The sequence below is a fragment of the Asanoa iriomotensis genome, from assembly GCF_016862515.1.
GTDB classification, from domain to species: domain Bacteria; phylum Actinomycetota; class Actinomycetes; order Mycobacteriales; family Micromonosporaceae; genus Asanoa; species Asanoa iriomotensis.
Window position 1 is genome coordinate 284898 of the sequence record NZ_BONC01000001.1, and the last position, 55448, is coordinate 340345.

Annotated in this window: 56 protein-coding genes and 1 pseudogene (2 of these 57 cut by a window edge); 28 read left to right on the top strand and 29 right to left on the bottom strand. The window is 72.4% G+C overall.

Annotated elements, in window-relative coordinates; all coding sequences use genetic code 11:
- Nucleotides 1–549 (bottom strand): annotated as a pseudogene (locus tag Air01nite_RS01290) (MMPL family transporter); it reaches 1628 nt to the left of the window's first position.
- Nucleotides 550–721: 172 nt separating this feature from the next.
- On the opposite strand from Air01nite_RS01290, the gene Air01nite_RS01295 reads away from it, so the two are divergent.
- A complete protein-coding gene (locus Air01nite_RS01295; RefSeq protein WP_203699877.1) occupies nucleotides 722–1339 on the top strand; it encodes a DUF998 domain-containing protein in 618 nt (205 codons plus the stop codon).
- 219 nt (nucleotides 1340–1558) lie between these two features.
- Nucleotides 1559–2326, top strand: a complete 768-nt coding sequence (locus Air01nite_RS01300; protein WP_203699878.1) for an isocitrate lyase/PEP mutase family protein — start codon at nucleotides 1559–1561, stop codon at nucleotides 2324–2326.
- On the opposite strand, the gene Air01nite_RS01305 is transcribed toward Air01nite_RS01300, so the two are convergent.
- On the bottom strand, nucleotides 2323–2892 hold the full coding sequence (locus tag Air01nite_RS01305; protein ID WP_239090414.1) for a GNAT family N-acetyltransferase: 570 nt from the start codon (nucleotides 2890–2892) through the stop codon (nucleotides 2323–2325). The genes Air01nite_RS01300 and Air01nite_RS01305 overlap by 4 nt on opposite strands.
- 50 nt (nucleotides 2893–2942) lie before the next feature.
- Here Air01nite_RS01305 and Air01nite_RS01310 point away from each other — a divergent pair, with 50 nt between their 5' ends.
- The 3 genes from Air01nite_RS01310 (at nucleotide 2943) to Air01nite_RS01320 (ending at nucleotide 5745) form a co-directional block, all read left to right on the top strand.
- Nucleotides 2943–3269, top strand: a complete 327-nt coding sequence (locus tag Air01nite_RS01310; RefSeq protein ID WP_203699879.1) for a DUF3040 domain-containing protein — start codon at nucleotides 2943–2945, stop codon at nucleotides 3267–3269.
- Between the two features lie 2 nt (nucleotides 3270–3271).
- Nucleotides 3272–4855, top strand: a complete 1584-nt coding sequence (locus Air01nite_RS01315; RefSeq protein ID WP_203699880.1) for a non-homologous end-joining DNA ligase LigD — start codon at nucleotides 3272–3274, stop codon at nucleotides 4853–4855.
- Between the two features lie 125 nt (nucleotides 4856–4980).
- Nucleotides 4981–5745, top strand: a complete 765-nt coding sequence (locus Air01nite_RS01320) for a D-Ala-D-Ala carboxypeptidase family metallohydrolase (protein WP_203699881.1) — start codon at nucleotides 4981–4983, stop codon at nucleotides 5743–5745.
- Nucleotides 5746–5751: 6 nt separating this feature from the next.
- Here the strand turns inward: Air01nite_RS01320 and Air01nite_RS01325 are convergent, their stop codons facing one another.
- Nucleotides 5752–6636, bottom strand: a complete 885-nt coding sequence (locus tag Air01nite_RS01325; protein ID WP_203699882.1) for an alpha/beta fold hydrolase — start codon at nucleotides 6634–6636, stop codon at nucleotides 5752–5754.
- Nucleotides 6637–6713: 77 nt separating this feature from the next.
- Here Air01nite_RS01325 and Air01nite_RS01330 point away from each other — a divergent pair, with 77 nt between their 5' ends.
- From Air01nite_RS01330 to Air01nite_RS01340, 3 genes are all read left to right on the top strand, one after another.
- Complete coding sequence (locus Air01nite_RS01330) at nucleotides 6714–7313, top strand: PadR family transcriptional regulator (protein WP_203699883.1); 600 nt, start codon at nucleotides 6714–6716, stop codon at nucleotides 7311–7313.
- 130 nt (nucleotides 7314–7443) lie between these two features.
- Complete coding sequence (locus Air01nite_RS01335) at nucleotides 7444–8256, top strand: trypsin-like serine protease (protein WP_203699884.1); 813 nt, start codon at nucleotides 7444–7446, stop codon at nucleotides 8254–8256.
- Nucleotides 8257–8393: 137 nt separating this feature from the next.
- Nucleotides 8394–8834: an iron chaperone gene (locus tag Air01nite_RS01340; protein WP_203699885.1), complete on the top strand. Its 441-nt coding sequence runs from the start codon at nucleotides 8394–8396 to the stop codon at nucleotides 8832–8834.
- A gap of 5 nt (nucleotides 8835–8839) precedes the next feature.
- Here the strand turns inward: Air01nite_RS01340 and Air01nite_RS01345 are convergent, their stop codons facing one another.
- The 4 genes from Air01nite_RS01345 to Air01nite_RS01360 form a co-directional block, all read right to left on the bottom strand.
- Nucleotides 8840–9283, bottom strand: a complete 444-nt coding sequence (locus Air01nite_RS01345; protein ID WP_203699886.1) for an SRPBCC family protein — start codon at nucleotides 9281–9283, stop codon at nucleotides 8840–8842.
- A 12-nt stretch (nucleotides 9284–9295) separates the two neighbouring features.
- Nucleotides 9296–9625: an ArsR/SmtB family transcription factor gene (locus Air01nite_RS01350; protein ID WP_203699887.1), complete on the bottom strand. Its 330-nt coding sequence runs from the start codon at nucleotides 9623–9625 to the stop codon at nucleotides 9296–9298.
- The gene (locus tag Air01nite_RS01355; protein WP_203699888.1) at nucleotides 9612–10049 is read right to left on the bottom strand and encodes an SRPBCC domain-containing protein; all 438 of its coding nucleotides are present in this window, start codon (nucleotides 10047–10049) and stop codon (nucleotides 9612–9614) included. The genes Air01nite_RS01350 and Air01nite_RS01355 overlap by 14 nt, the downstream gene beginning before the upstream one ends.
- A 75-nt stretch (nucleotides 10050–10124) precedes the next feature.
- A complete protein-coding gene (locus Air01nite_RS01360) occupies nucleotides 10125–11327 on the bottom strand; it encodes a cytochrome P450 (protein WP_203699889.1) in 1203 nt (400 codons plus the stop codon).
- A gap of 90 nt (nucleotides 11328–11417) precedes the next feature.
- Between Air01nite_RS01360 and Air01nite_RS01365 the strand changes: the two genes are divergently transcribed.
- On the top strand, nucleotides 11418–12920 hold the full coding sequence (locus Air01nite_RS01365) for an MFS transporter (protein WP_203699890.1): 1503 nt from the start codon (nucleotides 11418–11420) through the stop codon (nucleotides 12918–12920).
- Nucleotides 12921–12927: 7 nt separating this feature from the next.
- Here the strand turns inward: Air01nite_RS01365 and Air01nite_RS01370 are convergent, their stop codons facing one another.
- The 7 genes from Air01nite_RS01370 to Air01nite_RS01400 all read right to left on the bottom strand — a co-directional run bounded on the left by Air01nite_RS01370 (nucleotide 12928) and on the right by Air01nite_RS01400 (nucleotide 18727).
- Nucleotides 12928–13533 (bottom strand): GNAT family N-acetyltransferase, encoded by a 606-nt coding sequence (locus Air01nite_RS01370; RefSeq protein ID WP_239090415.1) that lies wholly within the window; start codon nucleotides 13531–13533, stop codon nucleotides 12928–12930.
- Nucleotides 13534–13626: 93 nt separating this feature from the next.
- The gene (locus Air01nite_RS01375) at nucleotides 13627–14760 is read right to left on the bottom strand and encodes a MalY/PatB family protein (RefSeq protein WP_203699891.1); all 1134 of its coding nucleotides are present in this window, start codon (nucleotides 14758–14760) and stop codon (nucleotides 13627–13629) included.
- 27 nt (nucleotides 14761–14787) lie between these two features.
- Nucleotides 14788–15336, bottom strand: coding sequence for a hypothetical protein (locus Air01nite_RS01380; protein WP_203699892.1), 549 nt, complete (start codon nucleotides 15334–15336; stop codon nucleotides 14788–14790).
- Between the two features lie 157 nt (nucleotides 15337–15493).
- Complete coding sequence (locus Air01nite_RS01385) at nucleotides 15494–16297, bottom strand: SDR family NAD(P)-dependent oxidoreductase (RefSeq protein ID WP_203699893.1); 804 nt, start codon at nucleotides 16295–16297, stop codon at nucleotides 15494–15496.
- Entirely contained in the window at nucleotides 16294–16812 is a 519-nt protein-coding gene (locus Air01nite_RS01390) for an EXPERA domain-containing protein (protein ID WP_203699894.1), read from the bottom strand. The genes Air01nite_RS01385 and Air01nite_RS01390 overlap by 4 nt, the downstream gene beginning before the upstream one ends.
- A gap of 639 nt (nucleotides 16813–17451) precedes the next feature.
- On the bottom strand, nucleotides 17452–17826 hold the full coding sequence (locus tag Air01nite_RS01395) for an MmcQ/YjbR family DNA-binding protein (RefSeq protein ID WP_203699895.1): 375 nt from the start codon (nucleotides 17824–17826) through the stop codon (nucleotides 17452–17454).
- 40 nt (nucleotides 17827–17866) lie between these two features.
- Nucleotides 17867–18727: an arylamine N-acetyltransferase family protein gene (locus Air01nite_RS01400; protein WP_203699896.1), complete on the bottom strand. Its 861-nt coding sequence runs from the start codon at nucleotides 18725–18727 to the stop codon at nucleotides 17867–17869.
- Nucleotides 18728–18788: 61 nt separating this feature from the next.
- Between Air01nite_RS01400 and Air01nite_RS01405 the strand changes: the two genes are divergently transcribed.
- From Air01nite_RS01405 to Air01nite_RS01425, 5 genes are all read left to right on the top strand, one after another.
- Complete coding sequence (locus Air01nite_RS01405) at nucleotides 18789–20204, top strand: MFS transporter (protein WP_203699897.1); 1416 nt, start codon at nucleotides 18789–18791, stop codon at nucleotides 20202–20204.
- A 78-nt stretch (nucleotides 20205–20282) separates the two neighbouring features.
- On the top strand, nucleotides 20283–23042 hold the full coding sequence (locus Air01nite_RS01410; RefSeq protein WP_203699898.1) for an AAA family ATPase: 2760 nt from the start codon (nucleotides 20283–20285) through the stop codon (nucleotides 23040–23042).
- Nucleotides 23043–23107: 65 nt separating this feature from the next.
- A complete protein-coding gene (locus tag Air01nite_RS01415) occupies nucleotides 23108–23563 on the top strand; it encodes a nuclear transport factor 2 family protein (protein ID WP_203699899.1) in 456 nt (151 codons plus the stop codon).
- Nucleotides 23564–23582: 19 nt separating this feature from the next.
- Entirely contained in the window at nucleotides 23583–24428 is an 846-nt protein-coding gene (locus Air01nite_RS01420; RefSeq protein WP_203699900.1) for an alpha/beta fold hydrolase, read from the top strand.
- A gap of 1 nt (nucleotide 24429) precedes the next feature.
- The gene (locus tag Air01nite_RS01425) at nucleotides 24430–25320 is read left to right on the top strand and encodes a DUF2515 family protein (RefSeq protein ID WP_203699901.1); all 891 of its coding nucleotides are present in this window, start codon (nucleotides 24430–24432) and stop codon (nucleotides 25318–25320) included.
- A 45-nt stretch (nucleotides 25321–25365) separates the two neighbouring features.
- On the opposite strand, the gene Air01nite_RS01430 is transcribed toward Air01nite_RS01425, so the two are convergent.
- The 4 genes from Air01nite_RS01430 to Air01nite_RS01445 all read right to left on the bottom strand — a co-directional run bounded on the left by Air01nite_RS01430 (nucleotide 25366) and on the right by Air01nite_RS01445 (nucleotide 28896).
- The gene (locus Air01nite_RS01430) at nucleotides 25366–25908 is read right to left on the bottom strand and encodes a phospholipase (RefSeq protein ID WP_203699902.1); all 543 of its coding nucleotides are present in this window, start codon (nucleotides 25906–25908) and stop codon (nucleotides 25366–25368) included.
- Between the two features lie 152 nt (nucleotides 25909–26060).
- Nucleotides 26061–27179, bottom strand: a complete 1119-nt coding sequence (locus Air01nite_RS01435) for a pyridoxal phosphate-dependent aminotransferase (RefSeq protein ID WP_203699903.1) — start codon at nucleotides 27177–27179, stop codon at nucleotides 26061–26063.
- A gap of 73 nt (nucleotides 27180–27252) precedes the next feature.
- On the bottom strand, nucleotides 27253–28218 hold the full coding sequence (locus Air01nite_RS01440; protein WP_308439944.1) for an SLAC1 family transporter: 966 nt from the start codon (nucleotides 28216–28218) through the stop codon (nucleotides 27253–27255).
- Nucleotides 28219–28245: 27 nt separating this feature from the next.
- Entirely contained in the window at nucleotides 28246–28896 is a 651-nt protein-coding gene (locus Air01nite_RS01445; protein WP_203699905.1) for an O-methyltransferase, read from the bottom strand.
- Nucleotides 28897–28955: 59 nt separating this feature from the next.
- Here Air01nite_RS01445 and Air01nite_RS01450 point away from each other — a divergent pair, with 59 nt between their 5' ends.
- The 4 genes from Air01nite_RS01450 to Air01nite_RS01465 are packed head-to-tail and all read left to right on the top strand — an operon-like array spanning nucleotide 28956 to nucleotide 33286.
- On the top strand, nucleotides 28956–29810 hold the full coding sequence (locus Air01nite_RS01450) for an SMP-30/gluconolactonase/LRE family protein (RefSeq protein WP_203699906.1): 855 nt from the start codon (nucleotides 28956–28958) through the stop codon (nucleotides 29808–29810).
- A complete protein-coding gene (locus Air01nite_RS01455; RefSeq protein WP_203699907.1) occupies nucleotides 29807–32557 on the top strand; it encodes a glycoside hydrolase family 2 TIM barrel-domain containing protein in 2751 nt (916 codons plus the stop codon). Before Air01nite_RS01450 ends, Air01nite_RS01455 begins: the two co-directional genes overlap by 4 nt.
- Nucleotides 32558–32614: 57 nt before the next feature.
- A complete protein-coding gene (locus Air01nite_RS01460) occupies nucleotides 32615–33076 on the top strand; it encodes a hypothetical protein (protein WP_203699908.1) in 462 nt (153 codons plus the stop codon).
- A gap of 27 nt (nucleotides 33077–33103) precedes the next feature.
- Nucleotides 33104–33286, top strand: coding sequence for a hypothetical protein (locus Air01nite_RS01465; protein ID WP_203699909.1), 183 nt, complete (start codon nucleotides 33104–33106; stop codon nucleotides 33284–33286).
- On the opposite strand, the gene Air01nite_RS01470 is transcribed toward Air01nite_RS01465, so the two are convergent.
- Nucleotides 33283–34404: an alpha/beta hydrolase gene (locus tag Air01nite_RS01470; RefSeq protein WP_203699910.1), complete on the bottom strand. Its 1122-nt coding sequence runs from the start codon at nucleotides 34402–34404 to the stop codon at nucleotides 33283–33285. The two genes, Air01nite_RS01465 and Air01nite_RS01470, sit on opposite strands and share 4 nt — an antisense overlap.
- 70 nt (nucleotides 34405–34474) lie before the next feature.
- Nucleotides 34475–34711, bottom strand: coding sequence for a hypothetical protein (locus Air01nite_RS01475; RefSeq protein ID WP_203699911.1), 237 nt, complete (start codon nucleotides 34709–34711; stop codon nucleotides 34475–34477).
- 200 nt (nucleotides 34712–34911) lie between these two features.
- On the opposite strand from Air01nite_RS01475, the gene Air01nite_RS01480 reads away from it, so the two are divergent.
- Both Air01nite_RS01480 and Air01nite_RS01485 read left to right on the top strand, forming a co-directional pair.
- Nucleotides 34912–36441 (top strand): alkaline phosphatase D family protein, encoded by a 1530-nt coding sequence (locus Air01nite_RS01480; RefSeq protein WP_203699912.1) that lies wholly within the window; start codon nucleotides 34912–34914, stop codon nucleotides 36439–36441.
- Between the two features lie 95 nt (nucleotides 36442–36536).
- Complete coding sequence (locus Air01nite_RS01485) at nucleotides 36537–37376, top strand: alpha/beta hydrolase (RefSeq protein ID WP_203699913.1); 840 nt, start codon at nucleotides 36537–36539, stop codon at nucleotides 37374–37376.
- Here the strand turns inward: Air01nite_RS01485 and Air01nite_RS01490 are convergent.
- Both Air01nite_RS01490 and Air01nite_RS01495 read right to left on the bottom strand, forming a co-directional pair.
- Entirely contained in the window at nucleotides 37373–38212 is an 840-nt protein-coding gene (locus tag Air01nite_RS01490) for an aldo/keto reductase (RefSeq protein ID WP_203699914.1), read from the bottom strand. The two genes, Air01nite_RS01485 and Air01nite_RS01490, sit on opposite strands and share 4 nt — an antisense overlap.
- Nucleotides 38213–38221: 9 nt before the next feature.
- Complete coding sequence (locus tag Air01nite_RS01495; RefSeq protein WP_203699915.1) at nucleotides 38222–39127, bottom strand: AraC family transcriptional regulator; 906 nt, start codon at nucleotides 39125–39127, stop codon at nucleotides 38222–38224.
- 88 nt (nucleotides 39128–39215) lie between these two features.
- Here Air01nite_RS01495 and Air01nite_RS01500 point away from each other — a divergent pair, with 88 nt between their 5' ends.
- Nucleotides 39216–40094 (top strand): NADP-dependent oxidoreductase, encoded by an 879-nt coding sequence (locus Air01nite_RS01500; protein WP_239090416.1) that lies wholly within the window; start codon nucleotides 39216–39218, stop codon nucleotides 40092–40094.
- Here Air01nite_RS01500 and Air01nite_RS01505 read toward each other — a convergent pair whose 3' ends face one another.
- Nucleotides 40095–40775 (bottom strand): TetR/AcrR family transcriptional regulator, encoded by a 681-nt coding sequence (locus tag Air01nite_RS01505; protein ID WP_203699917.1) that lies wholly within the window; start codon nucleotides 40773–40775, stop codon nucleotides 40095–40097. It abuts the gene before it with no gap.
- 55 nt (nucleotides 40776–40830) lie between these two features.
- Between Air01nite_RS01505 and Air01nite_RS01510 the strand changes: the two genes are divergently transcribed.
- Together Air01nite_RS01510 and Air01nite_RS01515 are read left to right on the top strand one after the other, a co-directional pair.
- Entirely contained in the window at nucleotides 40831–41847 is a 1017-nt protein-coding gene (locus Air01nite_RS01510; RefSeq protein ID WP_203699918.1) for an aldo/keto reductase, read from the top strand.
- Between the two features lie 16 nt (nucleotides 41848–41863).
- A complete protein-coding gene (locus Air01nite_RS01515) occupies nucleotides 41864–42337 on the top strand; it encodes a PPOX class F420-dependent oxidoreductase (protein ID WP_203699919.1) in 474 nt (157 codons plus the stop codon).
- Here Air01nite_RS01515 and Air01nite_RS01520 read toward each other — a convergent pair.
- A complete protein-coding gene (locus tag Air01nite_RS01520; protein ID WP_203699920.1) occupies nucleotides 42330–43160 on the bottom strand; it encodes a LysR family transcriptional regulator in 831 nt (276 codons plus the stop codon). The genes Air01nite_RS01515 and Air01nite_RS01520 overlap by 8 nt on opposite strands.
- 168 nt (nucleotides 43161–43328) lie before the next feature.
- Here Air01nite_RS01520 and Air01nite_RS01525 point away from each other — a divergent pair, with 168 nt between their 5' ends.
- Both Air01nite_RS01525 and Air01nite_RS01530 read left to right on the top strand, forming a co-directional pair.
- On the top strand, nucleotides 43329–44579 hold the full coding sequence (locus Air01nite_RS01525; protein ID WP_203699921.1) for an SGNH/GDSL hydrolase family protein: 1251 nt from the start codon (nucleotides 43329–43331) through the stop codon (nucleotides 44577–44579).
- A 133-nt stretch (nucleotides 44580–44712) separates the two neighbouring features.
- Entirely contained in the window at nucleotides 44713–45801 is a 1089-nt protein-coding gene (locus tag Air01nite_RS01530) for a glycoside hydrolase family 18 protein (RefSeq protein ID WP_203699922.1), read from the top strand.
- A 16-nt stretch (nucleotides 45802–45817) separates the two neighbouring features.
- Here the strand turns inward: Air01nite_RS01530 and Air01nite_RS01535 are convergent, their stop codons facing one another.
- Nucleotides 45818–46702 carry a LysR family transcriptional regulator gene (locus Air01nite_RS01535; RefSeq protein ID WP_203699923.1) on the bottom strand — a complete coding sequence of 295 codons (885 nt, stop codon included), beginning with the start codon at nucleotides 46700–46702 and terminating at the stop codon, nucleotides 45818–45820.
- A gap of 71 nt (nucleotides 46703–46773) precedes the next feature.
- On the opposite strand from Air01nite_RS01535, the gene Air01nite_RS01540 reads away from it, so the two are divergent.
- Entirely contained in the window at nucleotides 46774–47718 is a 945-nt protein-coding gene (locus Air01nite_RS01540) for a DMT family transporter (protein ID WP_203699924.1), read from the top strand.
- A 35-nt stretch (nucleotides 47719–47753) separates the two neighbouring features.
- Nucleotides 47754–49688 carry a glycoside hydrolase gene (locus Air01nite_RS01545; protein ID WP_203699925.1) on the top strand — a complete coding sequence of 645 codons (1935 nt, stop codon included), beginning with the start codon at nucleotides 47754–47756 and terminating at the stop codon, nucleotides 49686–49688.
- Nucleotides 49689–49690: 2 nt separating this feature from the next.
- Here the strand turns inward: Air01nite_RS01545 and Air01nite_RS01550 are convergent, their stop codons facing one another.
- From Air01nite_RS01550 to Air01nite_RS01560, 3 genes are all read right to left on the bottom strand, one after another.
- Nucleotides 49691–49855, bottom strand: a complete 165-nt coding sequence (locus Air01nite_RS01550; protein ID WP_203699926.1) for a hypothetical protein — start codon at nucleotides 49853–49855, stop codon at nucleotides 49691–49693.
- A gap of 68 nt (nucleotides 49856–49923) precedes the next feature.
- Nucleotides 49924–51504, bottom strand: coding sequence for an amidase (locus Air01nite_RS01555; protein ID WP_203699927.1), 1581 nt, complete (start codon nucleotides 51502–51504; stop codon nucleotides 49924–49926).
- Nucleotides 51501–51803, bottom strand: a complete 303-nt coding sequence (locus Air01nite_RS01560) for a hypothetical protein (RefSeq protein WP_203699928.1) — start codon at nucleotides 51801–51803, stop codon at nucleotides 51501–51503. Before Air01nite_RS01560 ends, Air01nite_RS01555 begins: the two co-directional genes overlap by 4 nt.
- 170 nt (nucleotides 51804–51973) lie before the next feature.
- On the opposite strand from Air01nite_RS01560, the gene Air01nite_RS01565 reads away from it, so the two are divergent.
- On the top strand, nucleotides 51974–54733 hold the full coding sequence (locus Air01nite_RS01565; protein ID WP_203699929.1) for a penicillin acylase family protein: 2760 nt from the start codon (nucleotides 51974–51976) through the stop codon (nucleotides 54731–54733).
- On the opposite strand, the gene Air01nite_RS01570 is transcribed toward Air01nite_RS01565, so the two are convergent.
- Nucleotides 54727–55448, bottom strand: partial view of an MMPL family transporter gene (locus Air01nite_RS01570; protein WP_203699930.1) — the final stretch only. It continues 1450 nt past the right edge of the window; the window shows 722 of its 2172 coding nt (coding positions 1451–2172); its start codon lies beyond the right edge, outside the window; the stop codon is at nucleotides 54727–54729. The genes Air01nite_RS01565 and Air01nite_RS01570 overlap by 7 nt on opposite strands.

The following is a 55448-nucleotide window of genomic DNA, read 5'->3' on the forward strand; positions in this document are numbered from 1 at the left end:
GCGCGACCAGCACCCCGATCCCCTCGGTGCCGCCGATCTCCGGCTGGTTGTGCATGACCTCGCCGCCGTGCTCGACCCGCAGCCCGGCGCGTTCGGCCGCGGCTCCGGTGTGCGCGTACGCGTCGCGCTGCGCGTCGGTGATCGCGTCGTCCCGCTCCCGGAACTGCACCTGGACGAGCACGTGCCGGTTGTCCGGGGAGATGGCCCCACTCGGTAGGGGTCGACGGCGGCGACGGCGCCGGGCAGCGCGCCTGCCTCCTTGACGACGTCGGCGACGGCGGCCTGTGCGTCCGCGTCCCGCAGGGTCCGGCCGGGCGGCGCCGCGATCACGATGGTGCCGGTGGTCCCGCTCGCCTCGGGGAACTCACGGCTCAGCGCGTCGATGGCCCGCTGCGACTCGGTCCCCGGCATCGTGAAGTCACTGGAGCTCGGCTTCATGAAGGCGGCGGCCGCGGCGCCGAGCGCCACGAGCACGACGAGCCAGAGCGCGACGACGATCCGGCGCCGGCGAAACGAGCCGCGGCCGAGGCGATAGAGGACGGTGGCCATGTCTCCCTCTGGACAAATGGGGGCGAGCTGCCACGGACCTTTCCCGACGAACCTGATTATCGGCTCCCAGCTTGCGGCAGATGTGAGGAACGTCCTAATCGGAGACCGGGAGTGATCACCTGACTACCGAAATCTCCCCTTAGAAATCGAAAAATCATGCCAAACTGGCGCGGTGCGACCGGTGCCGTGGTGGGCCGTGATCTCGGCGATCCTGGCCACGATCTTCCTGCTTGGTGGGCTCGTGCTGGCCACCGCACGCCAGAGCGCCAGCTACAACTCGGTCCGCGACACGATCAGCTACCTCGGCGGAGTCGGCGCCACCGACCGCTGGATCATGGTGATCGGCCTGATCGGCATGGGCTCCTGCTACATCCTGGTCGGCATCGGCCTGCGCCCGGCGTTCATCATGGGCCGCGTCGCACTGGTCATCGGCGGCACCCTCTCCCTGGCCTCGGCCTTCTTCCCCCAACCAGCGGTCGGCAACTCAGCGATCCACGGCGTGCTCGCCGGCGCGGGCTTCGTGGCCCTGGCCGTCTGGCCGGCGTTCGCGTTCCGCATGGAGCCCGAGGCCCCGTGGTCGCTCCGCCCGACCGCGTCCTTGGCAGCCACGGGCGTGATGATCGCGCTCCTGTTCTGGTTCGCCACGGAACTCTTCAACCGCGGCGACCAGATAGGCCTGACGGAACGCTTCCTCGCCGCCGCGGAGTCCCTCTGGCCGGTCATCGTGGTGATCAACGCCCGCCAGATCAAACCGGCCTTCGCCGAGGTCGTACCCGACAAGCCCGGCTAACACCGACCGCACCACCCAGAAATCCCCCAAACCCGCCGAAGGCACCCCTCCCCGAAGTAGGCGCTCTCGACGCTTTGCTCTGCTCACACATACGCACCACCCCCGCTGAGCTGTGGTGCGTATGTGTAAGCAGAGCAAAGCCTGCGGCGCTGGGTTCGGAGGGTGGGTCGCGGTCAATGCGGCCGCGCTGGTCGGGCCGGAGCGGTAGCGTCAGGCGGCATGACGTTCCGTGAGCTGCATGACGGCGCGCTTCCACTGCTCCTGCCCAACGCTTGGGACGTGTCCTCGGCCATCGCGTTCTTCGAGGCCGGGTTTCCCGCCGTCGGCACCACCAGCTTCGGTGTGGCGGCTGCCGGCGGCGTGCCGGACGGTCGCGGTAGCACCCGGGAGTCGACCCGTGCGCTCGCCCATGCGCTCGCGCGGCTGCCCGTGTACCTCTCCGTCGACGTCGAGGACGGGTACTCCGACGATCCCGACGAGGTCGCCGAATACGTCGCGAGCCTCGGCGTCGCCGGCGTCAACATCGAGGACAGCACTCAGGGGCGGCTCGTCGAGCCGGCCGCGCACGCCGCGAAGGTGGCCGCGGTCAAAGCGCGCAATCCCGACGTGTACGTCAACGCCCGCGCCGACACCTACTGGCTCCGTCAGGACGCCACGCTCTCCGCGACCCTCGAGCGCGCCGCGGCCTACGTCGAGGCCGGCGCCGACGGTGTCTTCGTGCCCGGCGTGACCAAGCCCGACGAGTTGCGCGAGCTGGCGGTCAACGTCCCGGTGCCCGTCAACGTGCTGGTGATCCCCGAGCTGACCCTGCCGCACCTGGCCGACCTCGGGATCCGGCGGGTCAGCACCGGGTCACTGCCCTACCGCGCCGCGCTCGACACCGCCGTCGCCGTGGCGACCGCCGTCCGCGACGGGCAGGTGCCGCCCACCGCGACGCCGTACCCGGTGCATCAGGAACGGCTTCTGAAATACACCCGCGGCGACTAGTCCGTGGCCAGGCGGGCATGCAGGTGCATGTCGTGCCAGCCGTCGGTGTGTCTGGCCTCCGCGCGCTTCGTGCCCTCCAGGGCGAAGCCCGACCGCGTGGCCACCGCGCACGAGGCCGGGTTCGCCGTCGAGTGGCACACCTCGATCCGGTGCAGGCCCAGCGAACCGAACGACCAGTCCGTCAGCGCCCCCAGCGCCCGGCCCGCGATGCCGGCGCCGCAGGCGGTCGGGAGCACCCAGTACGACACCTCGGCCAGCCCGCCGGCCAGGTCGATCCGGCGCAGGCTGATCTGGCCGACCACCGCACCCGCCGACTCGACCGCGAAGCCGGCGCCGCTCTCCCCGCTCCACCGGCCCGGCCACGACTGGATCCAGGCGTCCGCCTCCAGGGCGGTCATCGAACGGCAGTGCCAGTGCTGGATGTCCGGGTCGGCGTACGCGCTGAGCACCGTCGCGCGGTCATCCGGACGCCAGGGGCGTAACCGGACACCGTTCGCGTCGATCGAGGGCTGAGCTGCCGCGGCCATCGCGCCGGGCGGCACCGCGGGTTGAGCGAGGGAAGGCACGCGGCGACCCTATCCGGACCGGGTCGGCATGAAGGCCGGCATGTCGGGGTATGGGCGCGGTATACGGCACGACGACGGTGGGTACGGAGGCGATGGCCGTGCTGAGTCAGGGCGACCGGCAGCGCTTGGCCGAGATCGAACGCCACCTGGCGGCCGAGGATCCGCGGTTCGCCAGACGGATGCGGGGAGTGCGCCGCCAGTGGACGCGGCTCGTGGTGCCGATCGTGATCATCGTCGCGCTCGTCGCGCTCACGCCGCTGCTGTTGATCACCTGGCACCGGCCCGGCGTGGCCGCGCTCGGTGTGTGTGCCGCGCTCGCCGCGATGACCTGGATGGTCGGCCGCACCGCCGGTCCGCGCTGGCGACGGCGGCCGTAACCGTGGCGACCCGCAAGGAGAAGCTCGCGCCGTATCGGCGCAAACGCGATTTCGACCGGACGCCCGAGCCGTCCGGCGCCAAAGGAGCGGACGGCCACGACGGGCGTCGCTTCGTCGTGCAGCGGCACCGCGCCCGCAACCTCCACTACGACGTGCGCCTCGAGGTCGACGGGGTGCTGGTGAGCTGGGCGGTGCCCAAGGGGCCGACGCTGACGGCCGGGGTGCGCCGCAGCGCGTACCACGTCGAGGACCACCCCATGGACTACGTCGACTTCGAGGGGGTCATCCCGGCCGGCGAGTACGGCGGCGGCGACGTGATCGTCTGGGACACCGGCACGTGGGAGCCGGGCGACGGCGAGGACCCGGCGAAGGCGATCGCCGACGGCGAGCTGCACGCGGACCTGCACGGCGAGAAGCTCAACGGCCGGTTCGTCTTCGTGCGCACCCGCGCCGACGACTGGATCCTGCTGCACAAGAAGGACGCGTACGCGAAGCCCGACTGGGATCCGGAGAAGCATCCCCGCTCGGTGCTCTCGGGGCGTACCAACGACGAGGTCAAGGCCGACCCTGACCGCGTGTGGCGGTCGGACCTGCCGCCCGACCGGGCCAGCCTGGCTCTCAAGCCCGAAGCGGCGGGCGAGGCCGACCCGGCCGAGCTGCGCGCGCTGGCCCGGCTGAAGAACGAGGGCACCTGGCACGTGTTCGGCCGCGACCTGCGGGTGACCAATCTCGACAAGGTGCTGTTCCCGGGCAAGGGGCGGGGCAAGCCGGTCACCAAGCGGGAGCTCCTGCGCTACACCGCCCAGATCGCGCCGACGATCCTGCCCTACCTGACCCGCCGGCCGCTCAACCTGCACCGCTATCCCGACGGCGCCGGCACACGGGGGTTCTGGCAGAAGGAGCTGCCGAAGCACGCGCCGGACTGGCTCGGCCGGTGGGACAACCCGGACGCCGCGCCGGGCGAGTCGCAGACCTACCTGGTCGCCGACGAGCCGGCGGCGCTGATCTGGGCGGCGAACTTCGGCGCGCTGGAGTGGCACGCCTGGACGTCCCAGGTGGACAGGCGCGACCGGCCGACGTACGCGCTGATCGACCTCGACCCGGGCACCGAGACGTCCTGGCCGGACCTGGTGACGCTGGCGCGGCTGCACCGCGAGGCGCTCGACCACCTCGGCCTGCTGTCCCGGGCCAAGCTGACCGGCAAGCGCGGCATCCAGATCTGGATCCCGATCGAGCGGGGCCCGTCGCACGAGACGACGCGCGCCTGGGTCGAGAAGCTGTCCCGCTCGGTCGGCGAGGTGGCGCCCGAGCTGGTGAGCTGGAAGTGGGAGAAGTCGGCCCGGGAGGGGCTGGCCCGGCTGGACTACACGCAGAACGCGATCGGCAACACGCTGGTGGCGCCGTACAGCCCGCGCCCGGCGGCGGGTGCGCCCGTGTCGGCGCCGATCCACTGGGACGAGCTCGACGACCCGCGGCTGCGGCCCGACAAGTTCACCGTTCGGACGATCCTCAAGCGATTGGCCAGCGAGGGCGATCCGTTCCATGATGTGCTGTTAGCCGGGCAGAAGCTGCCAAAGATCCGATGAGTGAAGATTTCCGCCGTGTCGGCGTCATCTTCCGGCGATTATTGACGCCCTAGGTCGTCATAGAGATACTTCCATCCGTCAATGTTGACCCCCCGAATTGACGGGAGGCGCTCGTGCTGCGCCAGATGCTCACCAGAACCCTCGCCGCCGTTTCCCTGGTCGTCGCGTCCACCGCGGTCGGCCTCGTCGTGACCGCCGGGGCCGCACAGGCCGACGGCTGCTACACCTGGGGCCGCCAGCTCTCCCAGGGCATGTCCGGCGAAGACGTTCGCCAGCTCCAGATCCGGGTCGCCGGCTACCCCGGCACCGGCGCCGTGCTCGGGATCGACGGCGCCTTCGGGCCGGCCACGCGCTCGGCCGTGATCCGCTTCCAGCAGGCGTACGGTCTCGCCGCCGACGGCATCGCCGGCCCCAACACCTTCAACAAGCTCTACGCGCTGCAGGACGACGACTGCACCCCGGTCAACTTCTCCTACGCCGAGCTGAACAACTGCAACACGACCTGGGCGGGCGGCAACGTCTCCGCCGCCACCGCCCGCTTCAACGCGCTCGTCACCATGTGGAAGCTGCAGGCCATGCGGCACGCGCTCGGTGACCGGCAGATCGTGGTCACCAGCGGGTTCCGCAGCCAGGCCTGCAACGCCGCCGTCGGCGGGGCCACCAGCAGCCGGCACCTCTACGGTGACGCGGCCGACCTGGGCGCCGGCCCGCACTCGCTGTGCACGCTCGCCCAGACGGCGCGCAACCACGGCTTCGCCGGCATCCTCGGCCCCGGCTACCCGGACCACAACGACCACACCCACGTCGACGGCCGGCCGACCCGCTTCTGGTCGGCACCGAACTGCGGCGTCGGCGGCCGTTCCATGCAGGACCCGCTCGGCGACAACTGACCCGCTTTAAAAGAACGCACGGATCTCGCCGGCGACCCGGTCGACCATGTCCGCCTTGCCACGCGGGCTCGGGCCGACCGGGTCGCTCGGCGCGTCGTGCTCCAGGCCGGGGAACTCGACACGCCGGCAGTGCGGCAGCCGCGCCTCGAGCGCGTCGCGGGCGGGCGCCAGGAAGGGCAGTCCCTTGCCGCCGCCCATCAGCAGCACCTCGGCCCGGACGTCGCCGAAGAGGTCGGCGGAGTCCGCGCACTCGGCGAGGATCACGCCCTCGTAGTGGACGGTCGGCGCGAGCCGGCGCATGGTGCTCGCGTCCGGTGCGGCCTTGCGGTCCTCGCTGCGCATCATCTTGTCGGTCAGCGCGGCCACCAATCGGCGCGGCATGACCTTGAGGAAGGCCGGCGCCAACTCCAGCCCGTACATGCTGGTGACCAGTGCGCCCGCGACGTCGCCGCGGGCCAGCTCCGCGTCGAACCGGCTCAGCCAGGCGGTGTGCCGGGTGCCGTCGGTCAGCAGCGCCGGCTCGAAGACCGCGACCTTGCGGAGGTCCGGGAGCCGGCGCGCCGCCTCCAGCACCACGAGCCCGCCCGCACTGATCCCGTAGACCCGCTCGGCACCGGCCGCGGCGACCACGGCGGCCAGGTCGTCGACCTCGGTGGCGATGCCGTGGTCCGGCTTGTGCGGGCCGGACAACCCACGGCCGCGGCGGTCGGGCAGGTAGACCGTGAACCGGTCGGCGAGCCGGGCGGCGAGCAGCGAGTTGCTGCGCCCCGACTGCATGCTGCCGTGCACCAGCACGACCGCCGGCCCGTTGCCGGCCTTCCGGTAGCCGATCCGGGTGCCGTCGCGGGACTCGACCGCGCCGGCGGTCATTTCGTTCGTGGTCTGCGTCATGCCAAGATAGTTGCATGACATCTAGTCGCACTGCAACTAGTTCTGATGAAACTTCTTCCACGGGTACGGTGGTCCGCGTGACGACGACCTTCCGCCGCTCGCCCCTCGCCCTGGCGATCCTCAGCCTGTTGGAGAACGGGCCGCTGCACCCGTACGGGATCCAGCGGTTGATCAAGCAATGGGGCAAGGACCAGGTCGTCAACGTCGGCCAGCGCGCGAGCCTCTACCGGATGATCGACCGGCTCGCCGAGGCCGACCTGATCACGACGAGCGGCACGGACCGCGACGAGCGCTACCCGGAGCGCACGACCTACGAGCTCACCGACGCCGGCCGGGCGGCCACCCGGCAGTGGTTGGCGGAGATCGTGTCGACGCCGCGCAACGAGTTCCCGGAGTTCCCGGCGGCCCTGTCGTTCCTGCTGATGCTCACGCCGGAGACCACGATCGACCTGCTGGCGCGGCGGCGCGACCACCTCACCCGGCAGCTCGCCGACCTGGACACGGCGATGCTGGCCGCCGCACGGCTCCCCCGGATCATCATGATCGAGGACGAGTACGTCCGCGCGATGACCCGCGCCGAGCTGTCGTGGGTGGAGAGCACGCTCGAGGCCCTGCGCGACGGCTCGTTCACCTGGGACCAGGAGGAGCTCGGCCGGCTGGCCGCCGCGTCGCAGTGAGGGTTAACCCTCGACCACACCCCATTCGTGGCCCTGCGGGGCGATTTCGCGTGTGACCGGCGCACCGGACGGCGCTGAGACGACTAGGGGGACTCTCGCTCCCCTGGTCGCTCGCGAAAGGACCTTGCCCATGAAGCGATTACTCGCCGTACTGGCCGTCGCGGCCACGACGCTGCTGTTCGCCGCGCCGGCGCAGGCGGTGACCAACGGCCAACCCGACAACGGCCGCCACCCGTACGTCGGCCTCGCGGTCTTCGACACCCTGGTGGCGGGCCAGCCGGCGCCGGCCTGGCGGTGCAGCGGCACGCTGCTGTCGCCGACGGTGTTCCTCGTGGCGGGCCACTGCACCGACGGCGCCGTCCGCGCCCGGGTGTGGCTGTCCGAGAACGTCCAGACCAACACCGAGTACCCGAACAGCGGCGCCACCTCGTACGACGGGACGCCGCACACGTACCCGGGCTACTGCAACTCGCCGTGCGGCAACGGCCTGGGGGAGTTCGCGCACTTCGACGTCGGGCTGATCGTGCTCTCCGAGCCGGTGCCCGCGTCCGTGGTGAGCGCCTACGGCCAGCTGCCCGCGGTCAACGTGGCCGACTCGCTCGCCACCGGCACCGGCGTCTCGGTCGTCGGCTACGGCGTACAGGTCAACCAGCGCGGCGGCGGCCAGCCCGTGTGGACGGGTCAGCGGGTCCGGCTGTACGCGCCGACCGAGGTCTTCGGTGGACAGGAGAACACCGGCGACGAGTTCCTCAAGCTGCGGAGCAACCCGGGCGGCGGGAGCGGCGGCACGTGCTTCGGCGACTCGGGCGGGCCGATCCTGCTCGGCGACACCGTCCTGGCCGTCAACTCGTTCGTGACCAACAACAACTGCACGGGCGTCACGTACGCGGCACGCGTCGACCTGGCGCCGGTGCGCGCCTGGATCGACTCGTTCCTGGGTTAGGCACGCGTTCCCGGCCGCTCACCGATCCGGTGGGCGGCCGGGCCGCACAGGTGGTCAGGTTTCGAGAAGTCACCGCCCGGGCCGGCTTCATAGCATGAGAATCAAGCCAGCCGGAACCGGTAGAAAAGGACCTCACGATGCCCACGAAGAAGGCCGCACGCAGGGACGCGAAGCCCGAGAGCTTCACCGCGGAAGAGCGCGCGGCGATGAAGGAGCGCGCCAAGGAGCTCAGGTCGGCGAAGGGCGGCCAGGGCGAGGCCGAGCTGCTCGCGAAGATCGCCGAGATGCCGGAGCCCGACCGGGCCCTTGCCGAGCGGGTGCACAAGGTGGTCATGGGCGCCGCGCCGGAGCTGACACCGAAGACCTGGTACGGGATGCCCGCGTACGCCAAGAACGGCAAGCTGGTCTGCTTCTTCCAGCCGGCGCAGAAGTTCAAGTCGCGCTACGCCACGTTCGGCTTCGACGCCAACGCCAACCTCGACGAGGGCACCATGTGGCCGACCTCGTACGCGCTGACCAAGCTGACCGCCGCCGACGAGAAGAAGCTCGCGGCCCTCGTCAAGCAGGCGGTCAGCTGATCTGGTCAGTGCCAGTCACTGATCTTGACGTCGTCGGGTGCCGGCCGGCCGCGGCCGGTCTCGGCGTAGTCCTTGAGGCTCAGCAGGAACGTCGCCCACTTGGTGCTGCAGTGGTGCATGAACTCCACCGGCTCCCGCCAGCCCTCGTGTCCGAACAGGACGATCGTGTAGTCGCCCCGGCGGTCCAGGCGCCAGTCGATGTCGGTGCCGATCCACTCCGCGGGGCCCTCGACCACCCGCCAGCGGACGTGCCCGGCCGGGTCCAGCTCGCGCACCTCGAGGTCGAAGCCGCCGGCCTCGCCGAAGCGCAGCGCGAGCGTCTCGCCGACCTCGCTCTTGCCGACCGTGTCGGTAGTCCACCAGGCGGCGATGCCCTCGGGCGTCGCCACGGCGGTGTAGACGTCGTCGAGCGGCGCCACGACGCCGACCCGGTGCAGGATGTCAACCATTTCTCTGTCCCTTCATGTCAGATGGTCGCGGAGCGCGGCCAGTGGACCGTCCCAGTCACGGGCCAGCGCCGCGAGGAACTGCTGTGCCACCTTCATCGGCGCGGAGTCCAGCCGGTAGCGGACCCGGCGCCGCTCCCCCGGCTCGGCGACCACCAGGCCCGCCTCGGCCAGCAGGGCGAGGTGCTTGGCGATCGCCTGTCGGGTGATCGGCAGCTGGGCGGCGAGGTCGGTCGCGGTGGCCGGGCCGCCGGACGCGAGCGCGGCGAGAATGGCCCGCCGGCTCGGGTCGGCGAGGGCGGCGAAGACCTCCTGCGCCACCGCCTCCGGGTCAGGCCTGTCCATCGAGGTACGCGACCAGTTCGCCCAACTCGTTGGTCCAGCCGTCCGTGTTGCCGCCGAAGGCCGTCTTGTGCTGGTCCGCCTCCGGAAGCTGCGCGAACCCGGTCTCCACCATCGTCAGCGTGGTGCCGCCGGCGCTGGGCTCGAGCGTGAACTCCACGTAGGTGCGGCGCGGGTCGCCGTCGGGCAGGCCGTAGATCGGCCAGGTGTAGCCGAAGACCCGCGGCGGCTCCACGCGCTCGATGGTCAGGGTGGCGGTGTCGCCGCTGTCCCAGGTGAGCTTGGCCCGCCCGCCGACCCGCAGGTCGACCTCGGCCCGGTTGCCGAACCAGGTGCCCAGCCCGTCGGCGGTGGTCAGTGCGGCCCACACCTTCTCCGGCGCGTGTGCCAGCTCCAGGGTGCGCTCGATCCGGTCGGGAAACGCCATGTCGATCTCCTTATAGCAACCACTTGGTTGCCATCCAAGCTATAGCAATCACCTGGTTGCGTCAACCCGCGACGCTCAGCCGGTGGTGACGGGCAGCGAGGCGTAGCCACGCAGCACGAGACGGTCGCGGCGCTCGGCCGGGCCGGCCAGGCTCAGCGCGGGCAGGCTGGCCAGCAGCATGGGGAACGCGACCTGCGCCTCGAGCCGGGCCAGCGGCGCGCCGAGGCAGTAGTGGGCGCCGCCGCCGAACGAGACCGGCTGGATGTTGGGGCGGTCCGGGTCGAACCGGTGCGGGTCGGGATAGCGCTCCGGGTCGCGGTTGGCGGCGCCGAGCAGCATCGAGATCTCCGCACCCTCCGGCAGTGCGAGGCCGTCGTCGAGGTCCAGCGGGGCGCCGGCGAAGCGGGAGGTGAGCTGCACGGGTGAGTCGTACCGCAGGATCTCCTCGACGAACGCGGGCGCGAGGCCGGGCTCGGCGCGCAACCGCCCCGCCTGCTCGGGCCGTTCCAGCAGGATCGCCAGGCCCGTGCCGAGCAGGTTGGTGGTGGTCTCGAAGCCGGCGACCAGCAGCAGCACGAGGTTGGCGAGCAGCTCGTGCCCCGTGAGCCCCGGCCCGTCGGGGTCGTCGTGCGCGGCGACGAGGGCGCTCGTCAGGTCCTCCCGCGGCGCCCGCCGGCGCTCGACGATCAGGCCGACGAAGTAGTCCTCGAGCTCCCGGCCCGCGACGTCGGCCAGCCGCATCTCCTCCTCGGTGCTGATCGGCTCGAGCACGACGGTCAGGTCGGCGGCGCGCTGCCGGAACCACGGCCGGTCGGCCTCGGGGATGCCGAGCAGGGCGCAGATGACCCCGATCGGCAACGGGTACGCGAACGCGCTCATGAAGTCGGCCCGCGGCGGCATCGTGTCGATCAGCTCGTCGACCAGTTCGGCGATGACGTCCCGGAGGGCGGCCACCCGCCGGGCGGTGAAGGTGGCCGCGGCGGCCCGGCGCACCCGGGTGTGGTCCGGCGGGTTGGTCATCAGCATGGACAGCACGATCGACGCGACGCCGCGGTTGGACCGCCAGTCGGGCCAGAACCCGTCGTAGTCGGTGGCGTCGGCGACGCGCAGGCTCGGCTCACGCAGCAGCCGGTTGGTCAGCGCGTGGGTGGTGACGAACCAGCGCCCGTCAAGCGCGGTGAAGATCGGCGCGTGCGCGCGGAGCACGTCGTACGCCGGATAAGGATCCTGCCGCCCCTCGGGTGCGAACAGTGACGCCAGCGCGCTCTCGAAGTCCATCGTGTCCTCTCCAATGCCGACACCTTCGGGGCATTTGTCCGTTAGCTTGATGTTTCGAGCTGGGTTTACCGGCGGGTGGAAGGGAGCTCCATGTCGAGGGAAGGTCCCCTGGCCGGCCGGTACCCCGCCGTGGCGGTGATGGTCGTCGCCGCGCTCGTGCCGTACCTGGTGCTCTCGGCCGCGTTGACCCCCATCCTGCCGATCATCTCGCGCGACATCGGGATGAACCTAGAGGAGGCGAACCTGGCGGGTGGCCTGGCCAACGCCGGGTACGCCCTCGGCACGGTGCTGTCGGTGCAGCTCGCCCAGCACCTGCCACAGCGTCGCATGCTGATCGTCTACGCCACCGTCCTCGTGATCGGCTCCGTGCTCGCCGCCGCCGCGACTGGACCCGTCATGTTCATCTCCGGTCACATCCTCCAGGGCGTGTGCACCAGCCTCCTGCTGATCGCGGCGGTGCCGCCGCTGGTCACCGGCTTCCCACCGGGCAAGGTGCGCCCCACCGCGGTGATCCTCAACCTGTGCATCTTCGGCGCGGTCGCGCTCGGCCCGCTGATCGGCGGCATCCAGGCCGACTCCGACGGTTGGCGACCGCTGTTCTGGGTGATCGCGGGCATCTCCGTCCTCGCGCTGCTGCTGGTGCTCGCCACCTACCAGAACGTGCCGCCGGCCGACCCCACCTCGACCCGCTCCCCCGTGGCCGTGCTGCTCGCCGCGACCGGCTGCATCGCCGCGTTCTACGGCGCCACGCAACTCCTGACCCACCGGGACCTGAACGCCGCGACCCTGGCGCCGCTGTGCGCGGGCGTGGCGCTGATCGTGACGCTGCTGGTGCAGCAGTTCCGGGCCAGGCGGCCCCTGCTCATCCTGCGCCCGCTGACCAGCACGATGCCGGTCTCCGGCATCATCGTCGCGATGTCCGCGGCCGCCGCGTCCGTCGCGGCGATCGCGCTGTCCGGCGTGCTGCTGACCGACCGCTACTCGCCGCTCAAGCTGGGCCTGCTCTACCTGCCCGAGTTCGCCGGTGCGGTGATCACCGCGATCCTGTTCGCGGTGCTGTTCACCACCCGCCTGCTGCACTACTTCGCGCTGTTCGGGCTGGTCTGCCTCATCGCGGGCATCGCGCTGCTGATCGGCACCCTGCCGCCGAGCACGATCGTCACGCTGACGGCCACCGGGCTCATCGGCATCGGCGTGGGCGCGTCGGTCACGCCCGCCCTGTTCATCGCCGGCTTCTCGCTGCGCAACGCCGCCCTGCAGCGGGTGTTCGCCATCATCGAGCTGCTGCGGGCGGTGTCGGCCTTCATGATCGCGCCGATCCTGCTCTACATCGCCACCGTCGCGGGATCGACCCCGGAGAGCGGCATCAAGATCGCGCTCTGGATCTCCCTGGGCCTCGCGGCCGCCGGCACGCTCGTCGCGGTCTCGCTGTACGCGCTGGGCGGCCTGCGCCCGCCGACGCCGTCGCTGGCCAACTGGTTCGGCGGCGAGTCGGCGTGGTACTCACCGCCGCTGTTCGCCGCCGTCCGGCGCGGCGCACACCGGCCGGGGCCTCCGGGTCTCGAGGAGGCCCCGGAGGCCGCGCGGCCGTGATCCTGCCTCAGCGCGGGTCGCGCCACATCGGGTAGAGCGACGGGCCGTCCGGCAGGTCGATCGTGTTCGGCATGCGCCGGAAGCCGAGCCGCTCGTAGAGGGCGGCGTTGCGCTCGGTGCTCGCCTCGAGGTACGCGGGCCGGCCGGCGGCGTCGAGGTCGGCCAGCCGGTGGCGCAGCAGCGCGCTGCCGACGCCGGTGCCCTGGTGGTCGGGGTGCACGGCGATGAACGGCAGGTAGGCGTGGCTGCGGTCGTGCGGGTGCCCGGCGACCATGAGCGCGTCGAGGTCGGCGACCCGCTTGAGCGTCTCGGGGTCGAGGCCCGCCTCGAACGCCGCGCCGAGCCCGCCGTCGTCCTCGGACTCCGGTGCGTCGACGTCGACGTCGAGCCAGAGGGCGAGGCCGTGGTGGCCGTCGACGGTCTCGGCCCGGCCCGCGGCGAGCGCCAGGTCGACGAACCCGCCGAAGAACACGTGGTGCTCGCGCGGGCGTCGCGCCTGGTCAGGGAAGACCCAGTCCGCGACCGGGTCGCCCATGAAGGCTTCCGCGATCACCGACTTGAGGGTGGGCACGTCGTCTTGCGTAGCAAGGCGTACGCGGGGGGTGGTCGACACGTAACTCTCCTGTCGTCCTGGGGGGCTGGGGTGTCGAGTCTGGACCACCACGCGCCGACTGACGACGTTGGACAGTTGTTCCTGTGGACCGGGTCACACGGCCGCCGCAGCCATCCGTTCGACGGCAGCTTCCAGGATCTCGGCGCTCGTGCCGACGTTCATCCGGACGTAACCGCTGCCCGCGGCGCCGAACCGCGGACCGGGCTCCAGCGCCACGCGGCCCTTGTCGAAGAACAGGTCCCGCGGCCCGGCGCCGGTGCCGATGGCGGAGCAGTCGAGCCAGGCGAGGAAGGTCGCCTCGGGTGGCGTCCAGGTGACCATGGGCAGCTTGTCGGCGAGCAGCCGGCCGAGCAGCGCGCGCCGGTCGTCGAGGGTGGCGAGGAGCCGGTCGAGCCACTCCCCGCCGTCGGTGAAGGCGGCGACGCCGGCCAGCACGCCGAAGTGCCCGACGCGCCACGGGGTGTCGACGGGCAGCCGGCCCACGACGGTGGCCATCCGGGTCGACGCGGTGACGATCGTGGCGCACTTGAGGCCGGCGAGGTTCCAGGCCTTGCTGGCCGACACCAGGCTGACCGCGACGGCAGCCGCACCCGGGACGGTGAGGATCGGGGTGAACGTCGCGCCCGGCAGCACCAGGGGTGCGTGGATCTCGTCGCTCACGATCGGCACGCCGTAGGCCGCGGCCAGCCCCACGAGCGCGGTCAACTCGTCGCGGGTGTGCGCGCGGCCCACGGGGTTGTGCGGGTTGCAGAGCACGAACGCGGCCGGGTGGCCGGCGAACGCACGCTCGAGGCCGGCCAGGTCGAGCCGGCCGTCGACCAGCGGTACCTCGACGACCCGCCCGCCGGCCTCCGGCACCCAGCCGAAGAACGGCGGGTAGACGGGCGGGCAGATGACCACGGGGTCGCCCGGCCGGGTCAGGACGCGCAGCAACTCGACGACGCCGACACCGACGTCCGCCACCGCGGTCACCGCGCCGGGGTCGATCTCCCAGCTCCACCGCCGAGCCGCGAAGGTGGCCAGGGCCTCGGCCAACGCCGGGACCGGCGCGGGATATCCGGTGTCAGAGCGCTCGACGGCCGCGCGGAGCGCTTCCTGGACGGGCGGGGCGAGGTCGAAGTCCATCTCGGCGACGGGCAGGGGCAGCACGTCGGCGGGGTGCACCCGCCATTTCGCGCTGCGGCGCTCGCGCAGCACCTCGATCGGTGGGACGGGCAGCAGGTCCATGGTGCCCAGCCTGCCAGGATCGTCAGCTCAGCGTTGTGCCGCGCGGCGGCGCCGCACCGCCTCCAGGGCCCGGCCCAGGTCGTCGCCGGCGACGTCGGCGTCGACGACGCCCTCCTCGAAGTAGTCGCGGACCGCGCCGTGGAGCAGCAGCAACACCGCGGCCGCGGACGCCAGCAGCAGGGTGACCTCGATGCCCTGCTGGGTGAGCGGGTACCACGTCGGCACGAGGCCCGACCCTCGGGCGTCGTCGGCGAGGTCGACGCCGATGTAGACCACCTGGCCGAGCAGCGACGTGCAGAGGACACCGAGCGCCGCCCAGCGGGCCGCGCTCAGCGGGCCGCGCAGCGCGAGCACGATGGCGGCGAGCACGACGGCGGTCGCGAAGCCGGCGAAGACGCTGTAGTCCAGCACCGACCTGGCGTCGATGACGTTGGTCGGGGTCCTCGGGTCGTCCAGCGAGTAGAGGTAGACCACGGACCGCGCGTTCAGCGCGGCCACCGCCCGCGCGACCGATCCCACGACGACGATGACGAGCAGCCACGACACGATCCGCAGCTGGACCGGCCGCTCCGCCACCGCCGCCTTCCGGCAGCGCGGACAGACGGCGCGACCGCCCTCGCGCACCCAACCGTGCCAGCCCAATCGGCAGAAGAACCTCACAACCGGAAATCCTCGCGGAACGCCCCGGCCGGCACCTCCCCTGTTCGGCCCGTTGCCGGGCGTCGCCCCCCGGTCAGCCCGTGGGCGAGGTCGGTGTGTGGGGTGGAGTCAGGTCGCGGGAGGCGCGGGCGATCACGGCGATCGCCGTGCGGCGCGGGAGCAGCCGGGACATCAGCGCCGAGGAGACGCGCATGCCGAGGCCCGGCACCACGCGCGGGCCGCGGCCCAGGCCACGCAGCGCCGCCCGGACCACCTGGTCCGGCGTCTGTGTCCCGGGCGCCGGCCTGGTCTTCGCGCCGGCGAGGTTGGGGGTCGAGACGGCACCCGCGACGCAGGTGAGGACGTCGACGCCGGTGCCGCGCAGCTCAGCCCAGAGGCCCTCGGCCAGGATGGCCCCGAACGCCTTGGTGGCGGCGTACACGGTGATCGGTGGTGAGCCCTGCATCCCGGCCAGGGACGACATCACGACGAAGCCGCCGCGTCCCCTTGCCACCATCGGCGGCAGGAAGCGGTGGGCGAGGTCGAGCGGCATCCGGCAGTTGAGATCGACGGCGCGGCGGGTGAGGGCGGGGTCCATCTCGACGAACGAACCGATCGGCGAGTACGCGGCGTTGGCCACGACGAGCCCGACGTCCCGCCCGACCGCGGCGTCGGTGACCGCGCGCAGCCCGTCCATTGTCGACAGATCGGCGGCGACGGTGACCGTCTCCGTGGTCAGTGCGTCGGCGAGGGCGGTCAAGGGCTCCGCACGGCGGGCGGCGAGGATCAGCTTGAGTCCGCGTGCGGCGAGCGCGTGGGCAAAGGCGGCGCCGAGGCCCTCGGACGCGCCGGCGACCAGCGCCCAGGGCCCGTAGCGGTCCGCGAAGTCGGCCCTCACGCTGGGACCACCGCCGGCCCGGGCCGGCTGAACGGCCGCTCGCGCCGCATGCGCCACATCACCAGAAACGGCGTGACCAGCCAGGCGGCGTTGGCGGCGAGCACGATCGCGAAGTTGGGCGCCGGCGTGACGCCGTAGCGCTCGTCCATCAGGATGATCAACACGTTGGCGAGCATGGTGCCCGACCAGACCAGCGCCGGCACCTTGATCCAGTCACGGCCGCGGATGAAGGCGTAGAGGGCGAAGAGATAGAACGGCCCGAAGAAGATCAGGTCGATCCAGATCGTCATCTGCCAGAACGGCGGCCGGGCCATCAGCAGCGGGTCGTAGTTGTTGCCCCACCAGTGCACCAGGTCGATCGCGGGCCCCGGCGGCCAGACCGGGTAATCGAAGTTGCCCGGGTCCGCGACCACGATCTGCTCCAGGTCGACGACGTAGGTGATGACGGTCGCGTTGACCGCGAAGAACGCGATGAAGAACAGATCCCACGGACGCTCGCGCAACGGCACCCTCATGGCCCCGATCCTCGCCCTGCCGCGCCGCCGCAACAAGATCTACAAACCCGGACGTTCCGCTACCAACCATCGGCGCCGCGCCGCGGGTCGCGCTACAGGTCGTGGTCCCGGACGTTCGGCTGCCAACCACGAGCGCCGCGGCCGGCGGCCGGGGGCCGTAGCGCGATGCGGCTCCGCGCGGCAGTGCGCGGTGCCGAACCTGGGCTGCAGGCGGTGCGGTCCCGCGCGGCGCATGCCGCAGGCGGTGCGGGCCCGCTGAGCGCGTGCCGCGCGCGGGCCGCGGGCGATGCGGGTCCACGCCGCGGAGCGCATGCCGCGCGCGGGCCGCGGGCGATGCGGGTCCACGCCGCGCAGCGCGAGCCGCAGGCGGTGCGGGTCCGCGCCGCGGGGCGCGAGCCGCAAGCGGTGCGGCTCCGCGCGGCGCGCGCGTGCCGGGTCCAGGCCGCGGGCGGTGCGGCTCCCCGCCGCACGGCCCGCGCCGGACCCGGGCGTCGTGGCCGCAGGCGGTGCGGGTCCGCGCCGCAGGGGCGTGCCGGACCCAGGCGGCGGGCGGTGCGCCGCGGCCGCCGCCGGATGGCCCCACCCAGCGGGCGCCGCGGTGCGGCGAGCGAGTGCGGGCCTCGGCTCGGTGCGCTCGGGCTACCGGTCGTGGTCGTCGAGGTCGCCGGCCAGGTCGGCCGGGGCGCGCATGCGCCAGGCGTCGGTCACGAGCTCGGCCAACCTGACGACGTCGACCCGCTCCAGGCGCAGCATGACCAGCGGGAGGCCGTCGTAGGACGGTGTCGTGAAGAACGTGGTCGGCTCGCCCAGGAGCAGCGCCTGTTTCTCGGCCTCGTCGCCCACGAAGAGGACCGCGATGTCGGTGCGGATGACGCGGCGTTCGCCCGGGCGGCGTTCCGGATAGGACCAGACGAAGCCCTTGTCGCCCACCCGGAAGTCGAAGCCGTCGCTCTCGATCTCGACCACGTGCGGCAGCGCGAGCGCCACGGCGCGGACGTCGTCGGCGTCAGCCATCGCTGTTGGTTCCCGGCCTTTCTCGTCGCATGTGGACAGTCTATCGGCGCCCTCCCGCCACCCAGGACTCGTGTGAGGCGCGGACCCGGTCCCAGACGGTCGCGCGTTCGGCGGTCGTCACGTCGTCGATGCCGATGTTGAACAGGCCCGTGAGCATGCCCCACCACTCCTCGCGGTTGGTGACCTCGCGTCTGGCCTGGCCCGTCGCGGTCACCGTGGTCAGGGTCAGCCCGCGCAGGATGTCGGCGCCCGCGACGTGCCGGCGTTGTGCCGTCAGCGTGCGGACGAAGCCCGACGTCGGTGACGTGGACAGCTCCTCGTGCATCTGCGCGAAGTCGGCCGGCACCGCCTCCTTGGCGCGGAAGTCCATGCCCTCGAAGCTGCCGATCGGAGCATGGGTCAGGCGCCAGCCGTCGGGCTCGGCGTCAGAGCGGTCCAGGTGGAGGTCGTAGGGGCCCTGGCGGAACGGGCCGGGCGCCAGCGGCACCGGTGCGTGCAGGCCGTCGCCCAGCCCCACGTCGACGAACCAGACACCGGCCGGGCACTTGGGCGTCGGCAGGCCGTGCACCGTCAGCACCAGGTGGTTGCCGTTGGCGCCGACCGGCGAAGGGACGCCGCGGCCCTGGACGCCGCCGAGGTGCCAGCGGACGTCGTAGCCCAGCGCGGACAGCAGGGCCGACAGCGCGCCGTTGACGTGGTAGCAGTAGCCGCCGCGGCCTAGTCGGGCGACGCGGTCGGCGGACTCGTGCGGGTCGACGCGGGTGGTGCGGCCGAGGTGGATGTCGAGGGTGGTGTAGGCGATGCGCTCGGCGTGGGCGCGGTGCAGCGCCGCCAGGGCGGGTGCGCTCGGTGGCTCGGCGCGCAGCCCGAGGCGGCTGAGGTAGGTGGGGACGTCGACCATGGGGAGACCGTACAGCGGCGGTCTGACGGTTTTTCGGCCCTGCGCGGGGTATTCGCTGTTGATGAGGGGCCGGCTTGCGGCAGCGCTCGGCGGGCCGGTCCGGGCGCGCGTGATCATCCTGTTGGCGGTGGTCCTCGCGCTGAACTCCGCGGACAGCGGGACGATCGGTGCGGTCGCCGCGCCGCTGGAGGCCGACCTCGGGATCTCGCACGCCCAGCTCGGGCTATTCGCCACCGTCTCGTCCGGGGTCGGCGCGGTCGCCGCGCCGGTGGCGGGCGTGTTGGCCGACCGGACCACGCGGGTCCGGCTGCTCGTCATAACCATCGCCGTCTGGAGCGCGTCGATGGTCGTCGGCGGGCTGGCGCCGAACTACCTCTGGCTGCTGCTCTCCCGGATCACGCTCGGCGCCGCGGTGGCCGCCGCCGGACCGATCGTGGCGTCGCTGATCGGCGACTTCTTCGCACCGAACGAACGGGCCAAGATCTACGGCTGGGTGCTCACCGGCGAGCTCGTCGGCGCCGGCCTCGCGCTGCTGGTCGGCGGCGACGTGGCCGCCTGGCTGACCTGGCGGGCGCCGTTCCTCGGCCTCGCGGCGATCAGCCTCGGGCTGGCGGCCGCGCTGTGGCGCCTGATGCCCGAGCCCCGGCGCGGCGGCGCCGGGCGCCTGCCACCGGGCCGGCTCAGACACCACGACGCCGCCGCCGAGGCCGACCAGGCCAAGGCCACCATCCTGGAGGAGGGCGTGCTGCCCGACCCCGACCGGGTGCTGCGCCGCGATCCGGACAAGATGACCTTCTGGCAGGCGGCACGGTACGTGCTGGGCATCCGGACCAACCGCACGCTGATCATCGCGACGGCGGTCGGCTACTTCTTCTTCGCCGGCCTGCGCACGTTCGCGCTGCTCTTCGCGCTGGACCGGTACGGCCTGCCGCAAGCGCTCGTCAGCCTGGTGATCATCCCGATCGGCCTGGGAGCCGTGTTCGGCACGCTCTTCGGCGGCCGGTTCACGGACCGTCTGGTGCGCCGCCGGCGCACGAACGCGCGGGTGACGGTGCCGGCGTACGCGTACTCGGCGGCCGCCCTGGTCTTCCTGCCCGGCCTGGTCCTGGCGAACATCTGGCTATCGGTGGTCTTCTTCACCCTCGGCGCCTGCTTCCTGGCCAGCGCGAACGCGCCCCTGGGCGCGGCCCGCCTCGACATCGTCCCGTCGGCGTTGTGGGGCCGCGCGGAGAGCGTGCGCACGGTCCTGCAACTGGCCGCGGAGGCGGCGGGCCCGATCGCCTTCGGCTTCGTCGCGGACGAGTTCGGCGGCATGAGCGGCCGGGGCGCCGGCCTGCGCGACGCGTTCCTGGTCATGCTGGTGCCCCTGCTGGTCAACGGCCTCTGGCTGTTGCGCGCGCGACGCAGCTACCGCACGGACGTGGCGACCGCCGCCGCGGCCCGCCCGGCGGCCGAACCCGTCACCGAACGGGCCTGAGCCGCACGGCTGTCGGGGCGACGCGGAGCCGCCGCGCGTACGCCACAATCACGTCAGCGACGGCGCGGGAGGCTGGGCATGGGTGATCCGATGGCCGCCGGGCACCCGCTCGTGGGGCGCGAGCCGGAACTGGCGCGGCTCTTCGGCATGATCGACCAGATCGCGGCGCGCGGGGGCGCCCTCGTCGTCCGCGGTGAGGCGGGCATCGGAAAGTCCACCCTGCTCGCGGCTGCCACGCGGCGGGCGCGCGAGCGCGGAGCGCGGGTAGTGACGACGGCCGGCACGCAGTCGGAGGCGCGGTTGGCCTTCGGCGGCCTGCATCAACTCCTGCTGCCGTTCCTCGACCTGGTCCGGCACCGTCCCGACCCGCAGCGCAAGGCCCTCGACGTGGCGTTCGGCGTCACCGAAGGGGACGCGCCGGACCTGTTCCTGGTCGGCCTGGCCGCCCTCGGACTGCTCACCGAGCGGGATGCGCAGACACCGCTGCTGCTGGTGATCGAGGACGCGCACTGGCTCGACCGCTCGTCGGCCGAGGTGCTGGCATTCGTCGCGCGCCGGCTGGAGATGGAGCCGGTGGTCCTGCTCTTCGCGGTGCGCGACGGCGTGCCGAACGTCCTCGACGAGACCGGCCTGCCCGACCTTGTCGTGCGCGGCCTGGCCGACGCCGCGTCCCGCACGCTGCTCGACGCGCACGGCGGAGCCGACCTGTCCGGCGACCTCCGGGCGCGGATCCTCGCGGAGGCGGCCGGCAACCCGCTGGCCCTGATCGAGCTTCCGCCCGCGGCCGCCGGCCTCGACCCGGCCCGGCACTGGGAGCCGCTGCCCCTGTCGGCGCGACTGGAGGCCACGTTCGCCACCAGACTGACCACTCTGGACACCGACGCACGCAAACTTTTGCTGCTGGCGGCACTCGAAGACGGCACGATGGCGGAGCTGAACCAGGCAGCCGAAGAGCTGCTCGGCACGCGGTTCGACATGGCACATTGGACGCTCGCCGAGGCGGCCGGGCTGGGCCGGGTCGGCGACGACGGGTTCCGGTTCCGGCACCCGTTGATCAGGTCGGCCGTCTACCAGTCCGCCGGCGGGGCCCAGCGCCGGCAGGCGCACGCCGCGCTCGCCCGCGCCTTGGCCGGCGACCCGGACCGGGCCGTCTGGCACCGGGCGGCCGCCGCACCCGGCCCGGACGAGGACGTCGCGTCGGCGCTGGACGCCGCGGCGGTGAGGGCGCGGGACCGGGGCGGCCTCGACGTCGCGTTCGCGGCGCAGGAGCGGGCTGCCGCGCTGACCGCCGATCCGCGGCTGCGTGCGCTCCGGCTCGCCCGGGCCGGGAACCTCGCCAACCAACTCGGCCGGTCGACGGACGCGGTGCGGCTGCTCCGGGCCGCACTCCAGGTTGGACACCTGCCCGCGCACGAGGCAGCGATGGCCGCGTTCGATCTGGAGACGCTGACGAGAGCCTGGTCCGGCGAGGCCACGATCCGGCGGTTCGCGCGGATCGCCGAGGACCTCGCCGACCGCGGTCAGCACCGGCGAGCCCTCGAAAGCCTGGCCACGGTGTCGGTACGGGCCAACTGGGACCAGCTCGACGACCGCACGAGGCAGCACGTGTCCGCGTTCGTCGCGCGGCTCCCGGTGGCCGCCGACGACCCGCAGCGGCTGGCGGCTCTCGGCCTGGTCGATCCGGTCCACCGGGGCCGGGAGGTGATCGCCCGGGTAGCCCGGATGTCGCCGGCCGGGATGCCCGACCCCGACGAGTCGATGGCGGTCGGTCGGGCCGCCATGGCGGTGTGGGCCGACAACCTGGCTCTGCCGTTCCTGCGCGCCGCGGTGGCCGGATACCGGGCCGACGGCCGGCTGGCCCGGCTCGCACAGGCCCTCATGTACGAGGCCTGGTCCGACGTCAACTGCGGCGCGGTCCGCAACGCGTTCACTAGCGCCGCCGAGGCGGGGAGCCTCGCCGGGGAGGCCCGCCAGATCCGGTTCGGGCGCGCCGCGAGCCTCGCCCACGCCATCGCCGCCGCCGAGTTGCGCGAGGAGGACACCGCCGAGCGCCTGATCGCCGACGCGGAGGCGGCGCTGGTGCCGATGGGCCCCAACCCACAGCTCTCGCTGGTCGCGTTCGCGCGGGGCCGGGTCGCGCTCGCGGCCGAACGCCCCGGCGAGGCGTACGACCATCTCCTCCGCATCTACACGCCCACGGACCCGTCCTACCAGCCGTACGTGGCCGGCTGGGCGCTCGCCGACCTCGTGGACGCGGCCGTCCGCGGCGATCGGGACCTCGCCGTGCTCCACGGTCTGTTGCCGCAGTGGGCGGAGACCGCGGCCGCGATGGGCGCGCCGCACCTCGAGGTCCAGGTCGCCTACGCGGCCGCGCTGGTCGCCGACCGGGAGACCGCCGAACACCGGTACCAGGCCGCGCTGGCGACGAGCACCGGCGGCTGGCCGTTCTACACGGCCCGCACCCAGCTCGCGTACGGAGGCTGGCTGCGCCGGCACCGTCGGGGCGGCGACGCCCGTGCGCCCCTGCGCGAGGCCGCCCGGGTCTTCGACGCGCTGGGCCTGCTGCGCTACGCGGACCGCGCGCGCCGCGAGCTGCGCGCGTCCGGCGAGCGCGCACGCCGGCGCGTGGCGGAGGCCTGGACCGAGCTGAGCCCGCAGGAGCTGCAGATCGCGCAACTGGCGGCCGAGGGCCTCTCCAACCGCGACATCGGCGAACGGCTCTACCTCTCACACCGGACGGTGAGCACACACCTGCACCGCCTGTTCCCGAAGCTGGGCATCACCTCACGCACCCAGCTCCGCGACGCGCTCCAGCCAGAGCAAGAGGCCGTCATTTGACGTACGCGACCCGCCAGGTGGATGTCTAGGTTCGAGTCCGTTCTCACCTGCCGGAGGGAGGGCTCGTGCTTTACCGATCCATCGTCAAGCAGCGAATTCGCCAGGCGTTCGACGACGTGAACAACCGTCGGTGGGACGAGCTGATGAAGTCGATCAGCCCGAATGTCCATCACCGCTTCGGCGGCGTACACGCGATCGGTGGTCAGCGTCATGACCGGAAGACCTTACGCCTCTGGTTCGAGCGTCTGGCACGCGTGTTGCCCGATCTCCACCTGACGATCAACGACATCTGGGTGCAGGGCTGGCCGTGGCACACCATGGTCTTCGTGCAGTGGGACGGCACGGCGACCCTGCTCAACGGTGACCCGTACAGCCAACATGCCGTGCACGTCATCACCCTGCGCTGGGGCAAGATCGCCGCGCTCGACGTCTTCGAGGACTCGCAGGCGGTCGACCGTGCCCTTGCCGTGCAAGCGGCCGCCGGCCTCGACGAGGCCGTCGCCGCACCAATCGTGAGTTAGAGCGACCCGGGAGGGCGACATGCCGCGGATCACCGTCGGAACCGAGAACGACGCGCCGATCGAAGTCCACTACGAGGATCACGGCAGCGGGGACCCGGTCGTGCTGGTGCACGGGTATCCGCTCAACGGGGACTCGTGGGAGCGCCAGGAACGCCAACTCCTGGCGCACGGCTATCGGGTGATCACGTACGACCGCCGGGGGTTCGGGCGGTCGAGCCGACCCACCGTCGGCTACGACTACGACACCTTCGCGGCCGACCTCAACGACCTGATCGAGGCGCTCGACCTGCACGACGTCGTGCTCGTCGGCTTCTCGATGGGCTCGGGCGAGGTGACGCGCTACCTCGGCACCTACGGCTCCGGCCGGGTGCGCAAGGCCGCGCTGCTCGGCGCGATCCCGCCGTTCCTGCTCAAGACCGACGACAACCCCGAGGGCGTCGACCAGCAGGTGTTCGACGGCATCAAGGCGGCGATCCTCGAGGACCGCTACGCGTACTTCACAGACTTCCTGAACAACTTCTACAACGTCGACAAGCTCATGCCCGACCGGATCAGCGAGCCCGCCTGGACCGCCAGCTTCCAGGTCGCCGCCGGCAGTTCGCCGTTCGCGACGTACGCCTGCGTGGACACCTGGCTCACCGACTTCCGCCGCGACCTGGCCAAGATCGACGTCCCGGTGCTGGTCGTGCACGGCACCGAGGACCGGATCCTCCCGTACGAGGCGACCGCGGCGCGACTGCCGGCTCTGCTCGACGACGTCACGCTGGTCGCCGTCGAGGAAGGCCCGCACAACATCGCCTGGACGCATCCGGAAGAGGTGAACAAGGCCCTGCTGGCGTTCCTGTCCGCGCCCGTGGCCGACTGACGTGGAAACCGACCCGGCCCCGGAGACGGTCGCCGACTGGAAGGCGGTGACCGACCGCCTGCTGATCAGCCGATGCTGCGCGTTCCACCGCAACCTGGAGATCTCGTCGCGCTACGCCTCGGTCTACCGTCGCCTGCCGGCCTGCTTCAAGTGGGCCGGCATGGCCGCGATCGCGTCGCACCACGTCCGGCTCGCGCTCTACCCGCTGCGGCTGGACGCCGATCGCACCGGCTACGTGGACATCCCGCACAGCCTGCGTCGGCGGCGGCTGCTGTTGACGCACGACGTCGACACGATCCGCGCGACGAACAACGCCATCTTCGATGACATCTTCTGGGTTCATCTCGCCTACGCCGGCGAAGGCGACAGCGACGGCGACGGGATCGAGCGCCTGCGGGCGCTGCTGGGAGCCGACACCCACTACGCGCCGGTCCTCGCCGGCTTCGAGGCGATCGACCGCGGCCGCCGCGTCCTGGCCGACGACACGGCGTCCGCCGGCGATCGGCGGACGGCGGCCGACCTCATCTGGGCGGGCAACGTCCAGTTGCTCGAGCACGAGCAGCGCACCCTGGTGCAGCCACACTTCGACGGCCTGTCGTGCGCGTTCGCCCGGCTCGTCTCGATCGGCTCGGCCACGAGCTTCGAAGTGCACGGCCTGCGGCGGGAAGCCGCGTACTTCACCTCGTTCTACCTCTACTCGATCCTGCACGGCCTGCGTGCCCAACCGTGGCCGAGAATCACCCGCTACGACGACCGCTGGCGCTGGCTCGTCAGCAGCGTCGTCCCCCGCTTCCGCAAGTTCGACGCCAACGCGCTCCTCGTCGATGCCAGCATGCGGCGGATCCTCGACCATTCGGAGCGCTACGCGTCGGTACCGTGTGTGCGACCTTGAACGGGTCCACCGCGGCCGAACCGCGGTGGACCCACGGGGTGAGCGTCAGGAGCGGGCCAGGGCCGCTTCCTGGCGCCGCACCTCGGCGATCTGCGCCGCGGCCTTGTCCAGGTCCGCCTGGCTGACCGCGACCTTGCCGAACGCCCGCACAGCCTGGTAGTAGGTCCAGGCCAGGCCGTCGCAGATGGGCTTCAACGCCACGTTGTAACGGGTGCAGACGCGCTTGAGGTCCTCGTAGAAGGCGCTGTCCAGACGCGACTTGTTGGCGCTGAACTGGCCCATCGCCTTGTAGTTGCGGTAACCGAAGTCGTGCCGGTAGCAGGAGAGCTCGAACGCGAAGCCGAACGGGTTGTCGGGGCTGCTCGAGCAGTAGTCGGTGGACCAGTCGAAGTTGTACGCCTGCCACGCGCCCTGGTTGAGGCGGGCCGCGTTCCAGGCGTTGTAACTGGTGGCGCTGGTCTGGGTGAAGCTCGACAGGACGGCGAGCTTCTCGGCGTTCGTGACGGCGAGGGCGGGTGAGGCGATGCCGAGCAGCATCAGCAGGGCGAGCGCGCCGGCGGAGACGAGGGTGAGCAACCTACGAGGCATGGCTTGGGTACCTCCTGGGCAGGGCGCGGTGGGGGTGCCGCGCGGGTGGGTCCTCGGTGGTGGTCGAGGTGATCCACAGTCTTGGGACGCCCGGGTACGGACGCCCCTACCCATGTTGGAGCCAAGCCAACAAGAATGTAAATAAATGAATATCAACGAGCCAGCTTGACCGCGTCGGCCAGGCGGTCCAACGCCGTCGCGAAGTCCGCGGGCGGCAGGTGGCCGAAGCCGAGCCGGAACACCCGGTCCGACTCGAAGAACCACGAACCTCGACCCACCCGCAGCGACAGGGTGGGCAGGGCCGCGTAGAAACGGCGCACGCCGTCGTCGGAGATCGCATCCGGACGCAGGCGTACGCAGCACAGGGCTCCCGCGTCCGGCCGCAGCAGTTCCACCTCCGGCACCGCCGCCGCCCAGGAGGTCAGCGTGGCCAGGGCCGCGGACAGGGCCGCCCAGCGCTCGCCCAGCACCCGCGACCGCTGGCGCAGCACCTCGGCCGCCAGCAACTCGTCCACCCCGGACCCGGTGAGCAGGGTGGTGAACTTGGCCAGCCTCAGCCGCTCGCACAAGGACGGCGACGTGGCCGTCAGCCAGCCGACCCGCAGGCCCGGCGCGCCGTAGGCCTTCGACAGCGACGAGCACGTCACCACCGACGGGCCCAGCGACGCGGCCGACGGCGGCACCGCACCGTCGTAGGCGCCGTCCCGGTAGGTCTCGTCGACCAGCACCACCGCTTCCGGAGCGATCGACGCGACCCCGGCGACCAGGGCGGCCAGGTCGCGCTCCGCCATGCGTACCCCTGACGGGTTCTGGGGTGAGGCCACCGAGACCAGCCGCGTCGACGGGCGGACCGCGGCGAGCACCGCCGGCACGTCGAGCCGGTAACCGGCGTCGAAGGAGAGCGCCACCGACGAGACCGACGCCCGCAGCGCGGTCAGCGTCGAGAGCGCCGGGGGAAAGCACGGCGTGACCACCACGGCGCGGTCGCCGGCTTCGACACAGGTGAGGGCCAGCAGGAACATCGCGCCGATGCCGCCGGGCGTCAGCAGGACCGCGGACGGTGGGACGGCGAGGTCGGCGGCGACCAGCGTGCGCAACGACTCGTCACCCACCGACGTCCCGTAGCCGATCGGCAGGTCGTCGAGTCGCGCGAGGACGTCGGGCGTGAGCAGCGAGCCGAGCCGCAGCGGCGGGCTCGTGCTCTCCGCCAGGTCGTAGCGGCAGGGCTCGTCGACCAGGTCCGACATCGGCGCGGGCGGAAAGCGGTCCATCACCCGATCCTGGCCGCGGCCGCCGGCCGAGGGGCATGGCCAATCGCGCCGAAGTGGCCCCTCGCGCGGGTGATCAGGTTCGGTTGACCGGAGGAGCCGGCCGCGGCGGCAGGTACCGGCCGCGGGCGACCGCGACCAGCGTGCGCACAAAGACGCCGCCGACCAGCAACGTGATCGCGCCCAGGACCAGCCAGCTCAGCGCGAGCGTCCCGGTCGGCCGGCCCACGTTGATCCAGACCAGCGCCACGGTCGCGACCGCCGCGTAGGCGAAGGTGAACGCCCAGAAAGCCGGGCTGAAGGACAGCCGGAGGTACGCCGGCAGGAAGCGGATCTGGGCGACCACCAGCAGCACCCCGTAGCCGGCGAGGATGGCCGCGAACGCGTCGATCCGGCCGCCGTTGAGCGCGAAGTAGGCGATGCTGGCCACCGGGGCCGGCGCCACCTCGATGGCCAGGGTGGGGAACAGCGGCGGCGGCAGCAGCGGGTTGACGAACAGCCGGTTCATGATGATCGAGCCGAGCACGAGCCAGCAGATCAGCCCGAGACCGAACATGAACTCGCCGAGCCGGCGCTGCCCGACGTTGGTGGCGGCGGCCGAGGCGACCAGTCCACCGGCGACGGTCGGCAGGAAGAAGCCCGGATGGATCTTCGAGGCGTCCAGCGCCCCGTAGATCCAGTGTCCCGTCAGGATGCCGCCGTAGAGCAGCGTGAGCACGACGAAGACGTCGACCAGCACGACCGCGGCATCGTGCGCCCTGGGCTCCAGACCCAGCGCGGCGAGCAGCATCGGCACGATGAACGCCACCGAGATGAACGGCGCCCCGACGTTGTCGAGCACGTCCGCCCACACGTCGCGCGGGCGCGAGAAGTAGAGCACGCACGACAGCAGCCAGACGACGGCAGCCAGGATCAGCAGCGCGTCGGTGACCCCGGCGGGGGTGATGCCGTACGACTCCGCGAACGCCCAAACCTCTGCCAGCCCGGTCAGTCCGAATGACATGCTGAAGATGTTTGGTGGCACTTTGCCCAGGGATGCCACAAATAGGACATTACCGGGCTCGCCGCGTCAGCGCTTGCGGATGAGCGTTACTCCGTCGCGCACCGGCAGCATCACCACGCTGACCCGCGGGTCGGCCACAACCCGGTCGTTGAGCTCCCGGATCGCGACGTCGGCCTCGCCGTCGAACGACGGGTCGACCACCCGGCCGCCGCGCAGCACGTTGTCGAGCACGATCAACCCGCCGGGCCGCAGCCGCGTCACCAGCTCCGCGTAGTACGCCGGGTAGCCGGTCTTGTCGGCGTCGATGAACGCGAAGTCGACGGTCTCCTCCGTGGGCAGCGCGCGCAGCGTGTCGAGCGCGGGCGCGATCCGCAGCTCGATCCGGTCGGCGAGGCCGGCCCGGTCCCAGTAGCGGCGGGCGATCGAGGTCCACTCCTCGCTCACGTCGCAGGCCAACAGCGACCCGCCCGGCGCCAGCCCGCGGGCGATGCAGATCGACGAGTAGCCGGTGAACACGCCCACCTCGACCGCCCGGGTGGCGCCGACGAGCTGGACGAGCATGGTCAGCAGCTCACCCTCGTCGTGGGAGATCTGCATCTGCGCGGAGGACGGGAACGCTCGGGTGGTCTCGGCGGCCAGCTCGTGCAGCAGGTCGTCGGCGGGTGACGAGTGCGCGAGCAGGTAGTCGCTGATCGCCGCGCTGGTGAGGTCGGACATGATCACGAGCCTATCCGGACTCGGCCGTTCCGCCCTCCTCATGGCAGGATGAGGCTGTTATGAAGATCAACGTTGAACAGGTCACGGACCGGCTGGCCGGCCACGGTGAGGGTCCCGCGTGGGACGCCGCGACCGGGCTGCTGCACTGGGTCGACATGCTCGCCGGCGACATGCTCTCGCTGGAGCCAGGCGCCGGCGCGGTCACGCGTACCCCCATCTCGTCCGTGGTCTGCGCGATCCGCCCCCGCCGAGCCGGCGGCCTGGTGCTGGCGGTCGAACGGGGTTTCGCTCTGCTCGACGCCGACTCGGAGAAGCCGCGGATCCTGCCCGAGCTGTGGCCCGCCGGGACCGTGCGGATGAACGACGGCGGCTGTGACCCGCGCGGCCGGTTCTACTGCGGATCGATGGCCACCGACGACCGGCCGGGCGCCGGCACGCTCTACCGCCTCGACACCGACCTGACCGTCAGCGTCGTCCTCGAGCACGTCTCGATCTCCAACGGGCTGGCCTGGTCGCGTGACGGCGGCACCGCCTACTACGTCGACTCCGGCACACAGCGGATCGACCTGTTCACCGTGGACGCGGCCGGTGACCTGGTCGACCGGCGGCCGTTCGTGACCGTGCCGGCCGAGGTCGGCACGCCCGACGGGCTGTGCCTCGACGCCGAGGGCGGCGTCTGGGTGGCGCTGTGGGACGGCGGCGCGGTGCACCGGTACGGCCCCGACGGCAGCCTCGACGCCGTGATCCCGATGCCGGTGGCGCGCCCGACCGCGTGCACGTTCGGCGGGCCGGACCTGGCCGACCTCTACATCACCACGTCCCGCCCGTCGGCCGACGACCCGACGCCGAGCGGCGCCCTGTTCCGCGCCCGGCCCGGCGTGACCGGCTTCGCCGACTGGACGTTCGCGGGATGACCGCGCTCGGCCGCCCGGAGGGGACCGTGCGGCCCCGGGCCGCGCTGCACACCGACGCGCCGTCGATCGACCTGTCCGGGGCGTGGCGCTTCCGCCTCTCCCCCACGGCCGACGCCGGCGACTTCTGGGCGGCCGACTTCGACGACAGTGCCTGGGACACGCTTCCGGTGCCGTCGTCCTGGCCGATGCACGGGTACGGCCGGCCGGCGTACACCAACATCACCTATCCCTTCCCCCTCGACCCGCCGCACGTGCCGACGGAGAACCCGACCGGCGACCACCGCCGCGTCGTCGACGTGCCCGCCGGCTGGGCGGGCGAGCGGGTCCTGCTCCGCTTCGAGGGCGTCGACTCGCTCGGCCGCATCTGGGTCAACGGCGCCGAGGTCGGGTTCACCCAGGGCAGCCGGCTGACGCACGAGTTCGACGTGACCGCGCACCTGCGCCCGGGCGAGTCCAACGTGGTCGCGGTGCGGGTGCACCAGTGGTCGGCCGGCAGCTACCTCGAGGACCAGGACATGTGGTGGCTGCCCGGCATCTTCCGCGGCGTCACCCTGGAGGTCCGGCCCGCGGGCGGGATCGACGACGTGTTCGTGCACGCCGCGTTCGACGGCGGGCGCGGGACGCTGCGGGTCGACGCGCCGGCGGGCGCCCGCCTGTCGGTGCCCGGGCTCGGGCTGCGGGACGCGGCCGTCAACACCGACCACCTCCTCGACGGGGTCGCGCCCTGGACACCCGAGACGCCCACGTTGTACGACGCGACGGTGTCGACGGACGCCGAGACCGTCTCGCTGCGGATCGGCTTCCGCACGGTCGCGGTGGTCGACGGCATCCTGACCGCCAACGGGCGGCGCATCTTCTTCCGCGGCGTCAACCGCCACGAGTTCCACCCCGACCTCGGCCGGGTGGTCCCGCTCGAGGTCGTCCGCGCGGAGCTCGCGCTGATGAAGGCCCACCACGTCAACGCGATCCGCACGAGCCACTACCCGCCGCACGCCGCGCTGCTCGACCTCTGCGACGAGCTGGGCTTCTGGGTGATCGTCGAGAACGACTACGAGACGCACGGCTTCGAGCAGAACGGCTGGCGGAACAACCCCACCGACGATCCACGATGGACGGACGCGCTGGTCGACCGGATGCGGCGCACCGTCGAGCGCGACAAGAACCACCCGTGCGTCGTGATGTGGTCACTGGGCAACGAGGCCGGTGTGGGCCGCAACCTGGCCTCCATGGCCACTGTCGCCCGCGAGGTCGACCCCGACCGGCCGCTGCACTACGAGGGCGATCGCTCGTGCGCGCACACCGACGTCCACAGCCGGATGTACGCCACTCCCGACGAGGTCGCCGAGATCGGCGCGGCCGCCGGCGGGCTGCCGTTCGTGCTCTGCGAGTACGCGCACGCGATGGGCAACGGACCCGGCCTGCTCACCACCTACCGCGAGCTGTTCGAGCGCTACCCGCGCTGCCAGGGCGGCTTCGTCTGGGAATGGCTGGACCACGGCATCCGGCGGGGCAACCAGTTCGCGTACGGCGGCGACTTCGGCGAGCCGGTGCACGACGGCAACTTCGTCATCGACGGCCTGGTCTTCCCCGACCGCACACCGTCACCCGGCCTGGCCGAGGTGGGCGCGGTGTTCGCACCGGTCCGCCTCGTCGCCGACGGCGACACGTTGACCGTCCGCAACGGCTACGACCACCGCGACCTGACCGGCGTGACGCTGGAGTGGACGCTCGCCGTCGACGGCGCGCCGGTCGCGACCGGGACCGAGCCCGCGCCGCCGCTGGCGCCCGGTGAGTCGGCCGCGCTGTCCCTGCCGAACGGCGCGGTCGCACCGCCCGGAGCCGGTGAGGCATGGCTGACCGTGACCGCCCTCGCCGGTGGGTTGCGGGTCGGCGCCGGACAGCTCCGCTTGCGCGAGGCGGCGCCCCGGCCGCGCCGCTCCGGGCGCCGTTTCGCCGGCGACACCCTCGGGCCCGCCGTGTTCCGGGCCGGCGAACTGGTCGCGCTCGGCGGCCTGGCGCTGCGCGGCCCGCGGCTGGACCTCTGGCGCGCCCCGATCGACAACGACATCTTCGGCCGCGACCCGGTCGCCGAGCGCTGGCGGGCGGCCGGCCTCCACCGGCTCACCCACCGGGTGGTCTCGGTCGCTTCCGGTGAGGGCTTGACCGTGACCAGCCGGGTGGCGCCGGCCGGCAGCGACCGTGCGTTCGAGGCCACCTACACCTGGACCGCCGACGACGACGCGGTCACCTTGGCGCTGCACGTCGAGCCGACCGGCGACTGGGACGTCCCACTTCCCCGCGCCGGCGTGGCGCTGGCCATCCCGGGCCGGTGCGGGCGGGTCGAGTGGTTCGGCGGCGGCCCGGGCGAGGCCTATGTGGACTCCGACACGGCGGCGCTGGTCGGCCGTTACGAGTCCACGGTGGACGCGCTGCAGACGCCGTACGTCCGGCCGCAGGAGAACGGCAACCGGACCAAGGTGCGCCGGGCCGTCCTGACCGACCCGGCCGGCGCGGGCCTGGAGCTGCTCGGACACCCGACGTTCGAGCTGACGGCCCGGCGGTGGAGCACGGCCGAGCTGACCGCCGCCCGGCACACCGACGACCTGGTGCCGGGCCGGGACATCCATCTCCACCTGGACGCCGGCCACCACGGCCTGGGCACCGCGGCCTGCGGCCCGCCGCCCGCACCAGAGGCCTGGCTCAAGGCCGAACCGTTCGACCTCGTGATCACTTTCCGCGCGCTCTGAGGCCCCCGACCTCTACACTCCGGTCGTCTGCTCGCCGACGTCGATGGGAGTGGTCGGGTGCCACGATTCGAGCGACGCAGCAGGATCGCCGGTGTCGTCCTGGCGATGTTGTCGTGTGTGGCCTGCGGGTCGGGCGACGGCGTGTCGACAGCGCGGACCGACCCGACCTTGTTCGTCCACGACGTGCGCGGCCGGGCCGACGACGCGGAGATCAGCGGATACGTGCGCTACCTCGCCGACGCGGACTGCTTCGTTCTCGATTCGGCCGCGGACGGCACCGGCGGCGTCCGCAACGTCGCCGTGTGGCCACCCGGCACGACGGTGTGGATGAAGGACGCGCAGGTGGCCGGCGTGGAGGTGCCCGACCGTGACCCGATAGCCCTCGGCAGCCGGTTGACGGGTGGTGGCGGTTACGCCAACCCGGACACGAGCGAACTCGAGTTGCCCGAGGTCGCCACCGACTGCCTCAGCAACGACGGCGAGTTCGCCATGATCCACGTCATTTCGGCGGTGTCGTGACCGGGTGACGGGGTGCAGAATCAAGGTATGGACGACAACGACGAACGGGTCGTCTTCAACGACGAGGAAGCCGCCTTCCTGCGGCACGCCCGGTTCGGCGAGCTGCCGCCCCGGGTGCTCCCGGACGAGCTGGTCGAGCTGCACGAGACCGACCCGCGCCCGGTCCGGCCCGACAACCAGCTCGACGACACCGACTGGCGCTACCCCTAGACGATCCGGTCGAGAAAAGCGGCGACCGCCGCGGTGTAGGCGGGCGGGTCGACGTTCCACGACGCGACGTGCCCGCCGTCCCGGGTCGCGACCAGCGTGACGAGCTCGGGCCGCGCCGAGGCGAAGGCGTGCGCCTTGTCGGTGCGGACGCGCTGGTCCGCCTCGTCGACGAAGATCAGGGCCGGCACCGTCAGCTCCCCCGGGTCCTGGTCGAGCCGGCCCAGGTTGATCCGACCCCGCCACTCGGTGAACCGCTTCGCCGACCAGGTGATCGGCGCCGGGAGGCGGCGCAGGTCGGCCTGGTAGTCGATCACCGCGTTCCAGGACAGCACCGGGCTGTCCAGCACCAGGCCGCGAATCAGGGCGGCCTCCGCGACGGGCAGCCGGCGCAGGGCGGTGAGCGCGATGCCGCCACCCATCGACCAGCCGAACAGGACGATCCCGGTCGCGCCGTGGTCGCGGGCGTAGCGGATCGCGGCGGCCAACTCGCGCCACTCCGTGTCACCGAGGTGGTAGAAGCCGTCCGGGCTGGCCGGCGCGTCCGGGTCGTTGCGGTAGCCGATCACCAGCATGGTCAGCCCGGCGCCGACCACGCCGGGCAGCACCCGCAGCGCCTCGTGCCGGCTTCCGCCCCGGCCGTGCACGGCAATGGCCCACACACCCGGCCGGTGCCCACCGCCCGGCGGCGGCACGAGCCACGCCGGCATGTCACCCAGCTCCCCCGACACGGGCACGGTCGCGTAGTCGAGCCCGAACGCCGTCTTCGGGTCGGTGCCGAACACGTTGTAGTCGACGGCGACCATGAGCCCGGGCCGCAGCTCACCGGCCACCCGCTCGTCGACGCGCCGCACGACGGTGTCGCCGTCGACGCGCACCGACGCCGACAGCCGGGCGCCACCGTCGGGCCAGAGCAGCCCGAGCGCGATCGGTTTCGCGGTGTCCACGTCGCGGCTCAGCGTGACCTCGTCGCCGGACACGGCGAGCACGCGCACGACGAGCGCTTGGGTGTGGTCGACACCGAGCAGCTCACCGGAGAAGTAGTAGCCTGCGCCCGCCGTGCTGAACGCACTGGTCGCGGCGGCGGCCAGCGCGCCGCCCACCAACCGGCGCCGCGTCACGATCACACGGCAACATCACCACAAAACCCAAGATCATGCGACGGTACGGTGAGCAAGGCCATGTCCTGACCTAATAGCGGCGGCGGCGTACCGCGACCACGACGGCGGTCGGGATGATCACCACTAGCAGGGCCAGCGCGATCAGCGAGAGCACCGGCCAGCCGGGGTCCGGTTCGACAGGGCGGGCGTGCTGCCCCTCGGCCGAGGGCGCGAAGGCCAGCACGGTGACGACGATGACGGCGACCGCGATGGCGCCGGCCCGCAGCAGCCGGCGCAGCACCGCGGCGCGGTCGGTGGGCTGTGACACGGCGAGCCTTCCGGTGGGCGTCCGGGTACGCCCACACGGTATCCAGCCGACCGTGAGATCGACGCTCACTTAACAGTCATCTAATCCAGACTTGCGAATGCGCTATTCCATGGTGACTTCACCGTGCGGCCACCCACCGGTCGTCCGCCGCCGGTAGGACAGGGACCGACAACACAGTCCCCATCGGAGGGAGTCCTCCCTTGTCACCACAAAATTGGAGCCGTCGCGGCCTGCTCGGCGCCGCCGCGGCACTCGGTGCCTCGGCCGCTCTCGGCGGCTCGCCCGCGTCCGCCGGCACACCCGGTCTCGTCCGCCGCGGCCGTCCCGTGCTCACCCACGGCGTGCAGACCGGCGACGCCGTCGGTGGCACGGCCAACATCTGGACCCGCGCGGACCGGGTGGGCCGGATGGTCGTCGAGGTCAGCGACCGGCCCGACCTGCGGCACGCCCGCACCGTCCTCGGCCCGCTGCTCGGCCCCGGCACCGACTTCACCGGCCGCGCCAAGTTGCGCGGCCTGCGTACCGGTGAGAAGACCTTCTACCGGGTCCGCGTCGTCGGCGACCACGGTGCCGAGAGCGAACCACTGACCGGCTCCCTGACGATGCCCGGCGGCAAGGACGGCGTCTCCTTCGTGTGGACCGGTGACATCGCCGGCCAGGGCTGGGGCATCAACCCCGACATCGGCGGCATGCGGATCTTCGAAGCGATGCGCCGGGTGCGGCCGGACTTCTACCTGTGCAGCGGCGACACCGTCTACGCCGACGGACCGCTGGCCGAGTCCGTCACCCTCGCCGACGGCCGGGTGTGGCGCAACGTGGTCACGCCCGAGAAGAGCAAGGTGGCCGAGACGCTGACCGAGTATCGCGGCCAGTTCTCCTACAACCTGCTCGACGCCAACGTGCGCCGGTTCTTCGCCGAGGTCCCGCAGCTCAACCAGTGGGACGACCACGAGGTCACCAACAACTGGTACCCGGGCGAGATCCTCGAGGACGCCCGCTACACCGAGAAGCGGGTCGACGTGCTGGCCGTCCGCAGCCGGCAGGCGTTCTACGAGTGGACGCCGATCTCGCCCGGGCCCGTCTACAAGAAGGTCTCGTACGGCCCGCTGCTCGACGTCTTCGTCCTCGACATGCGGACCTTCAAGGACGTCAACGACGGCAACGTGTACGCGGACCCCAAGCGCGGCCTGCTCGGCGAGACGCAGCGCCGCTGGCTGACCGAGGAGCTGCGCAAGTCGAAGGCGACCTGGAAGGTGATCGCCAACGACCTGCCCCTCGGCCTGGTCGTGCCGGACGGCGCGACCGCCCAGGAGGGTGTCGCGCAGGGCGACCCGGGCGCACCGCTCGGCCGCGAGCTGGAGTTCGCCGGCATCCTGCGGGACGCGCACCGCCACGGCGTCAAGGGCATCGTCCTGGTCACCGCGGACGTGCACTACACGGCCGCGCACCACTACGACCCGGCGCGGGCCGCGTTCGACGACTTCACGCCGTTCTGGGAGTTCGTGTCGGGCCCGGCCAACGCGGGCGCGTTCGGCCCGAACGCCCTGGACGGCACGTTCGGCCCGACGGCGGCGTTCGTGCACGCGCCGCCGGTGGCCAACACCTCGCCGCTGGACGGTTTCCAGCACTTCGGCGAGATCAGCATCGACGGCCGCAGCAAGGACCTGACCGTCAAGCTGCGCGACATCGACGGTGCGGTCCTCTGGACAAAAACACTTTTGCACATGTGACCTAGCCGACCCTCCCAAAGATCCCTTCGTGCGCGCAGACTCGGACCGGCGACCGCGCTCTCCGGCCGCCGGTCCGAATTCAGGAGGACTTACCGATGTCCGACGCGTCCGACGTCCAGCAGATCACCGACGCCAACGCCAGCGGCCGCCAGCCGGTCGTCTTCATCCACGGTCTGTGGCTGCTGCCCAGCAGCTGGGACCGCTGGGCGGCGCTGTTCGCCGAAGCCGGTTACGCGCCGGTCTCGCCGGGCTGGCCCGACGACCCCGACACCGTGGCCGAGGCCAACGCGCACCCCGAGGTGATGGCCGGCAAGAGCGTCGGCCAGGTCGCCGACCACTTCTGTGACCTGATCGGCAAGCTGGACCGCAAGCCGGCCGTCATCGGCCACTCGTTCGGCGGCCTGCTCACGCAGATCACCGCCGGCCGCGGCCTGTCCGCCGCCTCGGTGGCGGTCGACCCGGCCCCGTTCCGGGGTGTCCTGCCCCTGCCGTTCTCGACACTGCGCTCCGCGTCGCCGGTGCTCGGCAACCCGGCCAACCGCCACCGCGCGGTGCCGCTGACCTACGACCAGTTCCGCTACGCCTTCGCCAACGCGGTCAGCGAGGAGGAGGCCCACGAGCTCTACAAGGAGTTCGCGGTGCCGGCGCCCGGCGAGCCGCTGTTCCAGGGCGCCTTCGCCAACCTCAACCCGTGGACCGAGGTCGCGGTCGACACCGAGAACGCCGAGCGCGGGCCGCTGCTGGTCGTCTCCGGTGAGAAGGACCACACGGTGCCGCACGCGATCTCGCACGCGTCGTACGAGCGGCAGGCCCGCAACGAGCACGCGGTCACCGAGTTCGTGGAGATCGCGGGCCGCGGCCACTCGCTGACGATCGACAGCGGCTGGCAGGAGGTCGCGCAGACCGCGCTCACGTTCGTGAAGCGCTTCGTCTAGAACTCTTCCCAGGTACGGGGATCCTGGCGCACGGGCGCGCCGACGTCGAGGGCCGTGATGGCCGCGACGTCGGCGGGCTCGAGCGCGAAACCGAAGATGTCGGCGTTGAGCCGCTGACGCTCGGGGTGGCTCGAGTGCGGGACCGTGGTGATGTCGCGGTCGATCAGCCAGCGGAGCACAACCTGTGCCGGCGTCACGCCGATCCGCTCGGCGATGGCGGTGACCGCCGGGTTCTCCAGGATGCCGCTGTTGCGCTCCAGCGGGCTCCACGCCTGGACGACCGTGCCGTGGTCGGACACCTCCCGGACCACGTCCACCTGGGCGTGCGACGGCGAGACCTGGAGCTGGTCGACCGCCGGCACCACGCCGGTCGCGGCGACCACGGCCTTGATGTGCTCGTCGAGGAAGTTCGACACGCCGACCGAGCGGATCAGGCCCTCCTGTTGCAGGGCCACCATTTCCGCGTACGACTCGACGTAGCGGCCGACCCGCGGCAGCGGCCAGTGGATCAGGTAGAGGTCGACGTAGTCGAGACCGAGCCGCTCCAGCGAGGCCGAGAACCCGTCCCGCACGTACGGCTTGCCCTGGTGGCGCCCCGCCAGCTTGCTGGTGACGAAGAAGTCCTCGCGCGGCAGACCGCTCTCCCGGATCGCGGCGCCGACGGCGTCCTCGTTCTCGTAGTTGTACGCGGTGTCGAGCAGCCGGTAGCCCATTTCGATCGCGCCGAGGATCGAGTCGGTGAGCTGCCGGCCACGCAGCGGCCAGGTGCCGAGGCCGAGCCAGGGCATCGCGTAACCGTCGTTGAGCGTACGCGTGGGAATCGAGATCGGTGCCATGATCCCAGCCTAGGCCGCACGGCGCCAGCGGCCCGGTGCGGAACCGAGATGTCGCTTGAACGCGGCGGCGAACGCGAACTCGGAGCGGTAGCCGACGGCCGACGCCACCTCCGCCAGCGGCGCGTCGCCGGAGCGGAGGAGGCCCGCGGCGAGGGTCATCCGCCACCAGGTGAGGTAGGTCAGCGGCGGCTGCCCGACCAGCCGCGTGAAGCGGGCGGCGAACGGCGCCCGGGACAGGCCGGCCTCCGCCGCCAGGGCGGCCACCGTCCACTGTGTCGCCGGCGACCGGTGCAGGGCCTGGATCGCGGCCGACACCGCCGGATCGCGTAGCGCCGCGGACCAGCCGCGGGCCGGTGCCGCCGCGTCTCCGGTCTCGAGCCAGGTCCGCAGGATCAACAGGAGCAGCGTTTCGAGCAGCGCCGGCACGACCGCGTCGGTGCCGAGCCGCGGCCGGCGGAGCTCGGTCGCCAGCAGCTCGACGCAGGCCGCCAGCCCGGGGTGGCGGCCCGGCAGGTGCACCACCTCGGGCAGGTCGCGCAGCAGCGGATGGGTGCTGATCGGGTCGAGCTCGTAGGCACCGCAGAGCGTGACCACGGTGGGATCGGCGACCTCGACGACGGACCGGGCGGGTCGCGGTCCCAGCGGGTCGCAGGCGGGGCCGTCGGGCCGGGTCGCCGGGTGGTCCGCCAGCACGTGCCCCCGCCCGTGCGGCCGGAACACCACGTCGCCGGCGGCCAGCGGCACCGGCTCCGCGCCGGGCGCGAGCAGCCAACAGGTGCCGCTGAGCACCACCTGGAAGCCGGCGGCGCCCGGCACGGGCGCGAACTCCTGTGCCCACGGCGATCGGAACGCGACCATGGCCGACACCGGCCGTCCGGTGCGCAGGGTGGCGATCACATCGCTGAGCACGTCCACGAGGGGAGCGTAAGCGGAGACGATCTCGTATGAAATGGGGATGGCGACACATGGATCGTCTGCCGCGGCGTGCATACGGTTCATGGTCATGAGGGCGATGCGCATCCACCGGTACGGCGGTCCCGACGTGATCGTGGCGGACGAGGTGCCGCCGCCCGTCGCCGGCGCCGGCGAGGTGGTGATCCGGGTCGCGGCGACGGCGTTCAACCCGTCCGAGGTCGGGCTGCGCCGAGGACTGCTCAGGGACGTGCTGCCGGTCGGCTTTCCGTACACGATGGGTTGGGACGTGTCCGGCACCGTCGTCACCGCGGGCGTCGGGTTCACCCCTGGCGAGGCGGTCGTGGGCCGGCTCGACGCCGGCGGGGCCGCGGCCGACTTCGCGGTGGCCCCAGCGGAGGCCCTGGTGGCGGTGCCGGCCGGCGTGCCACTCACCGGGGCCGCGACGCTGCCGGTCGCCGGCCTGACCGCGGCCCACGCGGTCGCCGGTCTCCGGGCCGGCCAGCGGGTGCTGGTCAACGGCGCGGGCGGCGGCGTCGGGTGGTTCGCGGTGCAACTCGCCAAGCGGGCCGGCGCGCACGTCGTGGCCACCGCCAGCCCGCGCAGCGCCGGGCTGGTCGCCCGGGCCGGCGCGGACGAGGTGGTCGACCACACCCGCACCTCGCTGCACGACCTGGCCGTGGACGTGTTGGTGCACCTGGCGCCCGCACCGGCGCCGGTCGACGCGGTCCGGCCGGGCGGGACGATCGTGTCGGCCACGGGGCCGGTCGCGGCGCCGCCGTCGGTCCGGTCGACGCATTTCGTCGTGGCCGCGGACCCTGCGGCGCTCGCGCGGCTCGTCGCCCTGGTGGCGGCGGGCGCACTGCGCGTCGACGTGGCGGCGACCCGACCGCTGACCGACCTGGCGGCCGTGCACCGGGACGCCGAGGAGGACCGGATCCGCGGCAAGGTGCTGCTGGTGCCGGGCTGATCACCCCACGATCCGGTCCAGCCATTCCGCGAGGAGGATCTGCTCGGCCGGGCTGAACCGGTCGGCGACCGCGGGGAGGCTCGCCTTGAGCGCCAGCGCGCGGTCGCCGATCCCGTCCGTCCCCTCCTCGGTCAGGACCGCGGCCATGACGGCGTCGCGGAGGTCGCGGGAGAGGGCGGCGTGCGCGCCGAGGGTGCCGTCGCTCTGTGCGGCGATCAGGGCCAGGGTCGCGCCCACGCTGGCCGCGTACACCATCGGGGCCGCCGCCTCGACGGGGAGCCGCAGCCGGCCCGCGGCGGCGACCCGGCGCAGGATGCCCATGAGCAGCTCGTGCCCCTCGCCGCTGACCGCCGACGGGTCGCCGGGGCGGGGGTCGCCGTAGATCAGCTTGTAGAGGGCCGGATTGGCCAGGCCGAACTCGACGTGCAGGTCCCAGCCCGCGACGAGGTCGGCGACCGGGTCGTCGCGCTGCTCCCCGGCGCGCTTCTGGCCCAGGTAGCGGGCCCAGGCCTCGTCGGCGACGGCGGCGAACAGGCCGGCCATGTCGCCGAACTGCCGGTAGATCGTCTGCGCCTGGACACCGGCCGCGGCGCTGACCGCCCGGGTCGAAACGGCTTCGCGGCCGCCCTTGGCCAGGAGCTCCGCCGCCGCGTCGAGGATCCGCTGCCTCGGTGTTGTCATCACCACATGCTATCACCGCTCACGGCTCCGCGTTAGCAGTGATACGGTTTTGGCCATGACGACAATCGCCACCCGCAAGCTCGGCGCGACCGGACCGGTCGTCGGCGCCCTCGGCCTCGGCGCCATGGGCATGTCTGACATGTACGGCCCGGCCGACCGGACCGAGAGCATCGCCACCCTGCACGCCGCCCTCGACGCCGGCATGAACCTGATCGACACCGCCGACTTCTACGGCTCCGGCCACAACGAGCTGCTGATCTCCCGCGCCCTGCGCGAGCGGCGCCGCGAGGACGTCGTGCTCAGCGTGAAGTTCGGCAGCCGGAAGAACCCGGACGGGTCGTTCCAGCCGGTCCCCTACGACGTGTCCGCGTCGGCGGTGCGCGACCGGCTCGCGCAGTCGTTGCGCCGGCTCGACACCGACTACATCGACATCTACCGGCCGTCGCGCCTCAACCCCGACATCCCGATCGAGGAGACCGTCGGCGCTCTGCGGGACATGCAGGAGGCCGGCTACATTCGCCACATCGGACTGTCCGAAGTGGGTGCCGAGAACATCCGCCGGGCCGCCGCGGTCGCCACGATCAGCGACGTGCAGATCGAGTACTCGCTGCTGTCCCGCGGTCCCGAGCAGGAGATCCTGCCCACGCTGCGCGAGCTCGGCATCGGCCTGACCGCCTACGGCGTGCTCTCCCGCGGTCTGCTCAGCGGCCACTGGTCGGTGCAACGGGAGCTCGGCACCCGGGATTTCCGGGCCGCCCTGCCCCGGTTCAACGGCGAGAACCTCTCCGCCAACCTGCGGCTGGTCGAGGAGCTCGCCCAGGTCGCCAAGGAGATCGGGGCGACCACCAGCCAGGTCGCGATCGCCTGGGTGGCCGCGCAGGGGGCCGACATCGTGCCGCTGGTCGGCGCGCGCCGGGTCGACCGGCTCGAGGAGTCGCTCGGCGCGCTGGACGTGGCGCTCATGCTCACCCCGGAGCTGCTCGCCCGGATCGAGGCCGCGATCCCGGCCGGCGCCGCCGCCGGCGGGCGCTACATGGACCAGCAGCTGCACCTGCTCGACAGCGAGCGCTGAGGAGTAGCCTGGTCGCGTGCCCAAGATCGCAACCGCCGACCGGGTCGACCGCGCGCAGCTCCTCGAGTTCGTCCGCACCCGGCACCGGCTCACCCTGGTCACCTTCCGCCGTGACGGGCGGCCACAGCTGTCCCCGGTGTCGGGCGGTGTCGACGAGGCCGGCCGGATCGTGATCTCCACGTATCCGGACCGGGCCAAGTCGGTCAACCTCCGCCGCAACCCGGCCGTCAGCGTGCTGGTCCACTCCGACGACTGGAACGACCCGTACGTCCAGGTCGACGGCACCGCCGAGGTCCTCGACATGCCGGCGCGGGAGACCGAGGACGCGCTGGTCGACTATTTCCGCTGCATCGCCGGCGAACACCCGGACTGGGCGGAGTACCGGGAGGCGATGCGCCGTCAGGGCAAGTCGCTGATCCGCGTGACCATCGACTCGTGGGGCCCGGTCGCCACGGGCGGCTTCCCGCCGGACCGGGCGCCGGCTAGCTGACCCGCCGGAGGACCCCTTCGACCGCGTCGGCCAGGGGGTCTTCCTCGGTGTCCGGCCGGCGCACGATGCCGATCTCGACGCCGGGCAGCGCGGGGAGCCCGTCCACCGCGGTGCCGGGCTCGACGTTCGCGGGCAGCAGCGCGGCGACGCCGAGCCCCGCCCGGACCGCCGCCTGCACGCCTGCGAGGCTGGTGCTCTCGAAGGCGACGCGCCAGGGCCGGTCCGCGGCGTCCAGGGCCGCGAGCAGCGGTGCGCGCCACCCGCCGGGCTCGGAGAACAGCACGAGCGGGAGCGGGTCGGCCGTGAGGTCGACGCTCTTGTGCGCGACCCAGGTCAGCGGCCGCCTGACCGTCCACCGTGGTGGTTCCGCCAGATCGGCCGGATCGGTCAGGGCGAGCTGGACGCGGCCGCTGTCGAAGGCCTCGCGCACGGCGGGCCCGGGCCCGGTGACGATCTCGAGCGTGGCACCGGGATGCATCCGCGCGAAGTCGGCCAGCGCCTGCGGCAGCCCCGCCGCGGCCAGGTCCTCGGTGAGGCCGATCCCGCAGTGCCCGGTGAGCGGCTCCCCCGGCGCCCGCAGCGCCTGGGCCGCCAGGGTCAGGATCCGCTCGGCGTACGGCAGCAGGGTCTCACCCGCCTTGGTGAGCACGACGCCGGCCGTGCTTCGCTGCAGCAGCTCCTGCCCGACCGCGCGCTCGAGCTTGCGCAACTGCTGGCTCACCGCGGGCTGGCTGTGCCCCAGCGCGACCGCGGCCCGCCCGATGCTCCCGGCCCGCGCGGCGGTCAGGAAGGCTCGCAGCAACACCGTCTCGAGATCAGCCATAACGAGAGCTTATGGGCGCCCGCCTCGATCGCCCAGTTCCTTGTGACCCGCGTCGCGTCCAGCGGCATGTTTGTGCCGTATACGCGCGGTCGGCAGATATTGACGAACGTCGTACAACGATGATCTGATCGCGATCTCAGAGTTTCTTTCATGTTTCCTGGAGGTCGCATGCGTCGTCCCGCGTTCCTGGCCGCCGCCCTCACCGCGTTCGCCGCCGGCGTCGTCGCCGTCGGCGCCACGCCCGCACCGGCCGCCGCCGCCCTGCCGACCGCCGCCGTGGCGCTGGGCGACAGCTTCGTCAGCGGCGAAGGTGCCGGCGCCTACCAGCCGGTCACCGACCTCAACGGCGTTTCGCAGGGCTTCCCCGGCTGGTCGGCCGCCAACAGCAACGCCTTCTTCTGCCACCGGTCCGGCAACGCGTCCATCCAGCAGGCCGCGCTGCCCGGGATCGCCGCCCGGTTCAACCTCGCCTGCTCCGGCGGGCAGCCCTTCGACATCGCCGCCGCGTCCGCGAGCCGGGCCAACGGGCGCACGGTGGCGTCGCAGCTCGACCAGTTGCGGGCCGTGGCGCAGACCCACGACATCGACGTCGTGCTGGTCGGGCTCGGGTCCAACAACAGCCAGTTCACGTTCGGCAACGTCGCCGAGAAGTGCGCCAACCGGTTCATCGCCGACGCGTGGACGGGGTGGTGGGAGTTCTGGGCCTACCTCAACGGGCCGGTCGAGCAGGCGCCGTGCGCGACCAGCGACCTGGCCACCGACGCGCAGATGGCCGCCGCCACCGCGGAGACCGTGGCCGCCGTGCGGCAGATCGTGGCCACACTGCGGCAGGTCGACGCCGACGGGCAGCACCGGATCGTGCTGCAGGACTACACCAACCCGCTGCCGTTCGACCTCGCACAGCGGTTCTGGACCGAGGACGGGCGGGCCGACGACCGCGACAAGTTCCGGGAGCTCGGCGCCGAGCGCTACGCGGCCGGTTGCCCCATCCACCGCGCGAGCCTCGCGGCCGGGCACTGGTTCTCCGGCGGCCTCGGCGCCATCGTCCGCAGTGGGCAGTCCACGTTGGCCGCCGAGTTCCCGGGCGAGGACATCGTCTACCTCAACGTGCAGCGCGCCTTCGACGGCGCCCGGCTCTGCGAGCTCGACGCCAGCCCGACCGGGGCGCTGGCCACCCCGATCCGCCTGCAGGACGGACCGACCGGGACGCCCGTGACCAGCCTGGCGGGCAAGGACAAGATCGCGATCCAGCGGATCGCCAACACCTGCGTCACCTACTTCCAGACCTGCCAGGAGTCCTGGCACCCCAACGCCGCGGGCCACCAGGTCCTCGGCCAGTGCCTGGCCGCCGCGGCCACGACCGCCAACCGCACGATCGCCTGCGTACGCCAACCGGACGGCCGCATCATCGCCGGTTGACGGCCCGAGGGGGCTGGTCCCGCGCCGACCGGGGCCAGCCCTCGCGCGCCGATCCGGCGGTATCTGAAAACAAAGTTGCCTGTGGATGAAAGTCGTGCGCTGCGGCGGGATCCTCTTCGGAAGGAGGTCCGCCATGCGACGACTGACATGTCTACTGGCCATCCTGGTGGCGCTGCTCGCGGCAGCCGCCCCCGCGACCGCGGCCGCACCCGGCGCGCTGGCCACGGCGCCACAGATCTACGGCGCGTGGCATTGCGGCAACGACTTCTGCACCTGGGGCGCGGTCCGCACGGTCGCCGAGTTCGACAGCGCCAACCACTGGCTGATCGACCGCGGCGACGGTCGCCCGTCGGTCAACCTGGTGGTGCTCTCCTTCGTCAACCCGCTGCGGCTGCTGCGCCAGACGACCGACGCGACCACGGTCGCCGGGGTGCCGCGCGGCATGACCCCCGAGATCGTCAACTACTTCACCTCGCGGGGCGTGCGGGTGATGCTCTCGATCGGCGGCATCACCTACACCGACGACTGGGACACCGCCCTGTCCGAGAACGCCGCCCTGCTCGGGCAGCGGGCGGCCGCGGTGGCGACCCAACTCGGCGTCGGCATCGAGATCGACTACGAGCAGAACACCAACCCCAACCTGCCCGCGCTCCAGTCCTTCATCGACGCCTACCGGGCCGTCCATCCCTACGACGCGACCGGCGCGCGGGCCGCCGCCCGGCTCACGATCGACGTGGCCGCGGGCGACCGCTGGCTGATCGCCCTCAACCGGAAGGCGACCGCCGACTGGCTGCGCACGGACACACCGGTGCTCGACTACGCCAACGCGATGGTGACCGCCCGGCCGGCCTCCGCGGCGAACGCGATCGCCGACTGGCAGGAGCACGTCGACGGGAAACCCCAGTACGGCCCGCCGGTGCCGCCACTGGCACCCGCCAAGTTCACGGGCGCCATCTACGTCGCGTACGGCGGCAAGCCCCTGCCCGAATGCGTCAACTACCCGGCGTCGGTGCAGAACGCCGCCGCGCCCTACGTGCAGAGCGTCGCCCCCAACGGCGCGGGCACGACCGCGGGGATGCTCGGCTTCATGTTCTGGGCCGCCGAACGCCCGGCGGTGCGCGGCATCGGCACCGTGCCGCCGAACACCTGTCAGGCCGGCGTCGGAGCGGGAGCCACCGCGCTCGCGATCCAGATCCCGATGCCCTCGCTGCGCCAGTCGTGAGCCCGGCTTGACCGATTCACCCGGCGAGCAGTGCGTCGACCAGCGCGCGCAGGACAGGCTCGGTCGCTGAGACCTCGCGGACCGCCGCGTGGATCGTGCGGATCGGCTCCGGGCGGCGGACCCGGCGCACCACGACGCCCGGGTGCCGGGCGCCCAGGCCGAGACGCGGGATCAGGCCGACGCCCAAGCCGGCCGCGACGAAGGCCTGTGCGGTCGCGTAGTCCTCCGACGTCGCCGCGTACCGCGGGCTGAAGCCCGCCGCCGCGCAGGCCGCCGCGATCGGTTCCAGGCACGGGCCCGGTGGCTCGCTGCCCACCCAGGGCTCGCCGGCCAGGTCGGCCAGGTCCACCGCCCGGCGCGCGGCGAGCGGGTGTCCCACCGGCAACACCACCCGATAGGCGTCGTCGCGCAACCGCACCAGCCGGACCCCAGCCCGCGCGCCCTCGCCCGGCCGGCGGACCACGACCGCCAGGTCCGCCCGGCCCTCGGCGACCTCCGGCTCCGGGTCCTCCGCGCCGCTGAGCCTGGGCTCCACCGTCACGCCGGGGTGGTCGCGGCGCAGCCGGGCCACCGCCGGCGCGAGCAGGGTCGGACCCACCGAAGCGAAGTAGCGGACCGTCAACCGGCCCGTTCGCCCGGCCCGCAGGTCGGCCAGCGCCGTCTCCGCGGACGCGACGTGCTGGCTGATCACCGCCGCGTGCCCGGTGAGCAGCCGCCCGGCCGCCGTCGGTCGCACGCCCCGGCCGGCGCGTTCGAGCAGCGCGATGCCGGCCTCCTTCTCCAGCGCCGCCACCTGCTGGCTGACCGCCGAGGGCGTGTAGCCGAGGTGTGCCGCCGCCGCGGTCACCGAGCCGCTGGTGACCACCGCCCGCAGCACCTGCATCCGTCGCACGTCAAGCATGTAGCACAACTTAACGGACCTGCTGAACTTTTCGCTTGTCCTTCCAGGTCGGCCACGGCAACGTGCGGAGCGTGACGAGAAGCTGGGCCCGGGTGGGCGTACTCGCGCTGCTGTGGGGTTCGACGTTCCTCTGGATCGAGGTTGCCCTGACCGCGTTGACGCCGGTCCAGGTCACCCTCAGCCGGTGCCTCCTCGGAGCGGCGACGCTGTTGACCGCCTGCCTCGCCACGGGGCACAGGCTGCCGGCGAGCAAGGCGACCTGGTGCCACGTCGTCGTCGCCGCGTTCTTCTGCAACGCCCTGCCGTTCGCGATGTTCAGTCTCGGCCAGCGGACGATCGACTCGGGCGTGGCCGGCGTCCTCAACGCCACCACGCCGCTGTGGTCGCTGCTGTCCGGCCTCGCCCTCGGCACCGAGCGGCGCCTGCCACCGGCCCGGCTCGCCGGCCTCGGACTCGGCTTCGCGGGCGTCGTGCTGATCTTCGCGCCGTGGGAGCGCACCGGGCCGGTCGGCTGGGGCGCGCTCGCGATCGTCGGCGCCGCCGCGAGCTACGCCGTCGGCTTCGCCTACATGGGACGCCACCTGGTCGGCAAGGGCGTACCCACGATCTCGCTGTCCGCCGCCCAACTGGTCGCCGCGACCGCCCTGACCGCGCTGACCCTGCCGGCCGGCGGCCTGACACCCGTCGCGCTCGACCCGCGCACCCTGGCCGCCGTGGTGATCCTCGGTGTCGTCGCCACCGGGGTCACCTTCCACCTCACCTACCGGACCATCGCCGCCGAAGGCGCCACCAACGCGGCCACGGTCGGCTACCTGCTGCCGGTGGTCTCGGTCGCCCTGGGCGTCGCGGTGCTCGGCGAGGAGTTCAGCGCCCGGATCGCCGCCGGGATGGCGGTCGTGCTCGCCGGGGTGGCGCTGACCCGCCGGCGCGGATCCACACCGGAACGTCAGGATGGTCCGATTTCCGGAAATGTTGGACAACCGGCGACTCTTGCCCGGTCGTCCCCCGACTCCTAGCTTGATTCGTACACGTCGATGGATGGGGGCTTGTCATGCGACGCCGGACCAGCTGGACGACGAGGCTCGCGACCGTTTGCGCCCTGATCGCCGCCAGTGCGGGAAGCGGCGCCGCGGCGCACCGGCCGGTGGCCGTCGTCGACTGGAGCGACGAGCGCCAGACCATCGACGGCTTCGGCGGCTCGTTCGCCTTCCACAAGGCGGGTGCGATCCAGCGTCTCGGCGAGCCGCTGACCTCTCAACTGCTCGACCTGGTCTTCGACGACGAGAAGGGCATCGGCCTCGACATCGTCCGCGTCATGGTCGGCGACGGCGGCACGTGGGGTGACCAGCTCTACGACGGCCCGACGCAGACCATCGAGCCGCAGCCTGGGGTGTTCGTCTGGGACCAGCCCGACTGGCCGGCCCGGAAGGCCGCGTTCGACGCGCACCAGATCTGGCTGATGCGCGAGGCGAAGAAGCGCGGCGTCCGGACCTTCATGGCCAGCGTCTGGAGCCCGCCGGCCTGGATGAAGCAGAACAACAGCGTGGTCTCCTCCGGACCCGACGGCCCACCCAACAAGATCCGCCCCGACCTGTACCAGGCCTTCGCCGACTACCTCGCCGAGTACGTCCTCGGCTACGAGCGCGAGTTCGGCATCCGGATCACGCACGTCTCACCGACGAACGAGCCCGAGGTCACTACCGGCTACTCGAGCAGCCAGTGGACGCCCGAGGAGCTGCGGGTGCTGGTCCGCGACCACCTGGGCCCGACGTTCGCGCGCCGGGGCGTCGACGCGGAGAACGTGCTCGGCGAGGGCGTCACCTTCGACGAACGGTTCGCGCTGCCGGCGGTCACCGACCCGGCGGCCGACGCGCACGTCGGCGTCGTCGCGGCACACGGGTACGCGGGCCTGGTCGACGACGCCACCCGCGCGGCACCGGGCGCGTTCGCCGCGTCCCACGAGCGGGGCAAGACGATCTGGCAGACCGAGTACATGAACCAGGGCGCCCCGCGCGACCGCCTCTTCGTCAACAACACCATCACCGACGGCCTGCGGTACGCGAACCTGATCGGCAACCTGTTCGACGAGACCCGGCTCAACGCGTACTTCTGGTGGTGGCCGGTCGCCAACAACGGCGCCGACGGCTCCGACCTGATCCGGCTGGTCAACACCGGCACACCGCAGAGCGGCAACCCGACCGAGAACGGCCAGTACCGCATCTTCAAGCGCTACTACACGATCGGCCAGTACAGCCGCTTCCTCGACCCGGGCGACGTGATGATCGGCGCGACGAAGACGCCGGCGCCCGGTGTGGCGCTCACCGCCTACAAGGGCGGGCGCGACTTCACCGTGGTCGTCGTCAACAACAACCCGACGGACGTGACGCTCGACGTCGACCTGACCGGCGGCTTCCCGCGCACCCGCGAGGTGGCCGCCTATCGCACCTCGGCCAGCGAGAACATGACGAGACTGCGCGACGTCCGCACGCACGACTCGTCGTTCACCGCGACGCTGCGCGCGCGGAGCGTGACGACGTTCTCCTCCGCGAGCCTGCCGGCCCTGCCCGACCGCAAGGACGTGTTCTCCACCTATCCGGTCGAGGAGAACGACGGCCACTCCCCCGGTCTGCGGGTGACGGACGACATCGCCACGGGTGTACGCGACGGAAGCTGGCTGCGCTGGCGGAACGTCAACTTCGCCGACGGCTCGGCCGCGGGTTTCGCCGACCAGAAGGGCCAACTCCGCCTGCACACCACGGTCGCACCCCGCGCCGGCGGCGTCATCGAGGCCCGCGTCGACAGCCCGCACGGCCGGCTCGTCGGCACGACGACGGTCCCGGCCGGCGACGGATCAGCCTGGCAGACGGCGACGACCTGGGTGGACACGACCCCCGGAGCCGCGAACGGCTTCCACGACCTCTACCTGGTCTTCCGCGGCGGCCGGGGCCCACTGTTCGATGTGGACCAGGCGGCCTTCAGCGACTGAGCTCAGCCTTCATCCGCGGCTTCGTCGCCCGGTTGGGCCTGGCGGCGCAGCCCGGCGCGCTCGCGCTCGTGCCGGTCGAAGCGACGCTTCGCGTCCGCCACCCGGGCATCGTCGGCGTCGGCGATCGGCTCACCCATCAACTTCGCGGCGATCGCCTTCGGATCCAAGGCGTTCACAACGGGCCAGTGTACGCACAGGGGCCGGGCCACCGCGGCGGCCCGACCCCGGCACGTGGCTACTGCGACTGTTCGAGCACGTCGTCCGCGGTGAGGCGGGGACGGGCCAGCCGGGCCGCGACCCCGGCCGGCGGGTCCGCCGGGCGGCGGTGGTGCCAGTCCGTGACCGCCTGGTAGGCCGCCGCGATCGAGAGCAGCCGGTCCTCGCCGTAGGGCAGCCCGCCGAGGATCGTGCCGATCGGCACGCCGGCCGCGGTGAAGCCGATCGGGAACGCTAGCTCCGGCAGGCCGATGATGTCGAACGGCACCGGGCCCGTCTGGACCACCACGTCGCACTTGTCGAAGATCTGGTCCAGCACCCGCTCCAGCAGCAGCAGCTTGGCCCGCTGTCCGATGAGGAACTCGTTGCCGCCGAAGAGTGCGCCCTGCAGCCAGCCCGACAGCGAGACGCCGAAGCCGCGCAGGTTGTCCCGCAGGTACGGCATGAACGGCTCGCTGCGCTCCGGCAGCCGGACGTTGTTGAACGTGTTGCCGGTCAACAGGTCCCACTCGTCCGGCAGCGGCACGTCGACCAGGGTGGCCCCCGGGATCGCCGCGAGCGCCGCCAGGTAGGCCTGCCGCGCCAGGGCCGTCGCCGAGGTGCCGTTGGCGAAGCCGGGCAGCACGCCGATCCGGGTGTTCCAGCGCAGCTTCACCTTGCCCCGGTGGAACACCGGCGTGGCCGCGTCGATCAGGTTCGGGACACCCGGCAGGCCCTGCGTGCGCGGATCGGCCGGGTCCGGACCCGCCATCGCGGTCAGCATGATGGCCGCGTCCTTGGCGTCCCGGGTCAGCGGGCCGGGGTGGTCGCGGGTGTAGCTGAGCGGGATGATGCCGTGCAGCGACACGCGGCCCATCGTCGGCTTGATGCCGGTCAGGTTCTGCGCGTTCGACGGCGCGGTGATGGATCCGCCGGTCTGCGTGCCGATGCCCGAGGTCGCCATCCGGCCGGCGACCGCCGTCGCGGTGCCGGTCGACGAGCCGCCCGGGTCGGTGTTCGGGTTGGTCGGCGTCCACGCGTTCACCGTGGTCACGACCCCGTCCGGGGTGGTCGCGCGGGTCGTCGCGAGCGGGCCCATCTGGGTCTTGCCGAGCACGATCCCGCCCGCGGCCTTGAGCCGGGCGACCGCGGTGGCGTCGAACGGCGGCACGAAGTCCTGGAACAGGAACGAGTTGGCGGTGGTGTGCACACCGGCGGTGTAGTAGTTGTCCTTGATGGCCAGCGGGATGCCGCGCAGGGCACCCCGACCGGTGCTGCGGACGGCCCGTGCCTGCTCCGCGAGGACCACGTTGAAGGCCTGGTACGTGCCGTCGTAAGCGGCGATCCGGGCCAGGTAGGCCTCGAGCAGCTCCTCCGGCCGCAGCTGGCGCTCGCGGATCAGCCAGGCCGCCTCGGCGATGGTGAGCTCGGTCGGGTCGGCCAGCGCCTCCGGGCGGGGCTTGACGAACGCGTTCGAATTGTCCAATGTGGGCGCTCTGCCGGTCGCGGACGCCACGGCCGGCAACGCCACCGCGCCCACGGTGGTCACGGCCGCGAGGGCCGCGGCCCGGGCGAGGAACGCCCGGCGGTCGACGCCGGTGTCGGCGGGCTCGACGGTCACGGCTTCCTCCACTCGGTCGCGATGGAGGGGTAGAGCAGCGGCGCGGCCTGCTGGGACAGCGCGCGGGCCACCGCGGGGTCGGTGCCGGCCGGCGCCGGCATCTGGTAGGCGGCGAGCCCGCCGATCGTGCCGCGGACGAACGACCGCAGCGACGCGAGCACGGAGGCCTGGCCGGGCGCGCCGGTCTCCGGGTCGGCGGCGGTGCCGGCGGGCAGCTGGTCCAGGTCGATTCCGAGGGAGGCGAGCCGGGCGCGGATGAACACATCCAGCTCGGCATCGGTCGGCGGGGTGGGCGCCATGAGCACTCCTTGCACCGGTGGACAGGTGTTGATCAATTTGCGATCCGTCTATCTCGGAGCGATTACGTCAAGATCACGACGCGGTGAACGGCGCAGGCTGTTGCCGGCTTGTTGCCGGGTCGTTAAGGTGCGGGCAGGAGCGCCACCCTCCACCCTCGACGGAGGTTCGGATGCGTCGTCGCATGCTCGGCCTGCTCACCGCCGTCCTCCTCGCGGTCACCGCCGGATGGGCGCATCCCGCCTCCGCGCATTCACCGGCGCAATTGCGGATACCCGGCATGCATTCGTCCGGGTCGATCGTCCGGGACGCCTACGGCATCGCGCACATCCAGGCCCGCGACGAGCACGACCTGCTCTTCCTGCAGGGCTGGCAGCACGCGACGGACCGGCTGTTCCAGATGGACGTGACGCGCCGGCAGGCCTCCGGCACGCTGGCCGAGCTCCTTGGCCAGCCGGCGCTGGCGAGCGACGTCGAGACGCGGACGATCGGCTTGCGCCGGGCGGCGGAGCGCAGCCTGGGCGCACAGGGCAAGGACATGCGGGCGGGGCTCGACGCGTACGCCGCGGGCGTCAACGCCTGGGTCGCCCGCAACCCGCTGCCGGCGCAGTACGCCGCGGTGCGGGTCACCCGCTTCGCGCCGTGGACGCCGGTCGACAGCCTCGTCATCGGCAAGGCGATCGCGTTCAGCCTCTCCTTCGACCTCGACATCGACCTGACGGTGGCCGCCGAGGCGTACGCCCGGGCCGGCGCGCAGGCCGGCTTCGACGGCGCCGCCATGTTCAGCGAGGACCTCTTCCGGTCGCAGCCGTTCAGCGACGCCTCGACGGTGCCCGACGCCATGCGCACCAAGGGCCACCACGGCCCGCCGCGCGCGCGGGCGACGACGGGCCTGGACGGCCCGGCGCTGCGGCTCGCCCGCGACTACCAGGCCCGGGTCGAGCGCACGCCGATGCTGGCACAGGCCGTCGACCGCTCGTTCACCCTCGGCTCCAACGAGTGGGCCATCGCCGGGCGGCACACCGACACGGGTAAGCCGATCCTGGCCAACGACCCGCACCTGTCGCTGACCACGCCGTCGACGTTCTATCCGGTCGCGTTGCGTGGCGCCGGTTTCGACGTGCAGGGCGAGAGCTTCGCGGGCGCGCCCTACGTGATCCTGGGCCAGAACCAGCGGGTCGCCTGGGGTGCCACCACCAACCCGATGGACGTCACCGACACCTACGTCGAGCGGGTGGTGCCCGACCCGACGTCGCCCAGCGGGCTGGCCACGCTCTACCAGGGCACGCGGGAGCCGGTGCAGGCGATCCCGGAGACGTTCCGGGTCAACGCGCGTACCCCCGACGCGACCGACACCATCGTCACCGTGCCGCCCGGCGGCGGGGTCCCCGCCGCGACGCTGATCGTCCCCCGGCGCAACAACGGGCCGATCGTCTCGCTGGACACCGCGGCCGGCACGGCCCTGTCGGTCCAGTACGCCGGCTTCTCGCCGACCCGCGAGCTGGAGGCCTCGCGGCTGTTCGACCGCGCCCGCGACATCGACGACTTCAAGCAGGCGCTGGACCTCTTCGACGTGGGCTCGCAGAACTGGGCGGTCACCGACGTCCGCGGCCACATCGCCTACTTCACCAGCGCGGAGCTGCCGCTGCGGGAGGACCTGGAGGCCGGCGCCGTCCGCGGCCGGCCGCCCTACCTGCTGCGGGACGGCACCGGCGGCAACGAGTGGCTGCCGGCCACGCGGCGTCACCCGGGCCAGGCGCTGCCGTACGAGATCCTGCCGCCGCGCGAGATGCCGCAGGTGGTCGACCCGCCGGCCGGCTTCTTCGTCAACGCCAACAACGACCCGGCCGGCACCACATTGGACAACGACCCGCTCAACCAGCGCCGGGCGACGGGCGGCATCTACTACCTCAACGTGGGCTACGACGGCTTCCGCGCCGGCCGGATCACCGCGCTGGTGCGGGAGGCGATCGCCCGCGGCAGGAAGGTCTCGATGCGGGACGTGCAGGAGCAGCAGGCCGACGTGACGCTGCTGGACGCGCAGTTCTTCCGGCCGCACATCGTCAACGCCCTGCGCCGGGCCGCCCGCAGCGACACACCCGCGCTGGCCGCGCTCGCCGCCGACAAGCGGGTGGCGGAAGCGGTCGACCGGCTGGCCCGCTGGGACTGCACGACGCCGACGGGCATCCCCGAGGGCTACGACGCGTCCGATGTGGACGGCCGTCTCCGCCCGCCGACGCGCGGCGAGGTGAGCGACAGCGTCGCGGCCACGATCTACGCGGTCTGGCGCGGCCAGTACGTCAAGAACGTGGTCGACGCCCGCATCGCGCCCTACGGCCTGCCGCAGCCTGGCGGCGACGAGGCACTCAAGGCACTGCGCGTGCTGCTCGACCGCTTCCCCACCGGGCGGGGCGTGGGCGCGTCCGGCGTCGACTTCTACGCGGTCCCAGGCGTCGCGGACCCGGCCGACCGCCGCGACGTGCTGCTGCTGCGCAGCCTGGCCGACGCCCTCGACCTGCTGGCCGGCCCGTCGTTCGCGGCCGCGTTCGGCGGCTCGACCCGGCAGGACGACTACCGCTGGGGCCGCCTGCACCGGGTGACGTTCGCGGCGCCGCTCGGCGCACCGTGGTCGATCCCACCGGCCGGCGGAGCCTTCCCGGCACCGCTGCCGGGCCTGCCGGGCGTCCCGGTCGACGGCGGCTTCAGCACGGTAGACGTGGCGGGCCACAACGTCCGCGCGGACTCGGCGACGGAGTTCACCTTCGGCGGCGGCCCGGTCCGCCGCGCCGTCGCACAACCGACCCGCGACGGCATCCGGGCGGTCTCGTCCCTGCCGGGCGGCACCAGCGAAACGCTGGGCAGCCCCTACTACGCCATCCTGCTGCCACGCTGGCTCACGAACGAGACCTACCCCGTGCGCTTGGGTCAGTGACGGAAGCCCAGGCGGGCGTGGAGGCGGGCCAGGGGGCGCGGTGACCACCAGTTCCAGCGGCCCAGCAGGGTCATCGTGGCCGGGACCAGGACGCAGCGGACCAGGGTGGCGTCGACCGCGACCGCTACCGCCAGGCCCAGGCCGATCTGTTGCACCGTGCCGATCCGGCCCGTCAGGAAGCAGCTGAAGACGATCACCATGAGCAGGGCGGCCGAGGTGATGATGCGGCCGGAGCTCTGCAGGCCGCGGCGGACGGCCAGGTCGTTGGGCGCGCCGTGGTCCACGTGCTCCTTGATCCGGGCGAGCAGGAACACCTCGTAGTCCATCGACAGGCCGAAGGCGAACGCGAACACCGTCACCAGCACGAACGGGCTGATGCCGCCGACCACGTGGGTGCGCAGCACCTCCGAGAGCACACCGTGTTCGAAGACCGCGCTCAGCACGCCGAACGTGGCGCCGAGGGAGACCACGTTCATCAGCACCGCTTTGAACGGCACGATCAGCGAGCCGGTCATCGCCCAGAGCAGCAGGACCATCGCGAGCAGGGTCAGGGCGATCGCGTACGGGAGCCGGGACAGCAGCAGGTCGTTGAGGTCGCGGTGGAAGCCTGCGATGCCCGTCACCCACGACTCGACCCCGTCCGGCCGGTCGGCGCGGGCCGCGTCGACGAGGCGCAGCGCGGCCTCGCCCTCGGGGTCGCCGACGGCGTCGATGT

Bases quoted from the DNA above. Each gene is read 5' to 3' on its own strand.
- Air01nite_RS01485 (WP_203699913.1), top strand. From the start codon at position 36,537: ATGTCCGACGCGTCCGACGTCCAGCAGATCACCGACGCCAACGCCAGC.
- Air01nite_RS01450 (WP_203699906.1), top strand. From the start codon at position 28,956: ATGAAGATCAACGTTGAACAGGTCACGGACCGGCTGGCCGGCCACGGT.
- Air01nite_RS01375 (WP_203699891.1), bottom strand. From the start codon at position 14,760: ATGGACCTGCTGCCCGTCCCACCGATCGAGGTGCTGCGCGAGCGCCGC.
- Air01nite_RS01430 (WP_203699902.1), bottom strand. From the start codon at position 25,908: ATGCCTCGTAGGTTGCTCACCCTCGTCTCCGCCGGCGCGCTCGCCCTG.
- Air01nite_RS01400 (WP_203699896.1), bottom strand. From the start codon at position 18,727: ATGGTCGACGTCCCCACCTACCTCAGCCGCCTCGGGCTGCGCGCCGAG.
- Air01nite_RS01300 (WP_203699878.1), top strand. From the start codon at position 1,559: ATGACGTTCCGTGAGCTGCATGACGGCGCGCTTCCACTGCTCCTGCCC.
- Air01nite_RS01510 (WP_203699918.1), top strand. From the start codon at position 40,831: ATGACGACAATCGCCACCCGCAAGCTCGGCGCGACCGGACCGGTCGTC.
- Air01nite_RS01435 (WP_203699903.1), bottom strand. From the start codon at position 27,179: ATGGACCGCTTTCCGCCCGCGCCGATGTCGGACCTGGTCGACGAGCCC.
- Air01nite_RS01360 (WP_203699889.1), bottom strand. From the start codon at position 11,327: ATGGACTTCGAGAGCGCGCTGGCGTCACTGTTCGCACCCGAGGGGCGG.
- Air01nite_RS01355 (WP_203699888.1), bottom strand. From the start codon at position 10,049: ATGGCGTTTCCCGACCGGATCGAGCGCACCCTGGAGCTGGCACACGCG.
- Air01nite_RS01410 (WP_203699898.1), top strand. From the start codon at position 20,283: ATGGGTGATCCGATGGCCGCCGGGCACCCGCTCGTGGGGCGCGAGCCG.
- Air01nite_RS01490 (WP_203699914.1), bottom strand. From the start codon at position 38,212: ATGGCACCGATCTCGATTCCCACGCGTACGCTCAACGACGGTTACGCG.
- Air01nite_RS01405 (WP_203699897.1), top strand. From the start codon at position 18,789: ATGAGGGGCCGGCTTGCGGCAGCGCTCGGCGGGCCGGTCCGGGCGCGC.
- Air01nite_RS01325 (WP_203699882.1), bottom strand. From the start codon at position 6,636: ATGACGCAGACCACGAACGAAATGACCGCCGGCGCGGTCGAGTCCCGC.
- Air01nite_RS01420 (WP_203699900.1), top strand. From the start codon at position 23,583: ATGCCGCGGATCACCGTCGGAACCGAGAACGACGCGCCGATCGAAGTC.
- Air01nite_RS01520 (WP_203699920.1), bottom strand. From the start codon at position 43,160: ATGGCTGATCTCGAGACGGTGTTGCTGCGAGCCTTCCTGACCGCCGCG.
- Air01nite_RS01345 (WP_203699886.1), bottom strand. From the start codon at position 9,283: ATGGTTGACATCCTGCACCGGGTCGGCGTCGTGGCGCCGCTCGACGAC.
- Air01nite_RS01465 (WP_203699909.1), top strand. From the start codon at position 33,104: ATGGACGACAACGACGAACGGGTCGTCTTCAACGACGAGGAAGCCGCC.
- Air01nite_RS01535 (WP_203699923.1), bottom strand. From the start codon at position 46,702: ATGCTTGACGTGCGACGGATGCAGGTGCTGCGGGCGGTGGTCACCAGC.
- Air01nite_RS01395 (WP_203699895.1), bottom strand. From the start codon at position 17,826: ATGGCTGACGCCGACGACGTCCGCGCCGTGGCGCTCGCGCTGCCGCAC.
- Air01nite_RS01455 (WP_203699907.1), top strand. From the start codon at position 29,807: ATGACCGCGCTCGGCCGCCCGGAGGGGACCGTGCGGCCCCGGGCCGCG.
- Air01nite_RS01320 (WP_203699881.1), top strand. From the start codon at position 4,981: ATGCTCACCAGAACCCTCGCCGCCGTTTCCCTGGTCGTCGCGTCCACC.
- Air01nite_RS01350 (WP_203699887.1), bottom strand. From the start codon at position 9,625: ATGGACAGGCCTGACCCGGAGGCGGTGGCGCAGGAGGTCTTCGCCGCC.
- Air01nite_RS01545 (WP_203699925.1), top strand. From the start codon at position 47,754: ATGCGACGCCGGACCAGCTGGACGACGAGGCTCGCGACCGTTTGCGCC.
- Air01nite_RS01310 (WP_203699879.1), top strand. From the start codon at position 2,943: ATGGGCGCGGTATACGGCACGACGACGGTGGGTACGGAGGCGATGGCC.
- Air01nite_RS01505 (WP_203699917.1), bottom strand. From the start codon at position 40,775: ATGACAACACCGAGGCAGCGGATCCTCGACGCGGCGGCGGAGCTCCTG.
- Air01nite_RS01565 (WP_203699929.1), top strand. From the start codon at position 51,974: ATGCGTCGTCGCATGCTCGGCCTGCTCACCGCCGTCCTCCTCGCGGTC.
- Air01nite_RS01445 (WP_203699905.1), bottom strand. From the start codon at position 28,896: ATGTCCGACCTCACCAGCGCGGCGATCAGCGACTACCTGCTCGCGCAC.
- Air01nite_RS01560 (WP_203699928.1), bottom strand. From the start codon at position 51,803: ATGGCGCCCACCCCGCCGACCGATGCCGAGCTGGATGTGTTCATCCGC.
- Air01nite_RS01390 (WP_203699894.1), bottom strand. From the start codon at position 16,812: ATGAGGGTGCCGTTGCGCGAGCGTCCGTGGGATCTGTTCTTCATCGCG.
- Air01nite_RS01340 (WP_203699885.1), top strand. From the start codon at position 8,394: ATGCCCACGAAGAAGGCCGCACGCAGGGACGCGAAGCCCGAGAGCTTC.
- Air01nite_RS01365 (WP_203699890.1), top strand. From the start codon at position 11,418: ATGTCGAGGGAAGGTCCCCTGGCCGGCCGGTACCCCGCCGTGGCGGTG.
- Air01nite_RS01525 (WP_203699921.1), top strand. From the start codon at position 43,329: ATGCGTCGTCCCGCGTTCCTGGCCGCCGCCCTCACCGCGTTCGCCGCC.
- Air01nite_RS01335 (WP_203699884.1), top strand. From the start codon at position 7,444: ATGAAGCGATTACTCGCCGTACTGGCCGTCGCGGCCACGACGCTGCTG.
- Air01nite_RS01500 (WP_239090416.1), top strand. From the start codon at position 39,216: ATGAGGGCGATGCGCATCCACCGGTACGGCGGTCCCGACGTGATCGTG.
- Air01nite_RS01530 (WP_203699922.1), top strand. From the start codon at position 44,713: ATGCGACGACTGACATGTCTACTGGCCATCCTGGTGGCGCTGCTCGCG.